Raw genomic sequence first — 57,671 nt, 5'->3', positions numbered from 1 at the left:
TGTCCGCCCGCGCGGCCATCTGGAACTGCGCATGATCGACGCGCAGAGCGGTGAGGACGGCTGGATCGTCCCCCTCGCCGTCACGGTCGCCCTCTTCGACGATCCGCAGGCTGCTGAAACGGTTTACCGGGTGGTGAAGCCGCTCGCCGAGACGGCGGGCGCACGCCCCGCACCTGGCAATCGGCTGTGGCGGGCCGCCGCGCGCCACGGTCTGGCCGAACCCGAGCTGCGCGCCGCCGCCGTCAGCTGCTTCGCCACGGCGCTGGACGCGCTGCCCCGCCTCGGCGCCTCCCCCGCCATCACCGCCGCCGTCGCCGCCTTCACCGACCGCTATGTGGCCCGCGGCCGATGTCCCGCCGACGATCTGCTCGCTCCTCTCACCGGTAAGGAGGGACGGCCATGACCGCCCCCGATTCCGACCTCACCATCGATCCCGAGGCGCTGCGCCGGCGCGCCGAGCTGGCACTGCGCACCGCGCGCGACCGTACCCACGCCCTCACCACCTGCGTGGACGAGCCCGACCTCACCGCCCAGCACTCCCCCTTGATGTCCCCGCTGGTCTGGGATCTGGCGCATATCGGGAACCAGGAGGAGCAGTGGCTGCTGCGCGCGGTCGGCGGCCGTGACGCGCTGCGCCCCGAGATCGACTCGATCTACGACGCCTTCGAGCATCCGCGCGCCGAGCGGCCCGCCCTGCCGCTGCTGGCGCCCGCCGAGGCCCGCGGCTATGTCCACGAGGTGCGCGGCCGGGTGCTGGACATCCTCGAGCGGATCGAGTTGCGCGGCGCCCCGCTGGTCGACGCGGGCTTCGCCTTCGGCATGATCGCGCAGCATGAGCAGCAGCACGACGAGACGATGCTCATCACTCACCAGCTACGCCGCGGACCCGCCGCGCTCACCGCCCCGCCGCCGCCCGACACGGCGGACGGCGCGGCGCTGCCCGAGGAGGTGCTGATTCCGGGCGGCCCGTTCACGATGGGCACCTCGACCGAGCCCTGGGCCCTGGACAACGAGCGGCCCGCGCACCACCGGCTGGTCCCGGCCTTCCACATCGACACCACACCGGTGACCAACGGCGCGTACGAGCGGTTCATAGCCGATGGCGGCTACGGCGAGCGGCGCTGGTGGACGGCCGAGGGCTGGGCCCACATCCAGGAGCACGGCCTCGCCGCCCCGCTGTTCTGGCGGCGCGAGGGCGGGCAGTGGCTGCGCCGCCGGTTCGGGGTGACCGAGCCGGTGCCGCCCAACGAGCCGGTGGTGCATGTGAGCTGGTACGAGGCGGACGCCTATGCCCGCTGGGCGGGGCGGCGGCTGCCGACCGAGGAGGAGTGGGAGAAGGCCGCCCGCCACGACCCGGACAGCGGCCGGTCCCGGCGCTATCCGTGGGGCGACGCCGACCCGGCCCCCGACCAGGCCAACCTCGGCCAGCGCCATCTGCGGCCCGCACCGGCGGGAAGCTATCCGAAGGGCGCCTCCCCACTGGGGGTGCGGCAGCTGATCGGCGATGTGTGGGAGTGGACCTCGAGCGACTTCCTGCCCTACCCGGGGTTCCGTGCCTTCCCGTACCGCGAGTACTCGGAAGTCTTCTTCGGCCCGGCGCACAAGGTGCTGCGCGGCGGTTCCTTCGCGGTGGACGAGGTCGTCTGCCGGGGCACGTTCCGCAACTGGGACCTGCCGGTCCGCCGCCAGATCTTCTCGGGTTTCCGCACCGCTCGGGACGCGTCCTGATGTGCAGGCATCTGGCGTACCTCGGACCGCGGACCCCCATCGGCGAGGTGGTCATGGCGCCCGAGCACAGCCTGTTCCGGCAGTCGTGGGCGCCGCGGCGGCAGGCGCACGGCACGGTCAACGCCGACGGGTTCGGCGTCGGCTGGTACGCGTCGGGCGACCCGGTGCCCGCGCGCTACCGCCGCGCCGGGCCCATCTGGGGCGATCTGTCGTTCGCCGACCTCGCCCGCGTGGTGCGGACCGGGGCGCTGATGGCCGCCGTAAGGGACGCCACCGAGGCGAGTGCGGACGGTGAGGCGGGCGCCTCGCCGTTCGCCGCCGGGACCTGGCTGTTCAGCCACAACGGGGCGATCCGCGACTGGCCGCACGCGGTCGCGGACCTCGCCGCCTCCCTGCCGCCCGTGGATCTGCTCGGCCTGGAGGCGCGGTGTGACTCGGCGTTCGTCTGGGCGCTGGTGCTGCGCCGGCTGCGGCTGGGCCACGAGCCGCCGGAGGCGCTGGCCGAGGCCGTCGAGCAGCTCGCCGGTGCGTCCCCCGACTCACGGCTGAACCTGCTGCTCATGGACGGGGAGACCATCGCCGCCACCGCCTGGGGCGACACCCTGTGGTACCTGGCCGAACCGGACCGGGGCGTGGTGGTGGCCTCCGAGCCGTACGACCAGGACCCCGGCTGGACGGAGGTCCCCGACCGCACCCTGCTCACCGCCACCCGCACCGATGTACTGCTCACCGCCCTTAAGGAGGCTTCCCGTTGAGCCCCTTCACCGTCACCCGCACCCTGCCCGCCGATGCCACCGCGGCCGCCCTGCGCGCCGATGTGGCCGACGGGCTGACCAGCACCCCCAAACAGCTTCCGCCCAAGTGGTTCTACGACGCCCGGGGAAGCGCGCTCTTCGAAGAGATCACCCGGCTGCCGGAGTACTACCCGACCCGTGCCGAGCGGGAGATCCTCATCGCCCGCGCGGCGGAGATCGCCGACGCCACCGGGGCCCGCACCCTGGTCGAACTGGGCTCCGGCTCCTCCGAGAAGACCCGCCATCTGATCCGGGCGCTGCCGGATCTGCGCGTCTACGTCCCCGTCGACGTGAGCGAGAGCGCACTGGAACTGGCCGGGGAGGCCCTGCTGGCCGAGCATCCACGGCTGACGGTGCACGCGCTGGTCTCCGACTTCATGAACGGGCTCGCGCTGCCCGACGACACACCGGGTCCAAGGCTGCTGGCCTTCCTCGGCGGCACGATCGGCAATCTGCTGCCGGCCGAGCGGGCCGCCTTCTACGCCTCGGTGAGCGATCTGCTCGAGCCCGGCGACGCGCTGCTGGTCGGCACCGACCTGGTCAAGGACGAGGCCACGCTGGTCTCCGCCTACGACGACGCACAGGGGGTCACCGCGGCGTTCAACAAGAACGTGCTGGCGGTGCTCGACCGCGAACTGGGCGCCGACTTCGACCCCTCCGACTTCGACCACGTGGCGGTGTGGAACGCCGAGGAGGAGTGGATCGAGATGCGGCTGAGGGCCCGTAAGGACCTCACGGCGAAGATCCCCGCCATGGATCTCGCGGTCCATTTCGAGGCCGGGGAGGAGGTCCGTACGGAGGTGTCCAGCAAGTTCCGGGAGGAGAAGGTGCGGGCCGAACTGGCCGCCGCGGGGATGGACTCGCGGCGCTGGTGGACCGACGCGCAGGGCCGCTTCGCGGTGTCGCTGGCCGTCCGCCGCTGACCGCTCGGCAGATCACCGCACGTTGCCGCCCGGGGCATCGGCCCCGGGCGGCGGCACGTTCACGGGTGGGGCGAGGCGATGTGGTGGCGGCTCGGCGCGCTCACGGTGCGCGACGCCGCATCGGCGGCGCCCGCCGCACCGGACACCGTGACGGTGACCGCGTCGCGGCCCGGCGACGATCGAAGTCCAGGCCGGTGACGAGCTGTTCGCCTCGTCCGAGTTCTCCGCCGTGTCCTTCGCCTGGCAGCCGGGGCAGTCCGTCACCCTGCGTCCCGCTCGAACCACCGACAGAAATTGTGTGATGCACATCACATAAGCGGAAGAGGGTCGCAGCACAGCGCGCTGTGGCCCTCTTTCCAGGCGATCCCCCTCTTGTTGAGGCCAAATCGGCCCCCTTATCTTTGGCCCGCCCGGCAGCGCGCCGCACCCGGCAGCACGAGAAGGAGCCGTCCATGCCCTTACGGGGACGCCACCGCCGTTACAAGCCCAACCGCATCTCCCGTGCCTCACTGAGCGTCACGGCGGGCGGCGCCGGAATCGCCCTTCCGCTCATCGGCGCCGCGGGCGCGTCCGCGGCCTCGGGTGAGACCTGGGACAAGGTCGCCCAGTGCGAGTCCACCGACAACTGGGACGTCAATACCGGCAACGGCTTCTACGGCGGGCTGCAGTTCACGCAGAGCACATGGGAGGCGTACGGCGGCAGCGCCTACGCGGGGCGGGCCGATCTGGCCACCAAGGACCAGCAGATCGCGATCGCGGAGAAGGTGCTCGACGGCCAGGGTCCCGGCGCCTGGCCGGTGTGCTCGGGGAAGGCCGGGCTGACGCGGGGCGACGCGGCACCGCAGAGTGCGCCGAAGATCGTCAAGACGTCCGCCGCCCCGGTCAAGGAGGCACAGCGGCCCGAGAAGGCCCAGCAGGCGGCGGCGAGCAAGCCCACACCCACCAGCCTCCCGGGGCACAGCTCCACGAAGTCCGGCCGCTATGTGGTCGTCAGCGGCGACTCGCTGTCCGGTATCGCCGACTCCCACGATGTCACCGGCGGCTGGGAGGCGCTCTACGAGAGCAACCGCGAGGCGATCGGCGGCGATCCGGATCTGATCTACCCCGGTCAGAAGCTCTCCCTGAAGGGCGGTAAGGCCACCGCCAAGCCCAAGGCGGAACCCGAGCGCCACCACCAGACCAAGGAGAAGCCCAAGCCGAAGCCCAAGGCGAAGCCCGCGCCGCAGCCGAAGGCCGAGAAGCCCCACAACAGCCGGGAGCAGAACACCAAGCGCGTCGCCTCCTCGGGCTTCACCGCCCCCGTCAGCGGCGTCAACCCGAGCACCGCCTACCGGTCGGCCGGCTCCAGTTGGTCGAGCGGCTACCACACGGGCGTGGACTTCCCTGTCGGCATCGGCACCTCGGTGAAGGCCGTGGGCACGGGCCAGGTGGTCTCGGCGGGCTGGGGCGACGCCTACGGCTATCAGGTGGTCATCCGGCATCCGGACGGCAAGTACAGCCAGTACGCCCATCTCTCGCAGCTGTCGGTGCGGGCCGGGCAGAGCGTCAACGGCGGCCAGCAGATCGGCCGTTCCGGCTCGACGGGAAACGCCACCGGACCGCATCTCCACTTCGAGATCCGCACCGGCCCCGGCTACGGCTCGGACGTCAATCCGCTCGCCTATCTGCGGTCACACGGCGTCAGCCTCTGATCCGGCGCCCGGGTGAGAGCCGGGGCAGGCGGGCGAATCGGGCCCCTGTGGTGAGCGTGGTGGCCACCGTGTGCCCGGAGATGCCGCCCAGCCCCGGCCCCGGGTGTGTGGACGCGCCGATGTGCCAGAGTCCGCGGATGTCGGTCGCATGCCGTCCGGAGGAGGGCAGCGGGCGCCACGGAAAGCTCTGGTCGAGTTCGAGCGAGCCACCGTAAGGGTCGCCGTCGACCGCGTTGGGGTTCCGGCGGGTGAGGTCCGGGGGCGCGATGACATCGACGGCGAGGACCTTGCCGGGCAGATCGGGCGCGTGCCCGGCGATCTGGTGGAGGACGCGGTCGGCGTAGCCGCGGGCCAGCTCCGGGGTCCAGCCCTGAGCGGCCGCGTCTCCGCGCGGGGTGAACGGCACCTCCTGCAACTGCAGCCACAGTGCGGCTGCCCCGGGCGGCACCCGGCTGGAATCCAGGACGTACTGCTGCCCGACGACCACCGTGGGCCGCCGGGGCAGAAGGCCCGCCTCGGCCTCGGCGCAGGCGATACCGGTGCTGCCGGACCCGCCGGAGAGATGCACGACCGGGATCGTGTTCAGACGCGCGTCGCGCCAGCCCAGCGGCTGGGACAGCGCCACATGGATCTGCATCGCGGCGCGGCCGTAGCGGAATCGCCGTGCTTCGTCCCGCAGTTCAGGCCGGACCGAGCCCTCCGGAAGGAGGGTGCCGTACAAGGCGGTGGGCGTCACCGAGGCGAGGACGGCGCGGCGGGCGCGGAAGACCCGGCCGCCGGACGCCACTCCTACGGCGCGCCCCTGCTCGACGAGGATGCGGTCGACCCGGGTGCCGGTCTCCACCCGTGCCCCCGTCGTCGCCAGCAGCGACTTGAAGGCGTCCAGGAACCGGCCCGCGCCCCCGGCCACCACCGGCACCCCGGCGCCATGCAGGCCGGCGGCCAGCAACGTCATCAGGAGCGCGCCCGACGCGTGGTCCGGCGACAGCCCCGCGTGCAGCAGCCATGGGGCGAAGAGATGGTCCACCTCGTCCCCGCGGAACTCCGCACGGGTGTATCCACGGCCGCCGGCGGCCACCGAGCGCACCCACCGCTCCACCCCCCGCCGCCCGCCGCCGCGGAGCAGCGCGGCCGCGGGGCGGAAGACGGCCGGTGAGCGGAGCTCACCGCTCATCAGGCCGCCGATCGCCGCCATGTTGTCGCCCAGTCGGCCGAGCGCGGCCAGATACGCGGCCCTGTCCTCGTCGTGCGCGAAACCCTCGGCGGTGCGCCGCGGATCGCGGTGGGCCAGGGTGACCCGGCCGTCGTCGGCCACGCTGGCGGTGACCCACTCGTCGGTGTTGCGGTACTCCAGCCCATGGCGGCGCAACAGCTCTCCGAGACGCGCGTACGCCGGGCCGGAGACGAACAACGGATGCCATGAGGAGTAGGTGTCGTGGAGATAGCCGGGCAGGGTGCGCTCCTCGGTGGCGATGAACCCGCCGATGTTCGGCTCGCGTTCCACCAGGACGACGGACCATCCGGCCAGGGCCAGCTCCGCCGCGGCGACGAGGCCATTGACACCGGACCCGACGATGACGGCGTCCGCCTCGGCCATCTGGTGTTCCTCCTGCCGTCCGTCACACAGTAGGGCTCGTATGCCCGGATTCGGCATGCTATGCGAAGACCGCGGGGCGGGCCGAAGGCCGCAGGGCGGTGTCGTGGAAGGGGTGTCGTAGGGCGGTGCAAGACTCGCGCTCATGCAGACCCAGCCCGTCCGCGCCCAGCTCGACATCCGCCACGACGATCCCCGGCTGCGCTACCGGGGCGCGGTGTCGCTGCAGCGCGGCCCCGGGTGGACCGCCCCCTGGCGGCTGCCGCGCGAGGAGGCGGCGCTGTATCTCCCCGGGGGCGGGCTGGGCCGGGCGGCGATGCCGTCCGGGGTGCGGGTGACGCTGCGCACCGACAGCGCCTCGCTCGTCTGCCGCTACCAGGCCGACCCCGCGCCCAGGCTGAACGGGCCCGAGGAGCGGGCCCGCCTCGATGTGCTGTGCGACGGGCGACCGGCCGCCACGGTGGAGCTGGAAACCCACGGCGGGGACGCGGAGTTCCGGTGCGACGGCCTGCCCGGGCGGATGGCGGCGGTCGAGCTGTGGCTGCCCTTCTACCATCAGTTCCGGTTGTGCGGACTGTCCGTGGAGGCGGGCGCGGCCCTGGAAGGCGAGGCCCCCGGGCGGCAGCCGCGCTGGGTCCACTGCGGCAGCTCCATCTCTCAGGGGCGCGGCGCCGCGTCCCCGAGCCGGGCCTGGACCGCCCTGGTGGCCCGGCGGGCCGGGTGGGATCTCACCTCGCTGGCCCTGGGCGCGTCGAGCTGTCTGGAGCCCATGACCGCGCGGCTGATGCGGGATCTGCCGGCCGATCTCCTCACCCTCTGCGTCGGGGTCAACGTCCAGGCGCTCGGCAGCCATAACCGCGACGCGCTGGTCTCGGCGCTCGTCGGTTTCGTGCCCACCGTGCGCGAGGGCCACCCCACGACCCCGTTCGCCGTGATGTCCACGATCACCGCACCCGAGCGGGAGGAGGTGCCGGGCCCTTCGGGGATGACGATGCGCGAGTGCCGGGCGCACATCCGCCGGGCCGTGACGCTGCTGCGCGACCACGGCGACACGCGGCTGCACTACCTCCACGGCCCCGATGTGTTCGGCCCCGCCTGTACGCCGCTGATGCTGGAGCCCGAGGGCTCGGACCGCCTGCATCCCGCGGCCGCCGGCCATCCGGTCCTCGCCTCGCGCTTCACCACCCTGCTGCACCGGGCCCGCTGTGTGCCGATACTGATGACCGCGGCGGAGTAGCGGCTACGACGGCGATATGAGAGCCGCCGCCCGCCACCGGCCGATGAAGGTACTCGCCGACCGGACGGAGGCCGGCAGCCTGCCCGGGGCACGTACGGACGGATACCGGGTGGTGCTGGCGATCGAGGGCGGCGGGATGCGCGGCACAGGGTCGGCCGGTATGACGCTGGCCCTGCACGAGCTGGGGCTGCTGAACGCGTTCGACGCGGTGTACGGGGCCTCGGCGGGGGCCATCTCGGCGGCGACCGGCCGAAGGACGCGGGCGTGGTGGTCATCCCCTCCGTGGACGCCCGGCGCCATGCGGAGAAGGGCGCGGGCTGGGGCGCGGACGCGGCGCCGGTGCGGGGCGCCGAGGGCGGCGGCCACACCGGGCAGGTGGCCACCACCGTGCCGCTCCCCAGGTCGTGGACGCGGTGGACATCCCCGTCGTGGCCGCGGGCGGCTCCCATGACGCACGGGGGCCGGCGGCCGCGCTCGCCTACGGGGCGGCGGGGATCGCGATGGGCACCCGGTTTCCGCTCACCTCCGACAGCACGGTCCCGGACGCCGTGAAGGCGCGCCATCTGGCGGCGGCGGTCACCGATGTCACCGTCACCACGGCGGTGGACGGGCTCCCGCACCGGATGCTCCGCGGCGAACTGGTCGACTCCCTCGAGCGCTCCGGCCGCACTGCCGCACCGCCGCGCTGCTGCGCGCCGTGCGCCACGCCGCCGCCTTCCGGCGGCCGGCCGGGCTGAGCCGGCCGCGGATGGTGCGCGACGGGCCCGCCATGCGGCACGGCAAGGGCCTCACCTGGAGCCAGGTCCTGCTGGCCGCCACCACCCCGATGCCGCTCAAGGCGTCGATGGTCGACGGCCGCACCGACACGAGGGGTGATGGCCTCCGGACAGGTGGCCGGGGTGATCGGGGATCTGCCCTGCCGCGCGGATCCGGTGGACCGGATCATGGCCGAGGCCGCCACGACCCTGGCCCGGCTGACCGGCGGTCGTACAGTTGGGTGAAAGCGGCCAGACCATGACACGGGTAGTGGGAGGTCATCATGGCCGATCCCAAGGGTTTCCTCACCACACCCCGTCGTCTTCCGCCCCGCCGTCCGGTGGACGAGCGGGTGCGGGACTGGAACGAGGTCCAGGCGCCCGGCGCCCTGCTGCCGATCATCAACGCCCAGGCGGACCGCTGCATGGACTGCGGCATCCCGTTCTGCCACGAGGGCTGCCCGCTGGGGAACCTCATCCCGGAGTGGAACGACCTGGTCTCCCGTGACGACTGGCTGCGCGCGAGCGAGCGGCTGCACGCGACCAACAACTTTCCCGAGTTCACCGGCCGGCTGTGCCCGGCCCCCTGCGAGAGCGCCTGTGTGCTGGCCATCAACCAGCCGGCGGTCACCATCAAGAACGTCGAGGTGGCCATCGCCGACCGGGCCTGGGAGAGCGGATATGTGACCCCCAAGCCACCGGAGCGGCTGTCCGGCCGGACCGTCGCCGTCATCGGCTCGGGGCCCGCGGGCCTGGCCGCGGCCCAGCAACTCACCCGCGCGGGACACACCGTGGCGGTGTACGAGCGCGACGACCGGATGGGCGGGCTGCTCCGCTACGGCATCCCCGAGTTCAAGATGGAGAAGCGCCATCTGGACCGGCGGCTGGGGCAGATGCGGGCGGAGGGCACCAAGTTCCGTTCCGGCGTGGACGTCGGCACCGATCTGGACGCCGCCGAGCTCCGAGCGCGCTACGACGCACTCGTGATAGCGGTGGGCGCCCGGGCCTGTCGCGAACTCCCCGTCCCCGGAAGGGAGTTGTCCGGGATCCATCAGGCGATGGAGTATCTGCCGATGGCCAACCGGGTGCGCGAGGGCGACTACGCCCGGCCGCCGATCACCGCCGAGGGCAAGCATGTGGTCATCGTCGGCGGCGGGGACACCGGCGCGGACTGCCTGGGCACCGTGCTGCGGCAGGGCGCCGCCTCCGTGACCCAGCTGGACATCCACCCCCGGCCCGGCGACGAACGGGCCGACGGCGAGCCCTGGCCCACTTACCCCAAGATCTACCGGATGTCCGCCGCCCATGAGGAGGCGCGGGAGTTGACGGCCTCTCCGGAGGCGGACGTGGACGCGCGGGTCTTCTCCGCGACCACCGTCCGCTTCGAGGGGACGGCACCGGACGCGGAGCGGCCGCACGGCGGCGTCCGGGCGCTGCGCCTGATCGGGGCCCGGGCCGACGGGCAGCCCGGGCCGGACGCGGAGCGGGTGCTCCGGGCGGATCTGGTGCTGCTGGCCCTCGGCTTCCGTGGCCCGGAGCCGGACAGCGGGCTGTTCGACCAGCTCGGGCTGGAGCTCGACGAGCGCGGCACCGTCGCACGTGACGCGTCCTTCGCCACCGGCGCGGACGGGGTGTTCGTAGCGGGCGACGCGGGCCGTGGCCAGTCGCTGATCGTCTGGGCGATCGCCGAGGGCCGCTCCGCCGCGGCCGCCGTGGACCGCTATCTCGCGGGCTCGACGACACTCCCGGCGCCGGTCGGGGCGGCCGACCGCCCGATGACGGCCTGACGACGGGACGGCACTCCGGTGGTCGGCACAGGTGGCCGACACCGGTGCTCGGACATCAGCGCCCGGCCACCGGCGCCCGGAGAGCGGGCCGCCTGCCGCGGGCGCGCGGCGCGGGAATAGTGTGCGTCCATGATCTCGCAATCGCCCCTCCTCACCGTGGCCGACGGTGTGCACATCTGGTCCCCCACCCCGAGCGCCGGATGGGGTCTGGCCAACTGCGGTCTGGTCGTCTCGCCCGACGGCGCCGCCGCCTGGATCGACACCCCCTACGACCGGCGGATGGCCGCTGACTTCCTGGAACGCAGCCGCGCCCTGCTGCCCGGCGGGGCCAGGATCGAGCGGGTGATCGTCACCCATGCCAACGGCGACCACCTGTGGGGCGCGGAGGTCGTACCGGACGCGGAGATCGTCGCCACCCGCGAGGCGCTCGGCCACATCGAGTACGAGCCCTCGCCGCAGCAGTTGCACGCCCTGGTGCACGGCAGCGATCCGGCGACCCCGCTCGGCTGGTATCTCCAGCGGCACTTCGGGCGGTTCGACTGGTCCGGCACCGAGGTGGTCGAGCCGACGCTCACCTTCGTGGGCGAACTCGACCTGCGGGTGGGCCAGGTGCCGGTGCGGCTGTTCAGTCTGCCGTCCGCGCACACCGCGGGCGATCTGGTGGCGTATCTGCCGCGGCAGAAGGTGGCGTTCACCGGCGATGTCATCTTCGCCTCCGGTCCCCAGGACCCCGGCGACCACGCGGTGCACTGGGCGGGCCCCCTGGACAATGTGATCTCCGCCTGCGAGCGGGTGCTCGCGACCGGGGCCGAGGTGATCGTCCCCGGCCATGGGCCGGTCCTCGACCGGGAGGGGGTCCGCGGCCACATCGGCTATCTGGAGCATCTGCGGGACCGCACCCGGCAGCTGCACACGGCAGGGGTACCGGCCCTGGAGGCCGCCCGCACCCTCATCGCCGAGAACACCTATCCGGCGCTGGGCCTGCCCGAGCGGCTGGTGATCACGGTGGGCTCGGAGTACCGGCATCTGAACGGCACGGACGAGGCGGCGGATCTCGTGGCCACCATGGCCGACCTCGCCCAGGTGGCGTGGGAGCGGCGCGAGGGCGCGCCGACGGCCTCGGCCTGACGGCACCCGCGGCGGAACGCGGGTGACGGGGGCCGCGGACGGCGGCCGGGGCCGGTCGACGGCGGTCCGTACGTCGCCGGTGTCACCGCGGGGCGCGTTCCGCGGCCGGAAGATCCTGCTCGGTCCAGATGATCTTGCCGTTCCTGGTGTAGCGGGTGCCCCAGCGCTGGACCATCTGGGCGACGAGGAACAGCCCGCGTCCGCCCTCGTCGGTGATGGCCGCCCGGCGCAGATGCGGTGCGGTGGTGCTGCCGTCGGCGACCTCGCAGATCAGCGCCCGGTTGCGCATCAGACGCAGCCGCACGGGGCCGACGGCGTGCCGGATGGCGTTGCCGAGCAGCTCGCTGACCACCAGCTCGGTGGTGAAGGCGGCCTCCTCCAGGTTCCAGTCGGCCAGGGTGCGGGCGACGGCCGCCCGCATCCGGGCCACGACCTCCGGGTCCGGCGGCAGCTCCCAGGAGGCCACCCGGCGCTCGTCCAGCGCGGTGGTACGGGCGATGAGCAGGCAGACGTCGTCGGTGCGGCGCGGCGACAGCAGGGCGGCCATCACGGCGTCGCAGGCCCGCTCCGGATCGGGGTCGGCATCGGTGAGGGCGTCACGCAGCTGGTCGAGCCCGGTCACGAGGTCCCGTTCGCGGTCCCGGACGAGTCCGTCGGTGTAGAGGACGAGGCGGCTGCCCTCGGGCAGCTCGGTCTCGGTCATCTCGTAGAGCCGGCCGCCAAGTCCCAGCGGCGGTCCTGCGGGCAGGTCGAGGAAGGTCACGGAACCGTCGGGATGGACCAGGGCCGGGGGCGGATGACCGGCCCGCGCCAGGGTGCAGTGCCGGGAGACCGGATCGTAGACCGCGTACAGACAGGTGGCCCCCGCCGCCCCGACGCCGCCGTTCACGGCCGTCTCCTCCCGGTCGACCAGGTCGACCACGTCATCGAGCCGGGCCAGCAGCTCATCGGGCGGAAGGTCCACGACGGAGAAGTTGAGCACTGCGGTGCGCAGCCGGCCCATGGTCGCGGCGGCGTGCAGTCCGTGGCCGACGACATCGCCGACGACGAGAGCGACCCGGGCCCCCGACAGGGGGATGACATCGAACCAGTCGCCTCGCACCCCGCCGGGGGCGGGCAGATAGCGCTGGGCGGCGACGACGGCCTGCTGTTCGGGGCGGCCGCGGGGCAGCAGGCTCTCCTGGAGGGCCAGGGTGGTGGCGTGCTCGCGTGCGTAGCGGCGGGCGTTGTCGACGGCGACGGCCGCCTGGCCGGCCAGCTCCTCGGCGAAGGACCGGTCCTCCTCGTCGAACGGCGGGGCGTCCCCCGAGCGCCAGAACGCCACCTGGCCCAGGCGGACGCCGCGCCCGCTGAGCGGCACGGTCAGCAGTGAGCGGATGCCGTAGGCCACCAGCCATCCCACCTGCTCCGGGTCCTGCGGCGTCCAGTCGGGGTCGGACGGCAGCCGCTCCACGGCGAACACGCGCGCCTGGCCGGTGCCGCCGGCCCGCTGGGTGACGGGGAAGGCGGAGACGTGCTCGCCGACACGGCGCAGCGGGGCGTCCTGCCGGATGCCGCTGAAGGCGGCCCGGCGCAACGACGAGTCCTGGTCGCCCGGCTCCTCGCCGCGCAGTACGGCCTCGTGCAGATCGACGGTGGCGTAGTCGGCGAAGCGCGGCACGGCGACCCGGGCCAGTTCCTGGGCGGTCCCTTCCATGTCGAGGCTGCTGCCCACGCGGACACCGGCCTCGTAGAGCAACTGAAGGCGTGCGTACGCCCGGTCGGCCTTGTCCGTCAGGGCGCGCAGCTCGGTGGTGTCCCGAAGGGTGGCGACGCTGCCCCAGGGCGCTCCGTCCCGCTCCGCCGGGCGCTGGTTGACCGCCAGCAGCCGGTCCCCGACCTGATACACCGCGTCGGTGGCCGCACGGCCGGAGGCGAGCAGCCCGGCGAGCTCCGAGGGCAGGCCGGCGTCGGTGATCTGCCGTCCGTGCGCGTCGGGCGTGAGGCCCAGCAGATGCAGCGCCTCGTCGTTGGCGAGCAGCAGCAGCCCCTCGTCGTCGACGATCAGCACCCCCTCCTTGACGCTGCGCAGCACGGCGTCGTGGTGTTCGTACATCCTGGTGATCTCGGCGGGGTCGAGCCGGTGGGTCTGGCGCCGCAGCCGCCGGGCCACGAGTGCCGCACCGCCCCCGCCCAGGACGAGGGCGAGCGCCGTGGAGCCGTAGATCATCGGCAGTTGGCGGCCGACCGTCCGGGCCACGGAGGGGACGGAGACCCCGGCGTTGACGATGCCGATCACCCGGCCCCGGGCGTCGGTGACCGGCACGGCGGCACGGATCGAGGGGACCGAGCGGGTGATGCCCGGGAGCCTGTCGGTGAAGGTCCGGCCCGCCGTGGCCGGATAGAGGGTACGGCCGATGGGCTTGCCGAGCAGCTTCGGATCCGGATGGGTCCAGCGGATGCCCCGAGGGGAGGTCACCACGATGTAGTCGACGTCGGTCCGGTGCCGGACCTTCTCGACGAAGGGCTGGAGGGTCGTGGAGGGGTGGCGGGACTCCAGCGCCCGCTGGACGCCGGGGGCGAGGGCGACGGTCCGCGCGACGGTCAGGGCACTGACCCGGGCCTGGCTGTCCCCGCTGCTGCGGGCCTGGAGGGACAGCGTGGCACCCGCGGCGAGCACCAGGAGCGTCACGATGATCAGCATCAGGGCGCACACCTGCCCGCCGACACTGCGCGAGCCCAGCGCCGAGCGCACTTTCACATGCTCTGTCTAGCGCATATCCCCGGGTCGCACACCCGGTGGCGGCCGGGGCGGGGCATCGGCGGTCACAGATTGATCATGTGTCCGGAGAGCCCGTGGACGGCCTCCTTCACCGCCTCGCTGAGGGTCGGATGGGCGTGGATGTTGCGGGCCACCTCGTGCACGGTCAGATCCCACTGCTGGGCGAGGCTGAGCTCGGGCAGCAGCTCGGTGACCTCGGGGCCGATGAGATGGCCGCCCAGCAGCTCGCCGTGGCGGCCGTCGCTGATGAGCTTCACGAAGCCGACGGGGTCGCCGAGGCCCTGGGCCTTCCCGTTGGCGGTGAACGGGAACTTCGCCACCCGGATGTCGAAGCCGCGCTCCCGCGCCTGGGCCTCGGTCCAGCCGAAGCTGGCGATCTGCGGCTGGCAGAAGGTGGCGCGCGGGATCATCACGTAGTCGAGCTCCATGGTCTCGGCCCCGGCGATGGTCTCCGCCGCGACGATGCCCATGGCCTCGGCGGCGTGCGCCAGCATCAGCTTGGCGGTGACATCGCCGATGGCGAAGATGTGCGGCACATTGGTGCGGCAGAGGCCGTCCACGTCGATGGCGCCCCGCTCGGTCAGCCGGACGCCGGTGTGCTCCAGCCCGTATCCGTCCACCCGCGGCCGGAATCCGATGGCCTGCAGCACCCGGGCGGCCTGCAGGGTCTGCCGCTGGCCGCCCGTGGTCACCATGACCTTGACCGCGGGGCCCGTGTCGTTGATCGCCTCCACCCGGGTGGAGGTCAGGATGTTCATGCCGAGCCTGCGGAAGCGGCGGGTGAGCTCGGCGGAGACCTCCTCGTCCTCCAGGGGCACGATCCGGTCCATGAACTCCACCAGCGTCACCTGCACCCCGTAGCTGTGCATGATGTACGCGAACTCCACGCCGATGGCGCCCGCGCCCGCGATCAGGACGCTGCCGGGCAGGGTGGGGGCGAGGATCTGCTCCTCGTAGGTCACCACCCGCTCGCTGAGGGAGGTGCCGGGCAGCAGATTGGTGAGCGAGCCCGTGGCGATGACGCAGTGGTCGAAGGTGACCGTCTCCGTGTCACCGCCGGTGAGAGTGACCCGCAGTTCGTGGGGTCCGGTGAAGGTGCCCCGTCCCTCGTACTTGGTGATCTTGTTCTTCTTCATCAGATAGTGGACGCCCTTGACCCGTCCGTCGGCCACCTTGCGGCTGCGCTCGAACGCGTCGCGGTAGTCCACGGTCACATCGCCGTTCACCCGGATGCCGAAGTTCTCGGCCTCATGGATGAACAGATGGGCCAGCTCGGCGTTGCGCAGCAGAGCCTTGGACGGGATGCAGCCCACGTTCAGGCAGACGCCGCCCCAGTAGCGTTCCTCGACGACGGCCGTGGTCAGGCCCAGCTGGGCGGCGCGGATCGCGGCGACATAGCCACCCGGGCCGGCTCCCAGAACCACCACGTCGAAATGTGCGCTCATGCGTCGCACCTTAGACATTAGAGTCGGGGTATGGCTTCAGACGAGGGGTCCGTACGGGTGGACAGCTGGATCTGGTCCGTGCGGCTGACCAAGACGCGTTCCATGGCGTCCTCGGCCTGCCGCGCGGGGCACGTCCGGGTCAACGGCGAGCGCGTCAAGCCCGCGCACGCGGTACGGCCCGGAGACGAGGTGCGGCTGCGCCATGCGGGGCGCGACCGGGTCGTGGTCGTCTCGCGCATCGTGCGCAAGCGGGTCGGCGCGCCGGTGGCCGCGGAGTGCTTCGTCGACAACAGCCCGCCTCCGCCGCCGCGCGAGCACACCGTGCCGATCGGGCTGCGCGACCGCGGGACGGGCCGCCCCACCAAGCGCGACCGGCGCGAGATGGAGCGGCTGCGCGGTACGCCCGGCGATACCGGCTGAGAGCCGGTCAGTCCACCGTGATCCTTACGGGGCCGCCGTGTGCGTCGGCCCCGGCGATCCAGTCGGCGGGCACGTGGAACGGCCGGCCCGGCGCCACCGTGCGGGGAAGGCGCCCACGGTGCAGCGTCCGGCCGTCCTGGCCGACGGTGAGCACCGGCCGGCTCAGGAACCGCGTGGTGCGCAGGGTGAACCGGCCGCGCGGCGGGCGGGGCCCGTCCGGGGCGATCCGGTTGGGTGAGACCCACAGCAGCGGCGCCTCGACCCGCACGGGCAGCGCACCCGGGGTCCACGGCCGGCCGGCGAGATGGCGCAGCACGGGTCCGGCGGCCAACCGGCCGTCGAGGGCGGCGATATCGGCGGTCTCGACGGGGTGCAGCAGATTGCCCACGGCGAAGACCCCGGGTTCACCGGTGCGGAACTCGGCGTCGGCCGCGGGGCCCCGGGTGCCGGGGTCGAGGGCGATCCCGGCGCTTCTGGCCAGTTCGTGGTCGGGGATCCAGTCGCCGGTGAACACGACGGTGTCGCAGACGACGGCCGCCGTCCTGCCGTCCCGGTGCCGCAGCCGCACGCTCTCCAGCCGCCCCTGGCCGGTCAGTTCGGCCACGGTGGCATCGGTGACCAGCGGAAAGCCATAACGCAGCCGGGTACCGAGATGGCGTGCCGGGTGGGTCTGGTGGCGGGGCTGGTCGGTGACCATGGCGGCGACCTCGGCCCCGGCCCGGCGCAGGGTGGCCACCGCGGAGTAGCTGACCCGTTCCGCGCCGACGATGACGGCGCGTCGGCCGACGTTCTGATGGTGCAGATGGACGGCCTGCTGCAGCTGTCCGGTGGTGAGGACACCCGCCGGCCGGGTGCCGGGCACCAGCCGGGCGCTGCGGGGGCGTTCCCGGGCGCCGGTGGCCAGGACGACGGCCGTCGCGGTGACCCGCTCCAGGCCCGTCGGGCCCGTGATGTCCACGGTCCTCGGCGCCGCCCAGCCCGTGACCGTGACCGAGGTGCGCAGCACGGCTCCGGCGCGGATGGCGGCGGCGACGTGGTGGCGGGCGTAGTCGGGGCCGGTCATCACCCGGCGCAGATCGCGCAGTCCGAACCCGGTGTGGTGGCAGTGGCGGGGAATGCCGCCCGCGTGCTGCTCGCGGTCGAGGACCTCGACCCGGTCCACCCCGGCGGCGGCCAGCCGCGCGGCGAGTGCGAGTCCGGCCGGTCCGGCCCCGATGACCAGCACGTCGACGGTGCGGTGGGTACGGTCGGTGGGGGTCATCGCCGGGCCTCCGTCCGGTCCTGGGCCGCGGTGGCCGCGTCGAACTGGGCGCGCACCGCGGCACCGCAGAAGAATCCCTGGCAGCGCCCGCCGAGGGCCCGGGTGCGGCGCCGGAGGCCGTCGAGCGAGCCCGGTGGCACGGTGGCGGTCAGCGCGTCGCGGATCTCGCCCCGGGTGACGCGTTCGCAGTGGCAGACCACGGTGCCGTACGCGGGGTCGGCGGCGATGAGATCGGCGCGCTGGTAGGGGCGCGGGAACGCCTCGCCGATGGTGGGCATCCGCACCGGCTCGATCTCCCGCTCGGGCCCGGGGTCGAGACCGCACTCGGTGAGAAGCTCCGCCACATGTGCGGCGATGGCCATCGAGGCGGTGAGTCCGGTGGAACGGATGCCGCCCACGGCGACATACCGTCGGCCGGGGTCGGCGTGGATCTGGAAGTCGCCGTGCTCGGTGGCGGCGCGCAGCCCGGCGTAGACCGCGGTGGCCTCCTCCGCCAGCAGCTCCGGCATGATCCGCGCGCCCTTCTCCCGGAGCGAGGCCAGCCCGTCCGCCGACGATCCGGTGGCGGTCTTGTCGCCGAGGTCCTCGGCGGTGGGGCCGAGCATCACATTGCCGTACACGGTCGGCGCCACCAGCACGCCCTTGCCGAGCGCGGTGGGCACCGGCAGCAGGATGTGGTCCACCAGGCCGCGGGCGAACTTGTCGAAGACGATGAGCTGGCCGCGGCGCGGGGTCACGGTGAACTCCTCGTGGCCGAGCCGCCGGTTGATCTCGTCCGAGTACAGCCCCGCGGCGTTGACCAGATGACGGGTGCGCAGCACCCCGCGCGGGGTGGCGATCTCGTGGTGGTCCTCGCCGGTGGTGATGGCCCCGGCCGGGCAGTTCAGATGCAGGGCGACGCCCGCGCGCACCGCCTGGGTGGCGTAGGCGAGCGTCGTCGTCCAGGGGCAGATGATGCTCTCCCCGGGGACTTCGAGCGCGCCGAGGGCGCCCGGTCCCAGATGGGGTTCGCGGGCGTAGACCGCCTCCGCGTCGAGGATGCTCGTCTCGTCGTAGCCGTTGCGCACGGCCTTCTCGGCGAGTGACGGCAGTGCGGCGAGCTGTTCGGCGTCCCAGGCGACGAGGAGCGCGCCGAGCGGTTCGAGCGGGATGCCGGTCTCGGCGGCGTAGGCGGTCAGCCGCTGGTAGCCCTCGCGCACCAGGCGGGCCTCCAGGGTGCCCGGGGTGGCGTCGAAACCGGTGTGCAGGATCGCGGTGTTGGCCTTGGAGGTGCCGTTCCCGACATCGTCGGACGCCTCGACGAGGGCGATCCGCAGCCGGTGGCGGGCCAGTTCGCGGGCGATGGCGGTGCCGACCACCCCGGCGCCGATGATGGCCACGTCGTAGACCTCGCCGGGGAGGTCACCCGTGGTCGTGACGGTCATTGTGGTCCCTTGCTCGGTGGTGCGAACGGCTCCTGGCGCGGCGGTCCTGGGCGGATGTCCTCAGCGGGGTCCTCAGTCGTGGGCGGCGGCCGTCGGCGCCTGGTCCAGCAGCGCGGCCACGGCAGAGCGGAAGCCGGCCAGGCGCTCGGCGGCCCGCTCCGCGCTGATCCGCGGTTCGTAGACGGCGGCGGGCTCCCACGCCGGAACCGCCTCCTCGACCGTCAGACCCGGGTCGAGCCCCAGCCGCGCGGCGGCGCCCACGCCCAGCGCCGTGACATCCGGCAGCGCCGACACCTCCACCGGCCGCTGCAGCAGATCGGCCTGGGTCTGCATCAGCAGCGCCGAGCGGGTCAGTCCCCCGTCGACCCGCAGGACGGTCAGCGGCGCGCCCAGGTCGGAGGCGGCCGCCTCGGCGATCTCCACCACCTGGGCGGCGATGCCCTCGCACAGGGCGCGCACCAGATGCCCGGCGGTGGTGTCCAGACCGAGCCCGGTCAGCGAGCCCTTGAGGTCGCCGCGCCACCACGGCGCCGCGAGTCCGGCGAGCGCCGGTACGAAGGTGACTCCCCCGGTGTCGGGCACGGTCGACCCGACCGGGTCGAGGTCCTGGGGCCCCTGGATCACCCCCAGGTCGCTGAGCCAGCGCACCGCGGAGGCGGCGGTGTACACCTGGCCGTCCAGGCAGTAGCTGGTACGCCCGCCGAACCGCCAGGCCACGCAGGAGACCAGACCATGAGGGCCGCGCCGGGGCCGGTCCCCGGTCTGGGCGAGGAGGAAGGCCCCGGTGCCGTAGGTGCACTTGGCGGTGCCCGGCTCGGTCACCCGCTGCGCCAGCAGGGCGGCCTGCTGGTCGACGAGGAGCCCGGTGAGCGGGACTTCGCCGCCGAAGGCCGTGGTGGTGCCGACGGGCCCGGCGGCGTCGACGACGCGCGGCAGCCGTTCGGCGGTCAGCCCGTAGAGGTCCAGCGCCTTGGGGGACCAGGCGACACGGTCGAGGTCGAGCAGCCCGGTGCGCCCCGCGGTGGCGGCGTCGGTGACGAACGCGCCGGTGAGCCGGTGGATCAGCCAGGCGTCGCTGGTGGTGACCACGCCCTCGCCGGTCAGATGGCGCCGGATCCACGCCATCTTGGGCGCGGCGAAGTACGGATCGAGTGGCAGCCCGGTGAGTTCGCGCAGTGTCTCGGCGTGCGGCGCGAGCTGCTCGCACACCGTCCGCGCCCGCCGGTCCTGCCAGACCAGCGCGTCGGTCAGTGGGTCGCCCGTGACGGGGTCCCAGGCCAGCACGGTCTCGCCCTGGTTGGCCAGCCCGACCGCCACGACCGGCTCCCCCGCGGCCGCGAGCGCCTGGCGTCCGGCCTCGAGGACCGAGGCGAGCAACGCGGCCGGATCGACCTCGACCAGCCCACCGGGCAGATAGCGGGGGCGCACGGAGACCTCGGCGGAGCCGATCACCCCGCGCTCGGGACACAGCACCAACGCCTTGGTGCCCGAGGTGCCTTGGTCGACGGCGAGGACCGGGCCGGTCGCGGGGTCGGCCGGGGTGCGGGGGCGACGCTCTGCAGGCAGCATGTCCGGTTCTTCGCTCGGGACTGGTGGATCGCTTCAGCTCGGGGACGGTGCGCGGAGATCTTGCCGGAAAGCCTGGTGCAGTCACGGGGCGGGCGTCAAGACGGCAGGTCCGGGCACGCCCGTGGTCCCCCGTGCCCGAGTCGCCGCGGCGGGACTATAGGATCCCTGCAACCATCCCCCCAGGCCCCTCGTTCTCCGCGTCCGGTACGTCAGCTCCGTACGAAAGTCATCCGATGCCCGAGGAAGAGTTCCGCCCCGTGTACCACCCCGCGGGGTATGACGGCGGACTGCGCATCGCGCTGCAGGATCTGCGCACCGGACGCTGGATATCGATGCGCAATCTGCTCGCGGAGACTCCCACGTGGGCGCTGTGGACCCAGCGCACCCAGGTGCTGGCCACGGCCGCCGCCGGATCCAACGTGGTGGACGCGTGGCGGGCCGAGGAGCCGCAGAGCGTGGCGGCGCTGGTGATGGGCGCCCGGGTGGGGGTGGAACGCGCGGTGCGCGCACACCGCGAGGGACATCCCCGCACCCGGGAGCTGTGGCGGGAGGCGTGGCAGTCCTGCCAGCTGGCCGCGCACCACTCTCCGGCGGATCCGGTGCCGTGGGTGTGTCTGCTGGCCCTGGCCCAGCTGGACAAGGAGCAGCGGCAGGAGGAGCACCGGGTGCCCCCGCCCGGTCCGCTGCTGTTCCCCGGGCCCTGGGGGCTGCTGGCGGAGGCCGACCGGCGCGATCCGTACAACCGCGAGGCGTACCACCGGATGCTGCAGTTCGTGTACGCCCGGCGGGCCGGAGGTTCGCTGGCCGAGGCGGTCAACTTCGTGCAGTGGGTGTCCTCGGGCGCGCCCGGGGAGTCCGCGCTGCAGGTGCTGCCGCTGTATGTGCACGTCGAGCGGTACCGCGAGGAGCGGGGCTACGAGAAGGCGCTCGACCTGCACTGGGCCACCGAGGACGCCACCCGGGACGCCCAGAAGGCGCTGCACGGCTGGTTCGACCACGCCGATCTCACGACGAGTTCACTGCTGGATCTCAACCATCTCGCGCACGCCCTGTGGGGCGCGCTGCGATTCTCCGACGCGGCCCGCGTCTTCGAGGCGCTGGGGCCGTACTTCACCCCGCTCCCCTGGGCCTACCGCACCCCCAACCCCGGCGACCGCGCGGTAGCTGAAGAAATGTTTCTTCGCGCCCGGGTCCGCTCGCTGGCCGGCGCCCGTGGGCCAAGACCCGGGGTCAACGGCTGAGCCGGGGTCCTCCCCGGCGTTTCCGACCACCGCTCCCCCATCCGCCCTTCTGCCCTTCTGCCCTTCTGCCAGACCGATTTCCCCACCTGTACCACCACCCTCGCCCGCCCCAGCATTCGGGAGGTACATTCATGTCCACGGCATGGTCGAGTTCGGGTCCCGCTCCCCAACTGGACGACGAACAGCGGCTGCGTGAGCTCGGCTATCAACCCGTACTGGCCCGCCGCATGGGCGGGTTCGGCAATTTCGCCATCAGTTTCTCGGTCATCTCCATTCTCTCCGGCTGCATGACGCTGTACGGCTTCGGGCTGGACACCGGAGGCCCCGCGGTCATGATGTGGGGCTGGGCCGGAGTGGGGCTCTTCGTCCTGTGCGTCGGACTCGCCCTGGCGGAGGTGACCAGCGCCTATCCCACCTCGGGGGCGCTGTACTACATGGCCGACCGGCTGGGCGGACGGAGGTGGGGCTGGTACACCGGCTGGCTCAACCTGCTGGGGCTGCTCGGGGCCATCGCCGGAATCGACTACGGCGCCGCCCTGTTCACCGGCGCGCTCTTCAACCTCCAGTGGGGATTCGATCCCACACCGGAATCGACCATGGTCATCTTCATCTGCATTCTGCTGCTGCACGCGGCGCTGAATCTGTTCGGGGTGCGGCTGGTCAGCGTGCTCAACTCGGTCAGTGTGTGGTGGCATCTGGCCGGTGTCGCCATCATCGTCGGCGCACTGGCGATCGTGCCCTCCCACCACCAGTCGCCCGAGTTCGTCTTCACCGAATTCGTCAATGACACCGGCTGGTCGAATCCGCTGTACGTGGCCGCGATCGGACTACTGCTCGCCCAGTACACCTTCTCCGGCTACGACGCCTCCGCGCATCTGTCCGAGGAGACCTCCAACGCCTCCGTCTTCGCCGCCCGGGGAATCGTCCGCGCCATCTGGGTGTCCTGGGTGGCCGGGTTCGTGCTGCTGGCCGGACTCACCTTCGCCATCCAGGACTACGCCGGTGCGCAGAAGAGCGCCACCGGAGTGCCCCCGGCGCAGATCCTGATCGACGCCCTGGGGACGAGCGGTGCCACCGCGATGCTGCTCATCGTCATCGTGGCGCAGCTGTTCTGCGGTAACGCCGAGGTGGCGGCGGCCAGCCGGATGGTGTTCGCCTTCAGCCGGGACGGCGCGCTGCCCGGCTCACGGCTGTGGCAGCGGGTCAGCTCCCGCACCCAGACGCCGGTGCACGCGGTCTGGCTGTCGGTGGCGGTCGCGTGTGTGCTGGCCCTGCCGTCCCTGTACTCCGAGACGGCCTACGGCGCGGTGACCGCCATCAACGTCATCGGGATCACCCCCGCCTACGCCATCCCCATCTTCCTGCGGCTGCGCGCCGGGGACCGGTTCCAGCCGGGCCCGTGGCACCTGGGCCGCTGGAGCAAACCGGTGGGCTGGATCGCGGTGGTGTGGGTGGCCGTGGTGACGGTGCTGTTCTGTCTGCCGCAGTCCAGTCCGGTGACGGCCGACTCGATGAACTACGCCTCGATCGCCCTGGCCGTGGTGCTGCTGCTGGCCACGATCTGGTGGTTCGTGGCCCGCCGCTCGTACAACACGCCCTCCGCGTACGGCACGGCGCGCGAACAGGCGGAGATCGCCGAGGGCATCGTCTGAAGGTGTCTGTCCGAAACCGGGGTGCGGAGGGATTCCGCACCCCGGTGCCGCGCGATCGGACTCATCCGGAATGCCGCAGCGACGCGGCCGGGGGCCGCTCGCGGCCGGCGCCGTAGGCGAGGAAGTACGCGGGCCCCCGCTTCAGCCAGGGCGCCTTGGTGAGCACCTGGGTCAGCCGCAGCGGCTGCCCCGCGACGGCCGGTGAACGCCCCTGCAGCAGCGGCTCGATGACCCGCGCGTGGGCGATCCGCTGCAGTATCTGCGTCCCGGCGGCGGTCGGCCACCGGCGGTTCTGGATGGCGCGTACGTCGGCGAGGCCCACGGTGCCCTTCCGCAGCGGCCCGGCCAGATGGCGGGCGGCGGCGACCGCGTCCTCGACGGCGAGGTTGATGCCGATCCCGAACACGGGCGACATCGCGTGGGCCGCGTCCCCGATGCACAGCAGTCCGGGGCGGTGCCAGCGGCGGAGCCGGTCCATCCGGACGTCCAGCAGCTTGACCTCGTCCCAGGACCGCGGGCGGGGTTCGCGGTCGGCCACGCCCTGCCGTATCCATGGCGTGGCCTCGGCGAACGAGGCGAGGAACTGGTCGAGGGGCTGGGCGCGCCAGGCGTCGTCGGCCCCCTTGGGGATCAGGGCGGCGCACTGCCAGTAGTCCCCGCGGTCGATCATGGCCGTGAGATAGCGTTCGCCGGCGTTGCCCACCAGCCCCCGCGGGTCGCGCTCCTCGCGTGGCAGCCGGAACCACCAGACGTCCATCGGGCAGGGGAACTCCCGCAGCCCCAGCTCGGGCAGGACACGGGCGAGCGACCCCCGGCCGTCGCAGGCCACGGTGAGGGTGGCGCGCAGCTCTCCGGTGGAGCCGGCGACGCGGTCGCGGTAGCGCACTCCGGTGACCCGTCCGCGCTCCATGAGGAAGGAGGTCACCTCGGTGTTCATCCGCAACTGGAAGGTGGGCTCCCGCTTGGCCTCGTCCGCCAGCAGATCGAGCAGATCCCACTGCGGCACCATCGCGACGTAGTTGTACTTCCCCGGCAGCGAGCTGATGTCGCCGACCGTGAACAGATCGCCGTCCCGTCCGATGGGCAGCTGGACGGAGTGCACATGCCGCTGCGGCAGGGCCGCGAACCGCTCGGCGAGGCCCAGCTCGTCCAGGAGCCGCAGCGTGCTCGGATGGACCGTGTCGCCGCGGAAGTCGCGCAGGAAGTCCCCGTGCTTCTCCAGGACGGTGACCTCCACCCCGGCCCGGGCCAGCAGCAGCCCGAGGACCATCCCGGCGGGCCCGCCGCCCACCACACAGCATGTGGTCCGCTCCATCTCACGGCTCCCTTCGACGTCCCCGAGGCCATGGGCACCCTCTCAGGAGGGCTTACCCCGTGGCGGCACGCCACACCGGCGCCGCGGGTGCGCCCGATCACGATCGGCTTGAATCCTCCTGGGCCCGCGTCCGTATCCCCGCGTGATGGTGTGGGGCGCATAAGGAGGTCTGTATGGCAGCCGAACCCGATCCGGACCGACCAGCCGGGCGCGAGGTGCTCGAGCCGACCGCGATCTTCCGTGCGACGCCGGAGTACGACGACGACTCGGAGCGGCCGGTCGAGGGATGGATGGAGGAGCTCGACCTCTTCCGGCCGCCGGGCACCGAACTTCCGCCCGAGGCGCCGCCCATGGCGGACGCGGACACCCAGGAGATGACCGGCGGTCCGACCTCGGCCGACGCCTGGCCGGTTCAGGACGCACCGGCCGAGCCGCGCCGTCCGGCCGAACCGCCCGCCCCGGCCGGGCGGCGCTACCCCAGGGCCGCCCTGCTGGTGCTGGCCGGACTCGGCGCGGGGGTCGCCCTCTCGCTGGTGGTGATGGTGCCCCGGGACTCGGCGTCCGGTGCGGCCGAGGGCGGCGCGTCGGCCACGCCGACGGCGCCCGCGACCTCCGCCGCGCCCGGGACGCCGAGCGCGCCCGCCTCGCAGCCGCCGGACGACGCGCTACCGCCGCCGGGCGATCCGGGCGATGTGCTGACCCTCGGGTCCACCGGCCCGGAGGTGACCGAGCTCCAGAAGCGTCTGCTGCGGATTCCGAACGTGTATCAGGACGGGCCGGTCAACGGGCAGTACGACCAGAGCCTCGCCCAGGCGGTCTCCCGGTTCCAGGTGTGGTACGGGATCCGGGGCGATGCGAACGGGGTGTACGGGTCCGCCACGCGGCAGCAGTTGGAGTCGCGCACCTGACCGTTCCGCCGTCGGCCGGGGGACCGTCGGCCCGGGTCGTCAGACGGCGCCGAAGACCTGGGTCCAGTACGTGCCCGCGCGGCTGCCGGTGGCGTGGCCGACGCCGATATGGGTGAAGTCGGGCTTCAGGATGTTGGCGCGATGGCCCGGGCTGTTCATCCAGCCGCGCACCACCTCCGCCGGGGAGCGCTGGCCGCATGCGATGTTCTCGCCGATGCCGCGGTGTGTGGCCCCGGCGGTCCGCGCCCGGTCCCAGGGCTGATGTCCCTCGGGGCCGGTGTGGGAGTAGAAATCGCGGGCCACCATGTCGTCACTGTGCGCCTGCGCGGCGGCCGTGAGCCGGGGGTCCGGGGCGAGCGGTGCCAGCCGGGCGGCGGCACGCTCCGCGTTGGTGAGGGCGATGACCTCGGAGACCAGGCGCAGCAGTCCGTCCGGGGTGAACGGCCGGGCCCATACCGCCGTCCAGTAGACGTCCCCGGTGGTGGGGCCGTCGGCCCGGCCGATCCCCAGGTGGACGAGGTCCGGATCGTGGAACGGGCCCCGGCGCTCATCGCCTTCGAGGCAGTAGTCCACGAACTCCCGCGGGGTGCGCGGCCCGGAGACGATGTGCTCGGCGATGGTCAGCGGGGTGTATCCGTGCGCGGCGATCCGGTGGAAGAGCGATCTGCCGTCCGGGGTCTCCAGCGCCAGCGCACCGTGGGCGGCCATGACCCGGGCGTGCGCCTCGGCGGCAGCGGTCAGCCGTCCGTCGAGGGCCACGGGGGCGGCTCCGGCCCGTGCCCGCGCCGCGTTCACCACCTCCAGGGCATGCCGTGAGGCCCCGTCGGCGGGCGGCGCAGCGGAAGGCGCGGGCATGGCCCGGGCGGAAGGCGCGGTCCCGGCCCGAGTGGTCGGCGGGGGCATGGGCCGGGTGGTCGGGGCGGGCGGGGGCGGGGCTCCGTCGTCGGCGACGTCGACGCCGAAGTCCCGCGCCACACCGGCCAGTCCGTCGGCGTAGCCCTGGCCGATCGCCCGCACCTTCCATCCGCCGCCGCGGCGGTAGATCTCGGCGAGCAGCAGCACCGTCTCCGCCGAGGGGCGCGGCGGGGCGAACCGGGCCAGTGGCGCTCCCCGTTCGTCCAGGACGCTCAGCACGGGCGCCGGCAGCCGCCCGAGCGGGGTGCCCGGGTCGGCGGGGCTGATGACGAGGGTGACCCGGGCGGCGCCGGGCCGCAGCCCCCGGGGCCGCAGGGTGACGGTGTCGCCGTCCAGCCGGGCACCGGGCGCGGTGGGCTGGTTGAAGAAGACGAAGTCGCCGTCACCCGCGACCTTGCCGTCCTCGCCGGTGATCAGCGCGGACAGGTCGAACGGGCCCGGCACCCGGATGGTCAGCGCGCCGTCGGGCAGCGCCTGGTTGCCGCCGGGCACCAACTCGCCCATGTCCGCTCCTCACCGCCGCGTTCATGTAGGCAACGCGTCATGAAGGCAACGGCCGGGCGCGCCCGCCGGTTCCGACGGTGTGCTCCCGGCCGTTGCGGCGGTGGGACCGGTCCTCAGACCGGCACCGCGACGTACTTGTACTCCAGGAACTCGTCGATGCCGACGCGGCCGCCCTCACGTCCGAGCCCGGACTGTTTGACGCCGCCGAAGGGGGCCGCGGGGTTGGAGACCAGACCGGTGTTGAGGCCGACCATGCCGACCTCGAGCCGCTCGCTCACCCGCAGCGAACGGCTCAGGTCCTGGGTGAACACATAGCCCACCAGGCCCCATTCGGTGCTGTTGGCGGTGGCGACGACCTCGTCCTCGTCGTCGAAGGTGAGGACGGCCGCGACCGGTCCGAAGATCTCGGTCCCCATCAGCCGGCTGGCCGGGGAGACGCCGGTGAGCACCGTGGGCGGATAGAAGCAGCCGGGGCCCTCGGGGGTGCTGCCGCCGACCAGGACCTCGGCGCCGCGTGCCACGGCGTCCGCGACCAGCTCCTCGACCTTGGTACGGCCGGCCCGGTCGATGAGCGGCCCGACGTCGACACCGGGCCGGCTGCCGGGGCCGACCTCCAGCGCGCCCATCCGGCGGGCGAGCCGGTCGGCGAACTCGGCCGCGGCGGAGGAGTGGACGAAGAACCGGTTGGCCGCCGTGCACGCCTCGCCCATGTTGCGCATCTTGGCGGTCATGGCGCCCTCGACCGCGGCGTCCAGGTCGGCGTCCTCGAAGACGATGAAGGGGGCGTTGCCGCCGAGCTCCATGGAGGTGCGGACCACCGCGGGCGCGCACTGGGCGAGCAGGGTGCGGCCGACCTGGGTGGAGCCGGTGAAGGAGAGCTTGCGGACGTGCCCGCCGGTCAGCAGCGGCTCCACGACCTCGCCCGCGCGGGAGGTGGTGACCACGTTGAGCACCCCGGCCGGAAGCCCCGCCTCCGCCAGGATGCCGGCGAGCGCCAGGCTGGACAGCGGGGTCTGCGGGGCGGGCTTGAGCACCATGGTGCAGCCCGCGGCGATGGCCGGGCCGATCTTGCGGGTGCCCATGGCCAGCGGGAAGTTCCACGGCGTGACGAGCAGACAGGGGCCGACCGGGCGGCGCATCAGCAGCATGCGGTTCCTGCCGTCCGGCAGCGTGGAGAACCCGCCCTCGATGCGTACGGCCTCTTCCGAGAACCAGCGGAAGAACTCCGCGGCGTAAGCCGCCTCACCCCGTGCCTCGGCCAGCGGCTTGCCCATCTCGGCGGTCATCAGCGCGGCGAGCGCGTCGGCCCGCTCCGTGATCAGCTCATAGGCGCGGCGCAGGATCTCGCTGCGCGCGCGGGGCGCGGTGGCCGCCCACTTCTCCTGGGCGTCCTCGGCGGCGGCCAGGGCGCGCTGCCCGTCGGCGGGGGCGGCGTCGGCGACCTCGCACAGCACCTCACCGGTGGCCGGGTCGTCGACCGGCATGGTCCGACCGCCGGCCGCGTCGGACCACGATCCGGCGATGTAGAGCTGCTTGGGCACCGCCGCGAGGACCTCGGCGGCCGAGGGGTACGAGGGGGTGGGCATAGGGGCAATCTCCTTCGTGACCGCCGCCGGTCCGAGGGGTTCGGACCGGCGGGCGGATCGGGCTCCCGTTGGGCGATGTGCGGTGCGCGTCAGGAGTCCGCTGTTCCGGCGCTGACGGCGGCGGACCAGGCGCGCAGACCCTCGTCGATCGCCGCTTCGTCGACGACGAGGGCGGGGATCATCCGGACCACATGGTTCCAGGCCCCGCACAGGAGCAGCAACAGTCCCTCGTCCACGGCGGCGCGCTGCACCCGGGCCGCGGTCGCCGGGTCGGGTTCCCCGTCCTCGGTGACGAATTCGCTGGCCAGCATGAGGCCGAGGCCGCGCACATCGCCGATGGCCGGGGTCTTGGCGGCCACGTCCTCCAGACCGCTGCGCAGCCGCGCCCCCATGGCCTCGGCGTTGGCCACCAGGTTCTCCTCGCGGACCACGTCGAGGGTGGCGGCGGCGGCCGCGCAGGCCACGGCGTTGGCGCCGTAGGTGCCGCCCTGGGAGCCGGGCCATGCCTTGCTCATCAGCTCCTCGGAGGCGGCGATGCCGGACAGCGGGAAGCCGCTGGCCAGTCCCTTGGCGGTGACCAGGATGTCGGGGCGGATGCCGAAGTGGTCGTGGCCCCAGAACCGTCCGGTGCGGCCCACCCCGGTCTGCACCTCGTCCAGGATCAGCAGGAAGCCATGGCGGTCGGCCCGCTCCCGCAGGCCCTGCAGGAAGCCCTCGGTGGCGGGTACGTAGCCGCCCTCGCCGAGCACCGGTTCGACGATGATCGCGGCGGTGTCGTCGGGCGGGGAGATGGTCTGCAGGACGTAGTCCAGCTCCCGCAGGGCGAACCGGGTCGCGGTCTCCTCGTCCCAGCCGTACCGGTAGGCCGTGGGGAACGGGGTCACCACGACGCCGCTCATCAGGGGCGAGAAGCCGGAGCGGAAACGGGTTCCGGAGGTGGTCATGGAGGCGGCGGCCACGGTGCGGCCGTGGAATCCGCCGTGGCAGACCAGAACGTTGGGCCGGCCGGTGGCCTGGCGGGCGAGGCGCAGGGCCGACTCGACGGCCTCACTGCCGGAGTTGGAGAAGAACAGACTGTCGAGGCCCGTGGGGAGCACCTCGCCCAGCTTCTCGACCAGCCGCCGCAGCGGTGGGTGCATGACGGTCGTGTACTGGCCGTGGATGAGCGTGCCCACCTGCTCCTGCGCGGCGGCGACGACCCGCGGATGGCAGTGTCCGGTGCTGGTGACGCCGATGCCCGCGGTGAAGTCGAGGTATCGCCGCCCGTCCTCGCCGTCGATGTAGGCGCCCTCTCCTCGGACGGCGACCACCGGAGTGGCTTGACGGAGCTGCGGCGACAGATTGGTCATGTTCTCTCCCACACGCACAGGTCGGCGATGCGCTCGGACACTTCGAGGGTGAGGGGGCGAACCCGGTCAGGACAATGATCACTGTGTCGCGGGGTGGTGATCGGTATGGACGATCTGTCAACGACCTCCCACACGGCTCTTGTCAAGATGCCGGGCGGGGTGATGGTTGCGCTCGGCGCGGGGGCTTGCCAGAGTGAGCGGCATGAACGGCTCCGGCGGCACCGCGTACGACGCCGCCGGACGGCCGCCGTCCCGCCCCGCCGGGCCCCCGCGGGTCCCGGGGCGCTCCCCCCTCAGCCTCGCCGACGTGCTGCGGCTTCCGGTGCTGGCCGCCGGGGTGCCGGAGGTGGTGTCCGGCCATGGGCAGCTGTCCCGGCCGGTCCGCTGGGTACATGTCACCGAACTGCTCGACCCGGCGTCCTTCCTCAAGGGCGGGGAGCTGGTGCTGACCACCGGGATGCCGCTGCCCGAGGACCCGGCGCTGGTCCGCCGGTATGTCGACGAGCTCGCGGACATCGGCGCCGCCGGGCTGGTCATCGAGCTGGTGCGGCGCTACCACCGGCCGCCGTCGGAGCTGGTGCGGGCCTGTCTGGCGCGGGACTTCCCGCTCGTCCTGCTCTCCCGGACCGTGAACTTCGTGGAGGTCACCCAGGTCCTCCACTCCCTGATCGTCGGCAGTCAGGTGGAGAGCCTGCGCCGGGCCCAGGACGTCCATGACACCTTCACCGCGCTGACCCTGCGGGGCGCCGGGCCCGAGGAGGTGGTGGACATGGCGGCCGAGATGAGCGGGCATCCCGTGGTGCTGGAGAACCTGGTGCACCAGGCCGTGATCTGCGGTTCGCCGGGGCGCGGCGTGGAGGGGGCGCTGACCGGCTGGGAGCGGCGCTCGCGCGCCACGCCCTCGCCCGACCGGACCGGGCTGAGCGGTCCGGAGGACTGGCTGGTGACCGCGGTGGAGTACCGGGGCGAGCGGTGGGGGCGGCTGCTGATGCTCCCGGACGGGGCCGGGCACTCGGCGGTCGGTCCCGAGGACGCGATGGTCCTGGAGCGCACCGCCACGGCCCTGACCATCGCCCGGCTCACCCATCACACCCGCTGGGAGCGGCGGGCCCAGCGCACGCTGCTGCTGGACCTGGTGGAGCAGCGCTGCCGTTCGATGGGGGAGGCCCGGGCCAGGGCCGAGGCGCTGGGCGTGCCGGTCGCGGGCCGCCGGCTGATGGTGGCACTGGTCAGCCCCGGCCCCGGCGCCGGGGAGACGACCGAGCTGGAGGACCGGCTGACGGACGAGCTGGGGGCGGCCGGGGCCGCCGTGCTGGTCGGCGCGGTGCCCGGTGACCACATAGGAGTTCTGCTGGCCCTGCCCGCCGCCACGCCCTGGCGGCCGCTGGTGGAGCGGCTGAGCCGGTCGGTGCGGGAGTCCCGTCCGGAGGCCATGATCAGCGTCGGCTCGGAGGTGTCGGAGCTGTCACAGACCGCCCGGTCGTTCCAGCAGGCGGCGCGGGTCGCGGACGCCGCCGTTCCGGGGACGCCGGACAAGGCGTTCCACGAGCTGTCCGACATCGGGCTGCGGCAGTTGCTGTACGCGCTGCGCGGCGATGTGCGGCTCCAGGAGTTCGTGGAGCGGCAGTTGGGACGGCTGGTGGACTACGACGAGCGGCACGGCACCGATCTGCTGCCGGTGCTGCACACCTTTCTGGACGCGGCGGGCAACAAGACGGTGGCCGCCAAGCGCGCGAACCTGTCGCGCCAGGCGTTCTACCAGCGGCTGCACTCGATAGAGCGGGTGCTCGGCTGCGATCTGGAGTCGGGTGAGCAGCGCACCCAACTCCATGTGGCGCTCACCGCCTTCCGTCTGCTGCGGCTGTCCCGGGGCCCGGCCCCGTCCTGACATGGCGACGCGCCGCGGCCGGCCCGGATCCGGGCCGGCCGCGGCGCGTCTGTCGGCACCCGCGGGGCGCGCGTCATTTGACGAAGTCGTCGACGACCTTTGGCGGCCAGCAGCCGACGTTGAGGACGCCGATGGAGTAGGCGCGGGAGACGAGGGCGGCCCGGTTGGGCACCCGCAGCTTCCGCAGCAGCCGTGTCACGTGGTACTCGACACCCTGCCGGCTGAGGTAGAGCCGGGAGGCCAGGGGGATCGTGGAGAGCCCGGCAGCGATGCCCTCCAGAATGCGCGCCTCGGTCTCGGTGAGGAGCTTCTTACGGTCGGTGACCATGTCCACCTCCTCGCCACCCGCCGTGGGCCGCAGGACCACCAGGATCGAGGCCACATGGGCGGAGCCCTCGCGCACGGCGACCGCCGTGAGCCCGCTGGTGAAGGCGGCCCCCTCGGCCCCGATGGCCACCACATGGGTGGTGAACCGGTGACGGGAGCCGTCGAGGAGCCGGGTGAACTGCCGCTTCACCGCCTGCCGCACACTGGGGTGCAGAAGGTCACAGAAGTCACGGCCGCAAACGTCCGTGGAGGCGTCGTCGAACTGCCGGAAGAACTCCCGGTTCGCCTGCTGGACGGTGAGCGACGGGTCAAGACAGACGACACAGGCCCCTGGCTGGTCGAACTGGCGCAATAGATCCGTGTACTCGGTCTGCTCGTGTCCAAGCTCGTGGGGGGTTGGCCGAGCCGAATCGGTCAGTAAAGGCAATGCCAAGGGACTGCCATCCCTTCCTAATTCTCAGAATTCGGAACCGAATACCGAATATTCAATTCCAAATGTTCATTTCAGAATTGAGACTAGGGATCTACGAGTACGGAAGTCAACGTCAACAGGGGTGTCGTCGCCCAATCCCGTGGTGGGGTGGTCCGAAGGTTCGGTCCGCACCCCACCGCTTCGGTGGGCCGGTACGGTCGGTTCACGAATCCTCGTCAAACACCCGCCAATTATCGCCGTTAACGCTACGTTCACGAATCCATGCGAGGCAGCAGCTCGATGAGCTCGCGGCGTCCGGAGACGCCCAGTTTGCGATAGGAACTCGTCAGATGCTTCTCGATGGCGCGGGAACTCACCCCCAGCTCGGCGGCGACCTCCTGGTTGGTGAGGCCGCGTCCCACGAGGGAGGCCACGGTGCGCTCGGTTCGGGTGAGGGCCGCCTCCGGCGGGGCGGCCGACGCACCGCTGCCGTCCGCGGCGCGGATCCGCTCGACCAGCCATGGGACCCCGCACGCCGCGGCCAGGCCACCGGCCTCCTGGAGCACCGCCGTCGCCTCGCCGCCCGGTCTCAGCTGCCGGCCCAGCGACAGGAGCGTGCGGGCGAGTTCCAGTTCATCGGCCGAGGCGCGCAGCACATCGACCGATTCACGCAGCAGCCGCACCCCCTGGTCACCGCCGAGCAGCCGGGCCTTCACCCGCAGCGCGCGGCCCAGCGCCACCGGGGCGCCCCACTCCTTCGTCCGCAGCAGCTCCTCCTCGGCCAGCGCCCCGGCCGCGCCGGGGTCGCCGACGCGCCGGTGAAGCTCGGCCGCCCAGGGCCGCCAGGCGAAGAGCACGGGGTTGCGCCAGCCCGATGCCTCCAGCTGCCGGCCGCAGGCCAGGAGGGTTTCCAGGGCGCTGGCCCAGCGTCCGTTCCCGGCGTCCTGCGCCGCCTTGGCGAACTGCAGCGTCGCGGTCAGGGCCAGGCTCGAGGAGCGCCGCCGCCCGGGGCCGTCCAGAATCCGCTCGATCAGTACGGGGTCCTGAAGGTCCAGGGCGACGCGGGTGAGGGCGAGGGTGGAGACGACCCCGGCCTCCTGCCAGTGCACCTCGGCCAGCCGCACGGCCCGCTCGGCGTACTCACGCGCCTGGGAGGCGCGCCCCCGGGCGCTGAGCACCATCGCCTGCTGAACGTTGACGAGCGCGTCGGCGACCGTGCCGCCCTGCCGCCGCGTCTGCTGTTCCATCGCGAGCCAGGAGCTGATCCCCCGTACCGAATCGGCGGCGACCAGCCCGATCACCACCAGCGGCAGCGGGGTGTGGACCTGTTCGGAGGTGGCGGGTTCACGCTCCAGGATGCGGTTCGCCAGCCGGGAGACCTCGGCCGCGGGCCATCGGGCGGTGAGCACCGCCGAGTTGAGCAGCACCGCCGTCAGCTCACGCTCGGCCGCGGTGATCAGCGCCGGATCCTCCCCCAGCGCGGACAGCCGCTCCACCGCGGCGGCCAGCTCCGCCGGATCCTCGTGTCCGGCGTGTCGCAGCCGCGCCTCGAGCCGCAGCGCCACATCTCGCGCCGTGCCCTCCAGCGAGGTCGCGGGCCCCAGGTCCTCGGCGACCTGGTGCAGCAGATCGATGGCCGACGGGGGACCCAGGCCCACGATGGTCGGCGAGATCCGCAGGGCCGCGGCGGCCCGGAGCCTGGGCGTGGTCAGCAGGGGTATCGCCTGGGAGATATGGCGTTCGCAGGCGGCCGGGTCGAAGCCGCGCTCCGCAGTGGCCAGATCGATCAGCAGCCGGGCCCGGCCCTCCCCCGCCAGCGAGCCGTCCAGAAGGGCGCGGCGCAGATAGCGGGCGGCGGTACGCGGCGCTCCGCGGCGCAGCGCGGTGTCCGCCGCGGCCCGCAGCACCTCCACCGCCCAGGGATGGCTCGAGCTGGTGACGGCCATGAGCTGGGCGGCGACCAGTTCGGCGGGGCGTCCGTCGTGGTACAGCAGGGCCGCCGCGGCGTCGTGCAGCCGCTCCCGTTCCGCCACGGTCATCGAGGACTCGACCGCGTCCTGGACCACCCGGTGGAGGAAGCGCGGCTCCTGCTCGGCGGCGAGCAGCCCCACCTCGTGGAGGTCGCGCAGCGTGGCCAGGAAGCCGATCGGGTCCAGCCCGGCCAGCCGGGCCAGCAGGTCCGGTTCCGCCTGGCCGCCGAGGACCGCGATGGCCGCGGCCAGGTCCCGCGCCGGCCGCGGCTGGACGCGCAGGGAGCCGGCCAGCCGCTCGCGCAGCAGGGCGGGGCGCAGCGACCGGACCGCCTCGACCTGCTCGGCGGTGGGCCGCAGGCCGCCCATGGCCAGGTCCGCCAGCACCGACTTCAGGAACAGCGGGTTGCCCGCGGAGGTCTCATGGCAGGCGCGGGCGAACTCCTCGTCCCCCGGCACGCCGAACTGCTCGTGGATCACTTCCTTGGTGGCGCCCAGCGACAGCGGCGCGGGGCGCAGCTCCCGCCGCGCCGCGTCGACGAGCTCCCGCAGCAGAGGGTCCCCGGGGCGCCGGTAGCCGTCCCGCAGCGCGCAGACGACCACGGCGCGCAGCCCGTGCAACCGCTTGACGAGGAAGGCGAGCCAGCGCAGCGACGGGGCGTCGACCCACTGCAGGTCGTCCACCAGGATGAGCAGCGGGCTGTCGGCGCTGACCGCTGCCACCGCCGAGCGCAGGCCGTACAGCGCCTCCTCGGGCATTGTTCGAGTTCCGCCGTCGTCGAGCAGCGGGGCGTCGTCGGAGAAGACCGTCCGGTAGAGGTCACCCTCTCCCCCCAGCCGGCACTCGTGGAGTTCCTCCGGGACACCGGTCAGCAGGCTGTCGAAGAGCTGGCGGACCACGCCGAGGGCGAAGTCCTGCTCCACCGGCGCGGCGTTGGCGCGCAGGACGTGGATCTCCTCGCCCTCGGCGAGCATCGGCAGCTGCTGCAGCAGCGCGGTCCGGCCGATGCCCATGGGGCCGGTGAGTAACACCAGCGACGAGTCGCCCGCCGCCCCGGCCCGCAGGGCCTCCGCGACCTGGGCCAGTTCGGCCTCCCGTTCAAGCAACATCCGTTCCGCCTCCCTCTGCCGCCCGCAGCAACGCGATCAGCTCTGCTCGGCCGCTGATCCCCAGCTTCCGGTACGCGCCGCTGAGCCTCAGCTCCACGGTGCGTCTGGTGACAGAGAGGGTTTCCGCTATCTCCCGGTTGCCATGACCGAGTCCGACAAGGGCCGCGGTGCGCTGTTCGGGTTCGGTCAGGCTCGCCCACGCCGGATGCGGGACGCGTCCGCGAACGGCGGACGGCCCGGCCCGCTCGGACAGCGCGCGCACCCGTTCGACCAGCCGGCTGGAGGACCGGTGGGCGATGGCGAAGGTGAACAGCTCGGCCACCAGGGGGGCCGCGGCCCGCGGGTTCCCGGCGTCGAGCTCGGCCGTGGCCAGCTCCATCAGGGACCCCGCGTAGGCGAGTCGGGCCGGGGTGTCGCGCAGGGTGGCCACCGCCTCGCGGAGACGGTCGACCTGCCCCTCGCGGGCCACCCGTCCGGCGCCCAGCTGAGCCCAGCCGATCGTGTTGGGGGCGCCCCACAGCCGGGCCAGCGCGAGCTCCTCCTCGGTGAGCCGCCGTGCCTCCTCGTGGTCGCCGAGGGCGTCGTGGACCCGGGCGGCCATCGAACGCCATGGCATCAGGGCGGGGTTGATCCGTCCGCGGCCCAGCTCCCACCTGCCGGTGGAGCGGAACAGCTCCAGCGCCTCGGGCAGCCGGTCGTCCTTGACGGCCACCAGCGCCCTGGCGAAGAGCAGATAGCCCCAGGAGCCGCCCTCCCGCGACTCGGCGGGCGCGGACGCGCCCGCGAGCGCACTGGCCTGGCCGACATCGCCGTTCTCCAGGGCGATGAGGATCCGGATGGCCATCAGATACGGGACGGTGTAGCGATGCCAGAGGGAGCGCGGCAGTGACCGCTCCGCGGCGGCCACGTCCCGTTCGGCCATGTCGAGCCGGCCGCGCCGCAGGTTCAGCTCGCCGCGCACGGCCATGGCCTGGGCGGCGGCCGCGCGGGCGTGCCGCCTGCGCAGATCGGTGTTGAGCACGTCCAGCCGGACCTCGGCCTCGTCCAGGTCGTCGGTCAGCAGCAGGGTGCGGGCGGCGGTGAGCCGGGGCAGGATCAGGGCCCCCGCGGCGCCGTCCACGGTGAAGACCCGCTGGGCCAGCGCCCGGGCGGTGGGCAGGTCCTCGCCGCGCAGGGCCAGTCGCCAGGCGAGCGCCGCGGCCTGCACCGGGCAGGTGGGGTCGGCGGGCAGCGGGGGGATGCCGTCCGGGACCAGATCGGTGTCCTCCTGCCCGACGGACTCGGTGAGCCAGAACAGCCCGGCCAGGGCCCCTCGCTCCTCGCCGTCGGTGAAGGGCAGTACGTCGGCGATCGCGCGGCGCAGGGCCTTGTCGTCGCCGCGGGAGAGCCCCAGGTCGGCGGCGCGTACCCGGATCCGGCCGGGCCCGCCGTCGCCGGTGCGGATGATCTCCGCCAGCCGGCGGCCCGCGGCCTCGGGGACGGCCAGCACTTCGACGGCGGCCAGTTCCAGGCCCAACTGGGCGCGCGGCGCCGGGTCCAGCGGTTCCTCCAGCGCCCGCGACAGGCAGGCGATCGCCTGGGTGGTCCGGCCCCCGCGCAGTGCGGCGGCGCAGGTACGGCGCAGTACGGGGATCACCCAGGGCTCGTCGACCGGGCGGGCGGCGAGCAGCAGCCGGGCGATGTCCTCGTCGGGTACGGCCGCCCGGTAGGCCAACTCGGCGGCGCGGGCGTGCAGTTCGGCCCGCTCGTCGCCGGGCATCTCGGCGAGGATCCAGCTCCGCGCCTCGGGCCGGCTCAGCCGGAGCCCGGTCTCGGTGGCGGTGGCGAGCCCGCTTTCCTGGAGTGCCTCGGGCAGTCCGGGCTCGCTCGCGGCGCGGGGATCCGCGAGCGCGTACAGCAGGGACAGATCCAGCAGATCGCCGCAGACGGCGAGGGCGCGGACGACGGCGACGGCCGTGTCGGACAGCGCTCCGAGTGCGCGGACGGCGAGTTCACCGCTGACGGCCTCGGCGATCGTGGACAGTTCCGGCACCCGCCCGGCCACCGGTGCGTATCCGCGTCTGATGAAGCGCCTCAGCGCCTCGGACAGCACCTCGGGGTTGCCCGCGCTCGCCTCCAGTGCGGCCGAGGTGAAGGCGGGCTCGCCGGGGCGGTCGCAGATCAGCGCGACCGTGGCGGCCACATCGCGCGGAGCGAGCGGGGCCAGCTCGACTTCGAGGGTGATCACCTGCTGCGGCGCGGTGGAAAGGGGGCAGGCGCCCGGGCGGAGCCGGCCGGTGCCGCTCACCAGCAGGGCGATCCGGGCGTCGGGCAGGCGCCGGATGAGCGCCCCGAACCAGCGCTGCGAGGCCGGGTCCAGCCATTCCACATCATCGACCACCAGCAGCGTGGGCTGTCCACGCGCGGTTCGTAGCAACTCGGTCAGGCCCGGTAAGCGGCTCTCGGGTCCCCGTCCGGTCAGGGCCTTCAGCGAGCCGTCGGTGAGTCCGTCCATCGGGGTCAGCAACTGTGCCACCACGCCGTAGCGCACCTCGCGCTCGCCCGGCGTCGCCTGGGCGCGCAGAACGCGATAGCCCTGGTCCTCGGCCAGCCGGGCGGCGAGGTTCAGCAGACGGCTCTGTCCGTAGCCGGGTCTGCCGATCAGCGTCACCACCGAGGAACGGCCCCTGCCGAGATCGGCGACGGTCTGGGCAAGCATGGCCTGCTCTCGTTCACGGCCGGGGAACGGGAGCCCGTTGAGCTGCATGGTGTGACTATATGCCTGGGGCGGGGGGCGGACATGGCACCCGGCCCCGCCTGCCCGTCAGCGTCGGCCGCGGGAGGCGAAGACCCACGCCGGTGCCTGTGGGTCGGGAAGGCTCGGGGTGTTCAGCACCGAGGCCAGCTCGCCGCGCTGACCGACACTCAGCTTCCGGTAGACGCTGGTGAGATGGGTCTCGACGGTGCGTACGGTGACGAACAGCGACTCGGCGATCTCACGGTTACCCGCCCCGAGTGAGGCCATTTGGGCCACTTTGCGCTCGGTGCCGGTGAGCAGGTCGACCGGTGAGGCGGTGATCTCACGCATCCGGCCGCCCGCGGCGACCAGCCGGTTACGGGCGTCCTTGGCGAGCGCGAGCGCGCCGCAGCCCTGCGCGAGGTCGACGGCCGAGCGCAGCCGCTCCCGGGCGTCGCGCGGCCGCCCGATGTCCAACAGCGCCCCGCCGAGCAGGAACTCGGCCCGGGCGTGCTCGGCGCGGGCGGGCGACCCGGAGAGGTGCTCGACCGCCTCGGTGAGATGCGCGATGCCCTCCTCGCCGGGGGTGGTCACCCCGCGGGCGAGGGCGGCGAGCCCGAAGGCGCGCGGGGTGCTCCAGCGGCGGGCCAGCTCGGCGCCGTGCTCGACCAGGTCCCGCGCCTCGTCCGCCCGCTTCTCCGCCGCGAGCACACAGGCCGCCTCGGTCCACCAGGGCACGAACGCCGGGTTGGCGAAACCGGAATCCTCCAGCGAGGCGCCGCAGTCGAGCAGCAGCCGCAGCGCGGTGGCGCCGTCGCCGAGCGCCCAGCGGGCCCGGGCGCGGGCCATGAGATACCAGTGGTACTCCATGACGAACCCGTCCAGGTTCGGCCGGGTGACGGCGGCCAGCAGCTCCTCGGCCCGCTCCGGTTCGCCCCGGTCGATCAGGATCGTCGCCAGCGCGGTCTGGGGCATGGTCACATTGCCGCTCCAGCGCTCCTCGCCGATGATCTCGACGGCGGTCTGGGCGTCGGCGAGCGCGTCGGGGATCGCGCCGAAGCCGTGCAGCAGCATGGCGCGGTAGGACAGGGTGATCACATACGACCACACCGCGGCGTTGTCCTGGCCCTGGCGCAGCGCGTGGTCCAGCGCCTCCATCGCCCCCTCGACCTCGTCGGCCAGGCCCAGGGTGAACGCGGAGAAGAGCAGCGACCAGTTGTCGAGCCGGTCCGAGGAGCTCAGCGCGCGGTGGGCCTGTTCCACGGTCCGCCGCACCGAGCGGCCCTCCATCGCGGACAGGACCGTCATCATGGCGAGCATCTGCCGCTGGGCGGGGGTGTCCCCGGAGGGTTCGGGAATCCGCGCGAAGCGCTCCCGGACCGTATGGATCGTGGCCTTCTCGTCGGATCCGCTGATCAGCAGCGCCGATTGGACGAGGGTGCGCAGCTCACGGTCGCGCGGATCGGGGTCGGGCCCCAGCTCGGCCTCGAGCTCGTCGAGCACCTCGCTGAGCACCCGGACGGCGGTCGGTGACTGCTGGACGGTGAGGCAGGTGAGGCCGAACTGCACGGCGACGGGCGCCTTGGTCCGGACGTCGGTGGCCAGGGTGAGCGCGCGCCTGAGCAGGCGGATGGCCTCGGCGGGATTGATCTCCGCGAGCGCCTTGGCGAGCGGGACATGGGCCGACAGGCTGTCCGGCTCCGCCTCCAGGACGCGGTAGAGATAGCGGGCGGCGGCCTCCGGGGCACCTCGGTGCTCGGCCTGGACGGCGGCCTCCCGCAGCACCCAGCCCATCCACGGCTGGGGGGTGCCGGGCACCAGCAGCACCTGGTTGGCGACCTCCTCGGCGGGCCGTCCGGCATCGCTCAGCAGCAGTGCCGCCCGGGCACGCAGCTCGGCCAGCGGCCCCTCCCCGGCGGCTTCCAGAACCGCGGAGCGCACCACGTCATGGGCCAGGTCCGCCCGGTCCGGCGCCATCACCTCGGCCCCGCGCAGCAGCTCCACGGCCTCCGCGACACGGGCCGCGGTCACCCCGGCCAGCGCGCCGACGTGCTCCACGTCCTCCTCGCCGAGCACCGCGATGGCGGTGGCCACCTCCCGGACCCAGTCGGGCCGGGCGTCGAAGAGGGCGCGCACGGAGAGGGCGACCACGTACTGCCCGACCTCGGCGATCTCGCGCAGGCCGGTCTCGTCGGGTGAGACGCCCTTGGCCCGCAGCTCGCGCAACAGCCGGGTGACGGTCAGCGGATTGCCGCCGCAGACGGCGGCGGCGCGCCCGGCGAAGGAGTGCGCGACGGGGGCCGCGAAGACCTGGCGGGCCATTTCGGCCACTTCGGTGTCGGTCAGCGGGTCGAGGCGGATCACCGAGGAGCGGGGCTGGGCGAGGACGTCCGCCAGGGTCGCGGGGGCGACCGGCTCCTCCTCGGTGCGCTGGGCGAGCACCACCAGCAGCGGCAGCTCGTCGGCCCGGCGCAGCAGGAAGTCGATCCAGCGCAGGGACCGCTCGTCGCACCAGTGCACATCGTCCAGGACCAGCACGAGCGGGCCCTGGGTCATCAGGTTGGCCGCAAGCCAGTACAGGCCGTGCAGCACCGGGTAGACGGAGGCCGCCGTGGGCGGTCCCTCCTCGCCCGGGTGGGGGCTGAGCGCGGGAAGAGCGCGGCGGGCGCTGCCGCGCAGCAGCGGGGAGTCCTGGGCGTCCTCGGCCGAGAGCCCGAGTCCCCCGAAGAGGGCACGCACTCCGCTGTAGCCGGCGCCGGCCACCACCTGACCGCAGGTGCCGTGCAGAACGGTCATCTTCCGGCAGACGTCGCTGTCGAGGAAGGCGCGCAGCAGGCTGGTCTTGCCGATTCCGGCCGGGCCCGACAGGACCACCAGACCGGAACGGCCGTTGTGGGCGGCCTCCGCGTGGGCGGTCAGCGCCGCGAGTTCGGCAGCGCGCCCGACAAGCTCGCCGGGTAAACCGGAATCGATTTTCCGGTCCACCACGCAGCCTCCTAGAGCCACAAAACGCGAACAATCTTCCGGAAAAGTTTGCTAATGCCGCGGTCAGGAGGCTACACGACCGCTGTGACGACGATCAATATCGATTCAGTGAAGCCCGGAGACGGAAGGCGTGGTGAGGGCGATCACCATTCCGCCCCCGGGCCCTTCGGTATCACTGTGTGGGTACGAGGCATGAAGTCGTCTATGGCATCTCCTTTCGTCGGCTCACGTTCACGGGGTCATGTGCGCTTCTTCCAGGGCGGCTTCCAGGGCGACGGCAGGCGGGTGGAGCTCGAACCAGACGACCTTGCCCGCCGCCGTGCAGGTGGAGCCCCAGCAGCGGGAGAGCAGGTCCAGCAGATGGAGTCCGCGGCCGCCTTCGTCATCGCCGCATGTGCGGCGCACCCGGAGCTCCCCGGGGTGCTCGTCCGCCACCTCGCACCGGAAAGCGCGGTCGACGGAGCACAAGGAGAGCGTCAGGCGGATCGGTCCGCCCGCGTGCCGCAGGGCATTGGTCACCAGCTCGCTGACGAGCAGCTCGGCGTCGTCGGAGAAGTCGTGCAGCCCCCATACCCCGAGCTGGGCGATGGCCAGCCGCCGGGCCCTGGGCACCGACGAGGGCTCGGAGGGCAGCAGCCATGACGTCCCGCCACGGGTGGCGGGAGGCCGGGCGGCCTCGGGCCGGCGCTCGGTGCTCACCGGGGCGCCACGCGAGATGGTGGGAGTGGTCGCGTTCATGTCGACTGGTCGGGGCTGGTCCGGGGGGCGGGGATGGCACGCCCGTCGGGAAGGAGTTCACCCGCGTCCGCGAAGATCACCACTCCGTTGCAGAGCAGGCTCCACCCCTGCTCGGGGTGGGTGGCCACCAGACGCGCCGAATCATGATCCGATGCGTCGGCCGACGGACAGGGAGGTTGATGGAGGCACATGGTCCGAACCTTCGATCTTCCGCCATGGGCTGGCGGAACTCGTATCCGAGGTCACCATGGTGGGTCGGCGCGGCGGTGCGCGACGAGGGGAGATCTCCCCGCATCGGTACCCGAACCCGCCCCCGGCCCCCGGGGAGGTCACGGACGGCCGACCACCGGTCACCCTCGGTGAAACACCGCCCCGGCAGGCAGACCGCCCGCCCGAAGTGCGTGCGGTGGCTCGCGGCCCGGGCATAGCCTGGGAACAGGGCCTCGGGTCCCTCGGGCGTCTGCCCGTCCACCCGAGCCCGGTGTGAGGCATCGATGGGTGCGGTGGCGACGAGCACCCCGACCGGACGGCAGACAGTCAGGCTGCCGGCCGAGGTGACGAGTTTTGTGGGACGTCGGCATGAGGCGGCCGAGGTCAAGGAGATGCTGTCCGCGTCTCGCCTGGTCACCCTCACCGGCGTCGGCGGAGTGGGCAAGACTCGGCTGGCGCTGCGGGTGGCGGACGAGGCGCGCCGGGCCTTCCCCGACGGCGTCTGGCTGGCCGAACTCGCCGAGCTGGACAACCCCGCGATGCTCGCCCAGGGCGTCACCGAAGCACTGGAGATACGGGACCACTCCCCCCGCCCGGCGCTTGACGTCCTCGTCGACCATCTGCGGGACCGGCAGGCACTGATCGTCCTCGACAACTGCGAACACCTCCTGGAGGAGTGCGCCCGGCTCGCCGACCGGCTGCTGCGCGCGGCGCCCCGGCTGCGGCTGCTGGCCACCAGCCGTCAGGCGCTGGGCACGGCCGGTGAGCAGAGCCTGGCCGTCCCCACCCTCGGGCTGCCGGACCTCGAAGGTCCACGGCCCACCCTCGCCACCCTCGCGCGGTGCGACGCGATACGGCTGTTCACCGAGCGGGCGGCGGCCATCGTGCCCGGATTCCAGCTCACCGAGGACAACCGCGACGCCATCGAGCTGATCTGCCGCCGGCTCGACGGCATCCCGCTGGGCATCGAGATCGCGGTCGTACGGCTGCGCGCCCTGTCCGTCCAGCAGCTGCTGGACCGGCTCGACGACCGGTTCCGGCTGCTGACCACCGGCTCCCGGACGGTCCTCCCCCGCCATCAGACGCTGCGGGCGCTGATCGACTGGAGCTATGAGCTGTGCACCGAGCGGGAGCGGCTGCTGTGGGCCCGGGTCTCGGTGTTCGCCGGAAGCCTGGACCTGGACGCGGCCGAGGCGGTCTGCTCGGGCGAGGGCATCGACCGCGAGGAGATCCTGGACCTGGTGACCGAGCTGGTGGACAAGTCGGTACTGCTCAGAGAGGAGCACCGGACGACGGTGCGCTACCGGATGCTGGACACACTGCGCGGTTACGGCCGTGAGCGGCTGGCCGCCGCCGGGGAGGAGGCCGTACGGCTGGAGCGCCATCGCGACTACTACCGCGGGCTCGCCGCGGACGCGCGGGCGGCGCTCTTCGGACCGGCCCAGGTGCAGTGGTTCGCCCGGCTCCAGCTGGAGCACGCCAATCTGCGCACCGCGCTGGAGGGCTGCCTGGCCGAGCCAGGGCAGACCGGCCGCGGTCTGGAGATGGCGTCCGATCTGCTCTACCACTGGATCACCAGCTACTACCTCGGCGAGGGCCGCCGCTGGCTGGACCGGGGCCTGGCGCTGTGCACCGAACCGACCGGGGCACGGGCGCGGGCCCTGTGGACCGACAGCTGGCTGGCCGTCATCCAGTCGGACACCGATGCCGCCGCGGCCATGCTCGAGGAGAGCCGGTCCATCGGGACCCGGCTGGGCCTGGACCCGGTGCTCGCCTACACCGCGCTCTACTCCGGCATGGTCGCCATGTACCGGGGCGAGACCCGATCCGCGATCGCGCTCTACGAGGAGGCCGTGACCCGCCATCGCGCGACCGGCGATCCGGTGGGGCTGGCCCTGGCGCTCATCCGGCTCTCGCTCGCCCACTCCTTCATCGGCGACTCACCACGCGCGATCGCCCTGGGCGAGGAGTCGCTGGCGGTGTGCGACGCGTACGGGGAGGGCTGGCACCGGGCCTACACGATGATGGCGCTCGGCATGGACGTCTGGCGCCAGGGCGACACCGCCAGGGCGGCCGCCCTGGAGAAGGACAGCCTCACGTTCAACCGCTCGCTGGACGATCCGCTGGGTGTCGCGGTCAATCTGGAGGTGCTGGCCTGGATCGCGGCCACCGACCGGGACCATACGCGGGCGGCCGGGCTGCTCGGCGCCCTGCGGACCATCTGGCACGCCATCGGCGCCCCGCACTCCGGCTACGGGCATCTCGTCCACTACCACGAGGAGTGCGAAGCCACGGTGCGGCGGGCCCTGGGCAAAGCGGCCTTCAACACGGCGTTCAAACGGGGCGCCCGGCTGTCCTACGCCGAGGCACTGGTGTACGCGCTCGAGGACGAACTGCCCAGCGAGGAGACGGCGGTGGGCGGGCGGCCGTCGCCGCTGACGCCCCGGGAGTCCGAAATCGCGCGACTGGTCGCGCAGGGGCTCAGCAACAAGGAGATCGCCTCGTCCCTGATCATCGCCCAGCGCACGGCCGAGGGCCATATTGAGCACATTTTGAGCAAGCTGGGTTTCACCTCGCGTGCGCAGGTGGCGGTCTGGGTAGCGGAACAGCACCGCACCGCGGAGGCCGATGGCGAACACCCGCCGGAGGATACGGTCTGAGCCATACCGGCATTCTCAAGGGGCAAGAGGCGGAATTCTATTCGATACGGGCGCACATGTCCCCGAAGTTTTCACAAACCCCACGAAAATCCTCGCCCGGCCCGGCTTCGAGGGATCATGCGTCAGGCTCGAGGGACGAGCCGCAACGGCCGTGTCAGCGCGTCGACGCGACCCATGCGACCGAGGAGGTCCCGCCGTGACTGTTGCCGCAGTCGGCAATACCGGTGATGCCATGGAACTTTTCCGTGGCACCGCCCACAGCCCGTCGTTCTTCGCGCTCAACCGCGCCGGGGTCACGGGTGGCGGACAGGAGCTCGTGGACTTCTGCATCCCCTGCAATCCCTACTTCCCCACCCCCGCCATGTTCGCCGTGATGGCGGTCAGGCTGCGGGACATCCTCACCTACTACCCGAGCTCCGCCGAGACCATCACCGCCGAACTGGCCGATGTGCTCGGGCTGCAGCCGCAGACCATGGCGATGGGCAATGGCTCGACCGAGCTCATCACCTGGATCGACCACCTGCTGGTGAAGGAAAGCCTGGCGGTGCCGATTCCCACCTTCGGCCGCTGGACCGACCAGCCGATGGAGACCGGCAAACGGGTCGACTTGTTCCAGCTTCCGGAAATGAGCGGATTCGCACTCGACCCGAACGCCTTCGTCAACTTCGTACGCTCCCGGGGCTCTCGGGTCGCCGTGATCTGCAACCCCAACAACCCCGACGGCGGGCTGGTGTCCCGCCAGGCCCTCATCGGCATCATGGACGCCCTGGCCGACCTCGACCTGATCGTGATCGACGAGTCCTTCCTGGAGTTCGCGGACGCCGAGGCGTATCCGAGCGTCGTCGACGAGGCCATCCTGCGCCCGAATGTGATCGTGCTGCGCAGCCTCGGCAAGAACTTCGGACTGCACGGTGTGCGCTTCGGCTATCTGGTCGCCAATCCCTCGCTCGCCGTGCAGATCCGCTCCCGGCTGCCGAAGTGGAACCTCAACTCCTTCGCCGAGGTCATCGTCTTCATGCTGAAGCGGTACCGGCAGGAGTACGTGGACAGCCTGCGCATGCTCAGCCGCGACCGGCAGCAGATGACCAGCCAGTTGGCCGGGCTGCCCGGGATGACGGTCTACCCCTCCCAGGGCAACTTCGTCTTCGTCAAGCTGCCGGCCGGAACGGACGGCGGCTGGGTCCGGGACCAACTGCTCTCCCAGCACGGTGTGCTGGTGCGCGAATGCGGCAACAAGCTGGGCAGCAGCAGCCAGTTCATGCGGCTGGTGGTGCGCTCCCAGCCCGATGTGCAGCGACTGCTGACCGGGCTGAGCACGGTGCTGTACGGGACGTCCTTCTACGCCCCGCAGGTGAGCTGGGAGCAGCAGCCTTCGGTGTCTTCGGGGTACGCGGGGTACTCGGGAGCGTCGGGGTCCTGGGGATCCGCCGCGCAAGCGCCGTCGCTGGACTACTCCTACCAGCAGCCGCCCCAGCTGCCCGCGGCGCCCATGGCGCAGGAGCCCCAGCCGATGTACTCCGCGGCCGCCCTTCCTGCCCCGCAGGGCGTCTCCGGCGATCTGTACGGGCAGGCGTCCTTCGCGGGCGCCTCGACGGGGTACGCCCAGCAGCAGCCGCTCGCGGAGCTGTCGCCCGCGTATGTCGCCACTCCTCCGGCCCAGACGCCCCTGTACCAGGCCCCGGCGGCGCTGCCGCAGCCCCAGATGGCCCAGCCCCAGATGGCCCAGGCCGCGCAGCCGCTGATCCCGCAGCAGGCACCGGCGCAGCAGTTCCAGGCACCGCAGTTACAACCGGCCCAGAGCCAGGCGCCGCAGGGTCAAGCACCGCAGGGCCAGGCGCCGTTCATGCAGATGGCGCCACAGCCGCAGAGCGCGCAGTACCAGGGCGCCCAGGCACAGACCGGCCAGATCCCGATGGTTCAGGTCCAGGGCGCCCAGGTCCAGGGCGCCCAGGGGCAGGGGGCGGCGCCCGCGTACAACTTGTTCCGGCCCGAGGAGACGACGGTCGACCAGATCCCGGTCTACGGTCAGCGCGACGGCGGTGTGCCCGAGCCGTCGCCGGTGGAGCGGACGCAGGCCATGACCTACGACCCCGCCGAGCTGAAGGCCGCGGCCGCGGCCCCGGTGGTGCCCCTCAGCGAGCAGGAGGACGACCCGACCGGGCAGACTCCGGCGCTGCAGCGCTATCCGCGCCCCGCGGCGTATCTCCAGGACAACTCGATGTCATGACCGGGCCGAGGTCATGACCGTGGCAGCCCTTCGTCGCACGGCCAGACCGGGGAGACCCCGGCCGCCGCGCAGACCGCGATATGCAGCAGCAGGGGATGGGTGTACGGCTCTCCGTCGCCCGGCCAGTGCACCACACCGGGCTCCTTGGGCCCGGTGGGACCGGTCCGCCACCCGGGCGGGCCGGTCACCACGGCACCGACCGCGTAGACGGCCGGTGCGGGCCAGTTGACCCCGATGTCCGACTGCGGCGGCACGATCCACCACCAGCGCCCGGCGCGGGCGAGGACACATCCCGCCCGGGGCAGCAGGGCCATGACTCCGGGGCCGTGCCGCTCGGCGATCCCCACCGCGTCGTAGGCCCGGTCCGTCCGCAGCGCCGGCGGCAGCTGAAGGCGGTGGCGTCCGGACGCCGGACGGAATCCGCGCCGGCCGAACCGGCCGCGGACGAGGCCGGTCAGCGCACCGGCGAAGGCGTACGTCATCTAGGGGCACTTCACAAAGGTCGGGCCGCTCGCGCCTGCGGTCGCCGCGGCAGAACGCGGTAACGGGATCATGACGCAACTATGCGCACCGCCGCGCACACTTGGCAAGCGGCACTCTGAACAATGCAGAGTCGTAAGTGCAATGTGCCCGTTCCGCACTGGCCATGGCACACTGCGAACATCAGCGTTGGGGAGGTCAGGGAGGGATTCAGGTGAGCGAACCGCGGTCGGCCCCGACCGTGGGTCAGGTCGTCCTCGGCAAGAGGCTGCAGGATCTGCGGGAAAAGGCCGGGTTCAAGCGGGACGAGGCGGCCAGAGTGCTGCGGGTCGCGCCCGCCACCGTCCGCCGCATGGAGACCGCCGAGGTCGCGCTGAAGGTTCCGTATGTGCAGATGCTGTTGGACAGCTACGGGATCACCGGCGAGGAGCTCGATTCCTTCATCACCCTGACCGAGGAGGCCAACAAGCCCGGCTGGTGGCAGCGGTTCCACGACATCCTCCCGGACTGGTTCAGCGTGCACGTCAGCCTGGAGGGCGCGGCCGAGATGATCCGGGCGTACGAGCCGCATTTCGTCCCCGGACTGCTCCAGACCGAGGAGTACGCCCACGCGGTCATGCAGACCGGGGCGGTCGGCCAGTCCGCCCCCCGGCAGGCGGAGCGCCATGTGGCGCTGCGCATGGAGCGGCAGGCGCTGCTCACCCGGCGGGACGCGCCCCGTCTGTGGGTGGTGATGGACGAGACGGTACTGCGCCGCCAAGTGGGTTCGGCGGCGGTGATGCGCGACCAGATCGACCGGCTGCTGGAGTCCGTCGAGATGCCGCACATCACGTTGCAGATCTCGGAGTTCACCTCCGGACACCATCCGGGCACCTATGGGCCCTTCGTCCTCTTCCGCTTCGCTGTTACCGAACTGCCGGACATGGTCTACGTCGAGTACCTGACCGGCGCCGTCTACCTGGATGAGCGCATCGAGGTGGCCTCCCATCTGGAGGCCCTGGACCGCATGGCGGCCCAGGCGGCAACCGCACGACGCACAAAGGAAATCCTCCGTGATTTCCGCAAGGAGCTCTGATCGGAATGGATCGCATTCACAACGGCATGCGCGCGAGCGACCTCGGCAGCGAGGGCTGGCACAAGCCGTGGAGCGGTGGCAACGGCGGCAACTGCGTCGAGGCCATGCGGCTGGACGACGGCCGGGTCGCGATCCGTCAGTCGACCGATCCGGACGGTCCGGCGCTGATCTACACCCGCAACGAGATCATGGCGTTCATCGAGGGCGCCAAGGCGGGCGAGGCCGATTTCCTCATCTCCTGACCTGCCTCCCGTGCACCGGCCCGCACACCGCGGCCGCGCCGGTGCCACCGTGGGCCGCCGCCGTGTCCGGACACGGCGGCGGCCCACGGGTTTCCGGCCGTCCGGCCGTCGGCGTCGGCCGTTACGAGACGTCCGCCGCCAGCGCCCGCAGCAGACCGATGGCGAGCGCGGTACGGGCCGGGATCGGGGCGAGCACCGTGTGCTCATGGCGGGCGTGGGCGCCGGAGCCGAGGGCACCGAGCCCGTCGAGGACCGGACGGCCGAGCGCGGAGACGAAGTTGCCGTCGCTGGCCCCGCCGACCGCGGTCTCCGCCAGCTCCCAGCCGTGTTCCGCGGCGACCGCGTGGGCCTGCTCGAACAGTCGGCGGGACGGACCATTGGGGACCATCGGCGGGCGGTTCCACTCACCGGTGACGGTCAGCCGCACCCGCTGGTCGGAGGGGGCGAGGGCGTGCAGCGCGGTGTCGATCCGCTTCATCTCCTCCGGTTCGGCGATCCGGATGTCGATACCGCAGCTCGCCTGTGCGGCGATCACATTGCGCCCGGTGCCGCCGCTGATCAGCCCCACGTTCACCGTGGTTCCGCGCTCCGGGGCGCTGAGTGCGGCGATCTGCGGGACGACCTCGGCCAGCGCGTGGATGGCGCTCGCGCCCGCGAACGGGTCGAGTCCCGCATGCGATTCGATGCCGTAGGCGGTCACATCGAACAGCCCGACGCCCTTGCGGGAGGTCTTGAGCGCCCCGTCCAGCGATGCCTCGAAGACCAGCGTGGCCAGGACGTCCTCGCTCAGCCGCTCGATATGGCGCCGGGAGGCGGGGCTGCCGATCTCCTCGTCGCCGTTGAGCAGCAGCCGCACCGAGGGGTGCGGAAGCTCCAGCTCGCGCAGCAGCCGCAGGGTCCAGACGGCCTGCACCAGACCCGTCTTCATATCGAAGACACCGGGTCCGCTCGCCCGGCCGTCCTCGACCTGGAAGGGCCATTCGGCGAGCGTTCCGGCCGGCCAGACCGTGTCGTAGTGGCACAGCAGCAGCACGGTGCCGGGTGCCGTGCCGCGGTAGGTCACGGCCAGCACATCGCCGTACGTCCCGCAGTCGTGGCGCTCCCTTCCGTCCGGCTCGCCGAGCCGGTCGACGAGCCAGCCGCTGATCGTGGCGAGCCCGGCGTCCAGCAGCCGCTTGTCATGGCTCGGCGTCTCCAGCTCCACCAGCGTCCGTAGGTCTTCGATCATCTCGGGCAGCACCCGGGCGGTGGCGGCGGCAAGATCGGAGGGGGTCATTCGAGGGGATCCTTCCCGAGGTGGCGTGGGTGAGGGAGCGGCCGGGGATCAGCGGACGGGCGCGCCGGGGCCGAGTGGAATGCCCAGCGCCCACCAGGCGTAGAAGAGCAGGGTCCAGGCCACCAGCATGGCCACGGAGAGCGGCAGGGTCAGCGAGGCGAGGGTGCCGATTCCGGCGGAGCGCCGGTAGCGCTGGAGGAAGCCGAGCGCCATGACGAAGTAGGCGCTCATCGGGGTGATGGCGTTGGTGCAGGAGTCGGCGATGCGGTAGACGGCCTGGGTGGCCTCCGGGGGGATGTGCAACAGCATCAGCATCGGTACGAAGACCGGGGCCACCAGCGCCCACATGGCCGAACCGCTGGTCATCGCCAGATTGATCACCGTGCACACCAGCACGATGCCGACGAAGGCGACCGGGCCGGTGACCCCGAGGTCCTTGAGCAGATCGGCGCCGCGGATGGCGAGCACCTGGCCGACGCCGGTCCACTTGAAGTAGGCGAGGAACTGGGAGATGGCGAAGAACAGCACCAGGATGGGGGCCATATCCCGCATGCCCTGCGCCATGAAGTCCGGGATGTCACGGCCGCCGCGCACGGTGCCGGCCGCACGTCCGTAGACCGCGCCGAGGAGGGCGAAGAGCAGTCCGAGCACCACGGCGATGCCGGAGAGCACGGGCGATTCGACGATGCTGCCGCCCTCGCCGCGCAGCGGTGACCCGGTGGGGATCATCGCCACCACGACCACCGCGAGGAAGACGAAGAGGGCGATGGTGGCGTGGCGCAGCCCACGGCGCTCCTCGGGTGCCAGGGTGAGCTCGACCTCCGTGGTCTGCCCGGTCTCCCCGGTGGTGTCCCCGGCCGCCTCCTCGGGCTCGGGTGGAAGCGCCGCCACCCGCTTCACCAGCACCTTCTCGGTGACGAAGGTGATCACGGCGGCCAGCACCACCGAGGAGGCCAGGGAGAAGAAGTAGTTGGACAGCGGGGTGACGACATAGCCGGGGTCCACGGTGTGCGCGGCGGCCGTGGTCAGCCCGGACAGGACCGCGTCCATGGGGGTGATCAGCGGGCTGGCGTCATAGCCCGCCGATACGCCCACGAAGGCCACCACGATCCCCAGGATCGGACTGCGCCCGACGGCCCGGAAGGCCAGCCCGCCCAGGGGGACCAGCGCCACATAGGCGGCGTCGGAGGCGATGTGGGCGACCATCGCGGTGAAGGCCAGGGCGAAGGTCATCCAGCGCGCCGGGACCTTGGCGACACCGGCCCGCAGCATTGCCGCGAGCAGCCCCGACCGGTCGGCGACGGCGACACCGAGCATGACGACCAGGATCGTGCCGAGCGGTGGGAAGGTGGCGTAGTTGGTGATCGCGTCGCTGATCATCGACCGCACCCCGTCGACCGAGATCAGGCTGCGCACCGCCACGGTCTTGCCGCCGGCCGGATCGACCGCGGAGACGTCCGCGGTGGCGAGCCCCCAGCTGATCAGCGCGAGGAGGACGCTGAGGATCGCGAACAGCCAGAAGGGGTGGGGAAGTCTATTGCCCGCGCGCTCGACGGCGCCGAGCACCCGGAGCAGTGCGGACAGCGCCGCCGAGGACTCCCCGGGCGCCTCGGGAGGCGTTTGCCCGGGTGTGGTGCCGGGTGTCTTCCCGGGCGTGTTGTCGGGTGTGGTCGTGGTGTCTTTGGAACTCACCGTCCGCACTCCTTCGTCGGTGACGCAGTAGTGGTCGTCCATTAGAGAAGGCATGACGGAATGAGGCAAGTAAAAGACTTGTAACGCAGGAATGATTCACGCATGGAGCACCAATCGCACGATAGATTCGTACCCATGGCAGCCGTTCCCACCACACCACCGGTACTCGACGACGCCGACCTCGATCTGGTGGCCGCCCTCCAGGTGGCGCCGAGGGCGCCGCTGAGCGCGCTGGCCGAGGTGCTCGGCAGCTCGGCCAGCACCGTCGGCCGCCGGCTGACCCGGCTCGGGGAGGAGAGGCTGCTGCGGGTGATCGGGCAGGTGGAGTGGCCCATGCTGGCCGAGGGCAACCCCCTGCACGTCTGGGTGGCCACGGCCCCGGGGCAGGCGTGGCAGGTGGCCCGGCGGCTGTCGGAGCTGCCCGAGATACCGTTCGTCGCCACGACCACGGGCCGCACCGATGTCTACTGCTCCCTGCACGCGACCCGGCGCGACCGGGCCCGGGAGCTGCTGATGACCCGGATCCCGTCCGTCCCCGGTGTGCGGTCGGCCCGTACCGAACTGGTGCTCAGGGCGACGGCGAAGTCCGACTCCTGGCGGCTGCGGCGGCTGGACGGCGCCCAGGTGCGGGCGCTGCGCCAGGTCGCCGATCCGGTGGCGGAGCCCACCGCCGTCACCGAGTTCAGCGACGACGAGCTGCGGGCCGTGGAGTTGCTGCGCCAGGACGCACGGGCGAGCGCCGCCGATGTGGCGCGCGGGCTCGGCATCAGCCGGTCCACCGCCTACCGGCTGACCCAGTCGCTCCTCCAGCGCGGTCTGGTACGGCCCCGTGTGGAGATCGAACCGGCGCTGCTCGGCCATGCGCTGGAGGTCGTGATCGAGCTGCATGCCGCCCCCGGGGCCATCCAGGAAGTGGCCGACGCGCTGGCCCGGCATCCCTCGGCGCGCTATGTCTCGATCGTCGCGGGCACCTCCTCGGTGATCCATCACGGCGTGTTCCGGGACGAGGACGGCCTCGCCGACCTGCTCACCCACGATCTGGCGAAGCTCCCCGGCATCACCGCCTGCGAGGTGTCGGTGGTCCTCGATGTGCTGCGCCGGTACTGGATCGGCCGGGAGGACGGAAGGCTGCTGAGCCAGGACCGATGAGTTCCGCGCGGGGGGCCGGTCTGATGGGTGACGACACCTTCCCGCGCACCGAGGAGAGAGCATGAGCGACACCGAGATCACCGTCACCCGGGACCTGGACGCACCGCGCGAGACGGTGTGGCGGGTGTGGACCGAGCCGGAGTACTTCGCCCGCTGGTTCGGCGCCGCCCCCGAGTCCGTCGCCCTCGACGTCCGGCCGGGTGGCGCCTGGAAGGCGAACATCGCCACTCCCGGGGGCGAGATGCCGATGCGCGGCGTCTACCGCGAGGTGGTCGGCCAGGAGCGGCTGGTGTGGACCCTGGACCTTCCGCAGGGGGTCATGGAGATGACCGCCACCTTCGCCGAGCTCGGCGACGGCCGGACCCGGGTGGTGCTCCGGCAGCCGGCCCCACCGCAGGAGCGGTGCGCCCAGGCCGAGGAGGGCGCCGCCCAGCTCCTGGACAGCTTCGCCAAGGTGCTCGCGTCGGTCTGAGCGCTCCCGGTCATTCCCCCGGCGGCGGCCCGTCCCACCCGGTCACTCCCCCGGCGGCGGCCCGTCCCACTCGATGACGTCCACCTCATCGCCCACGGCCAGCTTTCCGGCGCGGGTCACGGAGAACTGGCAGCCGAACAGAGTGGCGCCACCCAGGCCGCGCCGGTAGCCGGCCAGGGTGCGCAGTGGCTCCGGGCCCGCCTTGACGCCCTTGATCTGATCGACGGTCGTCACGACGCACCGGGCGGTGGGCTTGGCGAAGCCCAGCTCGGCGCCGCCGATGGCGATCCTGCGGATCCGGTCCTCCCGATGGGGTTCATCCCATCCGCCGAGCACGATGCCGGGGCGGAAGCGGTTCATGGGCAGCGCGGCGCCGCCCGCCTCGGCGATCCGCTGGTTCAGCCCGTCCAGGCTGGCCCGGGAGACGAGGTGCACGGCGCCGCTGTCGGCGTAGCCACAGGTGCCGGGGATCCATCCTTCGGTCACCCGGTCGTGCTCCGGGGGCACCCGCACCAGCCTGCTCGGCGCGCCCAGCGCCCGCGAAAGCCACGTGGCGGCGTCATCACCCTGGTCGATACCGAGGAAGGGGTTGTGGAACAGCTTGACCTCGCGCCGGGCGGAGGTGGTGTCGACGTCGATGGCCACTTCACCCTCGCCGGGTGCCGACAGGATGAGCCGGGTGCCGTCCGGGTCGATGGCGGGGCGGATGACGGCGAGCCGGGGATCGCGCCGCTGCGTGCGGCACTCTCCGTCCTCGCCGATGACCATGAAGCTGCGGTCGTGCCGCAGACCCGCCTCCGTCAGCAGCGCCTCGGATACGGGAACACCCGCGCAGCCCTTGACGGGGTAGGAAGTCAGCTCGTCAACGATCGCCACGCGGCAACCCTACCCGGGGCCCGATCCAGGGGTCGTGTCCCCGATCGGCCGGTCGGCGCGCTCCTGCGCCCTCGCCCGGTGCCCGACCGGCGTTTCATGGCACACCCCGGCTCCGCCATGCGCCCCCGGCCCGGCGTCCGGCGGCAGGGCGTAGCGCGGAGTACGCCGGATGACCCACCGCGCACGGCCGGTGACCACCGGCACCTGACGTAGGCGCGCTGCGCCTCCCGTCGGCAGGAACCCAAATCCGACCGTTTCCCTGGAGCGGCGGACGAGATCGCGGGAAAAGCGCGGTCTCCGGCGTCGCCCGGGGTCCCGGACAGGCGGGGTGAAGGGTGATGATTTCGGGGCCGCCCCTGAGAACGGCTCGAAGGGGGGAAGTCGATATGAGGCAATGATATGCGCGGCGGCGTGCTTCCCGCCATACAGAGACCGCGTGATTCTCCGCCAGTTCCCGGCCGCCATGACGACCGGCTCTTTCTCGGAGAACAGCCGCGGCGCACGGGCGGTCGGCGAGACGATGCAGACAAGAGATACGGTAAACGCCAAGTCAAGTCCGTTCGTACGCCCGCGAGTTGGCCCAGGCGCCAAGCAGCGCCCCTGTTCCGCGGGCCATACCGGGTGTCGGAGAAGATACGAGTCGGGGCCGGGTTCCGCGCCCGGCGCCCTCGGTCCCCCACCATCCCCCGCGCGTCGTCGCCCGGGCCGCCCCCGCTCCCGGCCGGCCCCGCGCCTGAACGCCGCGGTCGGCGGCACGCCCCCGTGGATACGTTTCAAGGTCCCACCGCACACAGGGAAACGCCGCCGGGCCCGCCGGGCGCGTTCACTCAGGCGTCCCCCTCTTCCCCCACTCCCCCGCAAGGCCGTCCTATTTCCCGCCCCTCGCCCTGTCTCCCGCTCTCCCCTCTCTCCTCCACTCCCCGGCATTCTCCGGTTGCCGGCAGGAAGAGCGGAACGGCCTGTTCCAGTGCGGTGCCGCGCGGTTACGGCCGCCCGCCGCGCCCCGGCCGCCAAGCGGCCGATCTTGACCGGGCGGCGACGCAATAGCACCCAGGAAGATCCCGCGCCGCATGTCCGGCCCGCCCCTGGCGCCGCATTGAGCCGCCCGCCGCTCGTCCGCGCTTCAACTGGCCATGCTCCGGCCGCAATTCACCCGGCCCGCCGCCCAGGATCGGTCACCGATCATCCGGAAACCAATCCGGCGGAATAGCGTCCGCCCCCTCCGGCGCCCCGGAGAATCATTTACCGCCGCACGAGGACGTCCAGCGAGGCATGATCGCCCGCATCCGCCCCGGCCCGCCCGGCCCGCCCCACCGACGCCCGTGCGCCCCCGGCCCTCCATGCGCCTCCCGCCGCCCAACTGACGGAGCGTCAGCCGATTCGGGGGTGGCACCGGGCGGCGCGCGGCCGTCCATGAGGCCCCCTGCGCCTTGTGACCGGCGGGGCCGGGCTGCGGTACTCGTACAGCCCGCCGGGTCCTCCGGAGGGCACGTCGAGAGCCGTTGTGTCGAGAGGAACCAGCCTCATGGCCGTACGAGGAAGTCACCGACGCCCCGCATCGCCCAGCCGGGTCTCCCCGCTGTGCGCGGCCCTCACCGCCGGCGGTGTCGGCATCGTCCTGCCGTTCCTCGGCACCGGCCCCGCCCACGCGGCCCCGGCCGGCACCTGGGACCGGGTCGCCAAGTGCGAGAGCGGGAGCAACTGGCACATCAACACCGGCAACGGCTACTACGGCGGACTGCAGTTCTCCCAGCACACCTGGGCGGCGTTCGGCGGCACCACCTACGCCGCGCGGGCCGATCTGGCGTCCAGGGCCCAGCAGATCACCGTGGCGGAGGTGGTCCTGCGCAAACAGGGCCCGGGCGCGTGGCCGGTCTGCTCCGTCCGCGGCCGGCTGTCCCGGTCCGGCCCGCCCGCCGAGGTGGCGAGCCGCGGTGCTGAACCCCGCGCCAAGCACCCGGCCAAGCCCGCCAAGAAGTCGGCCAAGTCCGCCGCGAAGTCCCGGGCCCGGCAGCACACCGCCCGGCGCGCGGCGTCCGGCTCCTACGCGGTCGTCCACGGCGACACGCTGTCCCGCATCGCCACGCGTGCGTCCGTCAGCGGTGGCTGGAAGGCGCTGTACCACGCCAACCGCGGGACCATCGGCCCCAATCCCCATCTGATCCACCCGGGGCAGCGGCTCGCCCTGCCCTCGGGCGCCCGGCACGTGCGCAAGGCGGCGCCCCGCCACCGCGCCTCGGCGATCTCGAGCCACACGGTGGTCCGCAAGGCGGCCGCCCGCCCGCATATGGCCCCGGTCGGCGGGACGGTCGGCGCGGCGTACGGCATCCGCGGCGCGCGGTGGGCGAGCGGCCATCACACCGGTGTGGACTTCGCGGTCCCCATCGGCACCTCGGTGCGCGCGGCCGCCCCGGGCACCGTGGTGGCGGCGGGGTGGGACGGCGCCTTCGGCTACCAGGTGATCATCCGTCACGCCGACGGCCTCTACACCCACTACGCGCATCTGTCGGCGCTGACGGTCCGCACCGGGCAGTCCGTCGAGGCGGGCCGCCGGATCGCCCGGTCCGGCAACACCGGGAACGCCACCGGACCGCATCTCCACTTCGAGGTCCGCACCGGCCCGCACTACGGGTCCGACATCGACCCGCTCGCCTATCTGCGCTCACGCGTCGTCAGCGTCTGACGGCTCACACCGGACGCATGGCGCCCCTCAAGGAAGTGTCCGGCAGAGCTTGACGCCTGCGGCAGGCCGCTCCCTCCCCGCCCCTGGCAACGGAAAGGGGCGGGGAGGGGAAAGACCCGCCGGACACCCCATAGGTCCATCTCCAGGGGGTGGGGGAAGGGGAGGCCGCCCGAGGCACGGCTCGGGCGGCCTCCCGCCATCCGCGCGGGGATCGGTCAGTACCAGATCGCGGCGGGCAGCCCGGTGTCCGCCGTCTGAGGCGGATCGGGAAGGCTCCGGGCGGCCCCGAGCACGATGCGCCGCGCGCTCCAGGCCGCCGCCGCGGCGTCCAGGACGTCGTCGGGTGGCACCCGGCCGGCCGGTCCGAGGTCGTCGGGCAGGACGATGCCCTGGTCCTCCAGCAACCGGCGGCGCACGGCCTGGCCGTTCCAGCTCTTCTTGCTCCAGGCCACGGGCCGACCCTCGTTGAGGGCGGCGAAGGAGACCTCGGGATGGA

Annotated in this window: 41 protein-coding genes and 2 pseudogenes (2 of these 43 only partly in view); 22 read left to right on the top strand and 21 right to left on the bottom strand. The window is 72.7% G+C overall.

The window, feature by feature from the left end; all coding sequences use genetic code 11:
- The 5 genes from egtA to CGL27_RS45545 form a co-directional block, all read left to right on the top strand.
- Positions 1 to 403, top strand: the 3' portion of a protein-coding gene (gene egtA / locus CGL27_RS45565; RefSeq protein ID WP_203348602.1) for an ergothioneine biosynthesis glutamate--cysteine ligase EgtA. Its footprint begins 854 nt before the window's first position; 403 of the gene's 1,257 nt are visible here — the last part of the coding sequence; the start codon falls outside the window, past its left edge; it ends in the stop codon at positions 401 to 403.
- Positions 400 to 1,728: an ergothioneine biosynthesis protein EgtB gene (gene egtB / locus CGL27_RS45560; RefSeq protein ID WP_119993527.1), complete on the top strand. Its 1,329-nt coding sequence runs from the start codon at positions 400 to 402 to the stop codon at positions 1,726 to 1,728. The genes egtA and egtB overlap by 4 nt, the downstream gene beginning before the upstream one ends.
- Complete coding sequence (egtC, locus tag CGL27_RS45555; protein ID WP_119993525.1) at positions 1,728 to 2,483, top strand: ergothioneine biosynthesis protein EgtC; 756 nt, start codon at positions 1,728 to 1,730, stop codon at positions 2,481 to 2,483. The genes egtB and egtC overlap by 1 nt, the downstream gene beginning before the upstream one ends.
- Entirely contained in the window at positions 2,480 to 3,445 is a 966-nt protein-coding gene (gene egtD / locus CGL27_RS45550; protein ID WP_119993523.1) for an L-histidine N(alpha)-methyltransferase, read from the top strand. The genes egtC and egtD overlap by 4 nt, the downstream gene beginning before the upstream one ends.
- Positions 3,446 to 3,897: 452 nt before the next feature.
- Positions 3,898 to 5,136, top strand: coding sequence for a transglycosylase family protein (locus CGL27_RS45545; protein ID WP_119993521.1), 1,239 nt, complete (start codon positions 3,898 to 3,900; stop codon positions 5,134 to 5,136).
- Here the strand turns inward: CGL27_RS45545 and CGL27_RS45540 are convergent.
- Positions 5,126 to 6,733: an NAD(P)/FAD-dependent oxidoreductase gene (locus CGL27_RS45540; RefSeq protein ID WP_119993520.1), complete on the bottom strand. Its 1,608-nt coding sequence runs from the start codon at positions 6,731 to 6,733 to the stop codon at positions 5,126 to 5,128. The genes CGL27_RS45545 and CGL27_RS45540 overlap by 11 nt on opposite strands.
- Positions 6,734 to 6,875: 142 nt before the next feature.
- Between CGL27_RS45540 and CGL27_RS45535 the strand changes: the two genes are divergently transcribed.
- The 5 genes and pseudogenes from CGL27_RS45535 (at position 6,876) to CGL27_RS45520 (ending at position 11,637) form a co-directional block, all read left to right on the top strand.
- On the top strand, positions 6,876 to 7,967 hold the full coding sequence (locus tag CGL27_RS45535; RefSeq protein WP_119993518.1) for an SGNH/GDSL hydrolase family protein: 1,092 nt from the start codon (positions 6,876 to 6,878) through the stop codon (positions 7,965 to 7,967).
- 16 nt (positions 7,968 to 7,983) lie between these two features.
- Positions 7,984 to 8,163: pseudogene (locus CGL27_RS53695) on the top strand (hypothetical protein); the annotation flags it as partial.
- 56 nt (positions 8,164 to 8,219) lie between these two features.
- Positions 8,220 to 8,968: pseudogene (locus CGL27_RS45530) on the top strand (nitronate monooxygenase); the annotation flags it as partial.
- A 38-nt stretch (positions 8,969 to 9,006) separates the two neighbouring features.
- The gene (locus CGL27_RS45525) at positions 9,007 to 10,509 is read left to right on the top strand and encodes a glutamate synthase subunit beta (RefSeq protein ID WP_119993516.1); all 1,503 of its coding nucleotides are present in this window, start codon (positions 9,007 to 9,009) and stop codon (positions 10,507 to 10,509) included.
- Between the two features lie 129 nt (positions 10,510 to 10,638).
- A complete protein-coding gene (locus CGL27_RS45520; protein WP_119993515.1) occupies positions 10,639 to 11,637 on the top strand; it encodes an MBL fold metallo-hydrolase in 999 nt (332 codons plus the stop codon).
- An 82-nt stretch (positions 11,638 to 11,719) separates the two neighbouring features.
- On the opposite strand, the gene CGL27_RS45515 is transcribed toward CGL27_RS45520, so the two are convergent.
- Both CGL27_RS45515 and lpdA read right to left on the bottom strand, forming a co-directional pair.
- Positions 11,720 to 14,377, bottom strand: coding sequence for a SpoIIE family protein phosphatase (locus tag CGL27_RS45515; RefSeq protein ID WP_346345774.1), 2,658 nt, complete (start codon positions 14,375 to 14,377; stop codon positions 11,720 to 11,722).
- A 65-nt stretch (positions 14,378 to 14,442) separates the two neighbouring features.
- Positions 14,443 to 15,843, bottom strand: coding sequence for a dihydrolipoyl dehydrogenase (gene lpdA, locus CGL27_RS45510; protein ID WP_119993511.1), 1,401 nt, complete (start codon positions 15,841 to 15,843; stop codon positions 14,443 to 14,445).
- Between the two features lie 30 nt (positions 15,844 to 15,873).
- Here lpdA and CGL27_RS45505 point away from each other — a divergent pair, with 30 nt between their 5' ends.
- The gene (locus CGL27_RS45505; protein WP_078646037.1) at positions 15,874 to 16,263 is read left to right on the top strand and encodes an RNA-binding S4 domain-containing protein; all 390 of its coding nucleotides are present in this window, start codon (positions 15,874 to 15,876) and stop codon (positions 16,261 to 16,263) included.
- A 7-nt stretch (positions 16,264 to 16,270) separates the two neighbouring features.
- Here the strand turns inward: CGL27_RS45505 and CGL27_RS45500 are convergent, their stop codons facing one another.
- The 3 genes from CGL27_RS45500 to CGL27_RS45490 all read right to left on the bottom strand — a co-directional run bounded on the left by CGL27_RS45500 (position 16,271) and on the right by CGL27_RS45490 (position 20,517).
- Complete coding sequence (locus tag CGL27_RS45500) at positions 16,271 to 17,524, bottom strand: FAD-dependent oxidoreductase (RefSeq protein WP_119993510.1); 1,254 nt, start codon at positions 17,522 to 17,524, stop codon at positions 16,271 to 16,273.
- Complete coding sequence (locus CGL27_RS45495; protein WP_119993508.1) at positions 17,521 to 18,948, bottom strand: NAD(P)/FAD-dependent oxidoreductase; 1,428 nt, start codon at positions 18,946 to 18,948, stop codon at positions 17,521 to 17,523. Before CGL27_RS45495 ends, CGL27_RS45500 begins: the two co-directional genes overlap by 4 nt.
- A 72-nt stretch (positions 18,949 to 19,020) precedes the next feature.
- Positions 19,021 to 20,517 (bottom strand): FGGY family carbohydrate kinase, encoded by a 1,497-nt coding sequence (locus tag CGL27_RS45490; RefSeq protein ID WP_119993506.1) that lies wholly within the window; start codon positions 20,515 to 20,517, stop codon positions 19,021 to 19,023.
- 233 nt (positions 20,518 to 20,750) lie between these two features.
- Between CGL27_RS45490 and CGL27_RS45485 the strand changes: the two genes are divergently transcribed.
- Both CGL27_RS45485 and CGL27_RS45480 read left to right on the top strand, forming a co-directional pair.
- Positions 20,751 to 21,758 (top strand): hypothetical protein, encoded by a 1,008-nt coding sequence (locus CGL27_RS45485; protein WP_078646033.1) that lies wholly within the window; start codon positions 20,751 to 20,753, stop codon positions 21,756 to 21,758.
- A gap of 131 nt (positions 21,759 to 21,889) precedes the next feature.
- Positions 21,890 to 23,410, top strand: coding sequence for an amino acid permease (locus CGL27_RS45480; protein ID WP_078646032.1), 1,521 nt, complete (start codon positions 21,890 to 21,892; stop codon positions 23,408 to 23,410).
- A 61-nt stretch (positions 23,411 to 23,471) separates the two neighbouring features.
- Here the strand turns inward: CGL27_RS45480 and CGL27_RS45475 are convergent, their stop codons facing one another.
- On the bottom strand, positions 23,472 to 24,725 hold the full coding sequence (locus CGL27_RS45475) for an FAD-dependent oxidoreductase (protein WP_119993504.1): 1,254 nt from the start codon (positions 24,723 to 24,725) through the stop codon (positions 23,472 to 23,474).
- 173 nt (positions 24,726 to 24,898) lie between these two features.
- Here CGL27_RS45475 and CGL27_RS45470 point away from each other — a divergent pair, with 173 nt between their 5' ends.
- Complete coding sequence (locus CGL27_RS45470; RefSeq protein ID WP_240450864.1) at positions 24,899 to 25,633, top strand: peptidoglycan-binding domain-containing protein; 735 nt, start codon at positions 24,899 to 24,901, stop codon at positions 25,631 to 25,633.
- Positions 25,634 to 25,672: 39 nt separating this feature from the next.
- On the opposite strand, the gene CGL27_RS45465 is transcribed toward CGL27_RS45470, so the two are convergent.
- From CGL27_RS45465 to CGL27_RS45455, 3 genes are all read right to left on the bottom strand, one after another.
- The gene (locus CGL27_RS45465; RefSeq protein ID WP_119993503.1) at positions 25,673 to 27,052 is read right to left on the bottom strand and encodes a CAP domain-containing protein; all 1,380 of its coding nucleotides are present in this window, start codon (positions 27,050 to 27,052) and stop codon (positions 25,673 to 25,675) included.
- Between the two features lie 113 nt (positions 27,053 to 27,165).
- Positions 27,166 to 28,638, bottom strand: coding sequence for an NAD-dependent succinate-semialdehyde dehydrogenase (locus CGL27_RS45460; RefSeq protein ID WP_119993501.1), 1,473 nt, complete (start codon positions 28,636 to 28,638; stop codon positions 27,166 to 27,168).
- Positions 28,639 to 28,727: 89 nt separating this feature from the next.
- Positions 28,728 to 29,987 (bottom strand): aminotransferase class III-fold pyridoxal phosphate-dependent enzyme, encoded by a 1,260-nt coding sequence (locus CGL27_RS45455; protein WP_014057220.1) that lies wholly within the window; start codon positions 29,985 to 29,987, stop codon positions 28,728 to 28,730.
- 202 nt (positions 29,988 to 30,189) lie between these two features.
- Here CGL27_RS45455 and CGL27_RS45450 point away from each other — a divergent pair, with 202 nt between their 5' ends.
- Positions 30,190 to 31,875, top strand: coding sequence for a PucR family transcriptional regulator (locus CGL27_RS45450; RefSeq protein ID WP_119993500.1), 1,686 nt, complete (start codon positions 30,190 to 30,192; stop codon positions 31,873 to 31,875).
- A gap of 73 nt (positions 31,876 to 31,948) precedes the next feature.
- On the opposite strand, the gene CGL27_RS45445 is transcribed toward CGL27_RS45450, so the two are convergent.
- The 6 genes from CGL27_RS45445 to CGL27_RS45420 all read right to left on the bottom strand — a co-directional run bounded on the left by CGL27_RS45445 (position 31,949) and on the right by CGL27_RS45420 (position 42,324).
- Positions 31,949 to 32,554 (bottom strand): LuxR C-terminal-related transcriptional regulator, encoded by a 606-nt coding sequence (locus tag CGL27_RS45445; RefSeq protein WP_050993686.1) that lies wholly within the window; start codon positions 32,552 to 32,554, stop codon positions 31,949 to 31,951.
- A gap of 332 nt (positions 32,555 to 32,886) precedes the next feature.
- Entirely contained in the window at positions 32,887 to 35,694 is a 2,808-nt protein-coding gene (locus CGL27_RS45440) for a LuxR family transcriptional regulator (RefSeq protein ID WP_119993499.1), read from the bottom strand.
- Entirely contained in the window at positions 35,684 to 38,440 is a 2,757-nt protein-coding gene (locus tag CGL27_RS45435) for an AAA family ATPase (RefSeq protein WP_119993498.1), read from the bottom strand. The genes CGL27_RS45440 and CGL27_RS45435 overlap by 11 nt, the downstream gene beginning before the upstream one ends.
- A gap of 57 nt (positions 38,441 to 38,497) precedes the next feature.
- Positions 38,498 to 41,398, bottom strand: a complete 2,901-nt coding sequence (locus CGL27_RS45430) for an AAA family ATPase (RefSeq protein WP_119993496.1) — start codon at positions 41,396 to 41,398, stop codon at positions 38,498 to 38,500.
- 228 nt (positions 41,399 to 41,626) lie between these two features.
- Positions 41,627 to 42,133 carry an ATP-binding protein gene (locus tag CGL27_RS45425; RefSeq protein ID WP_078646024.1) on the bottom strand — a complete coding sequence of 169 codons (507 nt, stop codon included), beginning with the start codon at positions 42,131 to 42,133 and terminating at the stop codon, positions 41,627 to 41,629.
- On the bottom strand, positions 42,130 to 42,324 hold the full coding sequence (locus tag CGL27_RS45420) for a DUF5999 family protein (protein WP_078646023.1): 195 nt from the start codon (positions 42,322 to 42,324) through the stop codon (positions 42,130 to 42,132). The genes CGL27_RS45425 and CGL27_RS45420 overlap by 4 nt, the downstream gene beginning before the upstream one ends.
- 375 nt (positions 42,325 to 42,699) lie before the next feature.
- Between CGL27_RS45420 and CGL27_RS45415 the strand changes: the two genes are divergently transcribed.
- Positions 42,700 to 45,003, top strand: coding sequence for a LuxR C-terminal-related transcriptional regulator (locus CGL27_RS45415; protein WP_240450863.1), 2,304 nt, complete (start codon positions 42,700 to 42,702; stop codon positions 45,001 to 45,003).
- Positions 45,004 to 45,235: 232 nt separating this feature from the next.
- Positions 45,236 to 47,230, top strand: coding sequence for an aminotransferase class I/II-fold pyridoxal phosphate-dependent enzyme (locus CGL27_RS45410; RefSeq protein WP_119993492.1), 1,995 nt, complete (start codon positions 45,236 to 45,238; stop codon positions 47,228 to 47,230).
- 11 nt (positions 47,231 to 47,241) lie between these two features.
- Here the strand turns inward: CGL27_RS45410 and CGL27_RS45405 are convergent, their stop codons facing one another.
- A complete protein-coding gene (locus CGL27_RS45405; protein ID WP_119993491.1) occupies positions 47,242 to 47,712 on the bottom strand; it encodes a hypothetical protein in 471 nt (156 codons plus the stop codon).
- Positions 47,713 to 47,924: 212 nt separating this feature from the next.
- On the opposite strand from CGL27_RS45405, the gene CGL27_RS45400 reads away from it, so the two are divergent.
- Both CGL27_RS45400 and CGL27_RS45395 read left to right on the top strand, forming a co-directional pair.
- Positions 47,925 to 48,785, top strand: coding sequence for a helix-turn-helix transcriptional regulator (locus CGL27_RS45400; protein ID WP_078646019.1), 861 nt, complete (start codon positions 47,925 to 47,927; stop codon positions 48,783 to 48,785).
- A 5-nt stretch (positions 48,786 to 48,790) separates the two neighbouring features.
- Positions 48,791 to 49,027 carry a DUF397 domain-containing protein gene (locus CGL27_RS45395; RefSeq protein WP_014057208.1) on the top strand — a complete coding sequence of 79 codons (237 nt, stop codon included), beginning with the start codon at positions 48,791 to 48,793 and terminating at the stop codon, positions 49,025 to 49,027.
- 121 nt (positions 49,028 to 49,148) lie between these two features.
- On the opposite strand, the gene CGL27_RS45390 is transcribed toward CGL27_RS45395, so the two are convergent.
- Positions 49,149 to 50,303, bottom strand: coding sequence for a M20 family metallopeptidase (locus tag CGL27_RS45390; protein WP_119993489.1), 1,155 nt, complete (start codon positions 50,301 to 50,303; stop codon positions 49,149 to 49,151).
- Between the two features lie 48 nt (positions 50,304 to 50,351).
- Positions 50,352 to 51,995: an AbgT family transporter gene (locus tag CGL27_RS45385; protein WP_240450862.1), complete on the bottom strand. Its 1,644-nt coding sequence runs from the start codon at positions 51,993 to 51,995 to the stop codon at positions 50,352 to 50,354.
- A gap of 135 nt (positions 51,996 to 52,130) precedes the next feature.
- Between CGL27_RS45385 and CGL27_RS45380 the strand changes: the two genes are divergently transcribed.
- Positions 52,131 to 53,144 carry an Lrp/AsnC family transcriptional regulator gene (locus CGL27_RS45380; protein ID WP_119993488.1) on the top strand — a complete coding sequence of 338 codons (1,014 nt, stop codon included), beginning with the start codon at positions 52,131 to 52,133 and terminating at the stop codon, positions 53,142 to 53,144.
- A gap of 61 nt (positions 53,145 to 53,205) precedes the next feature.
- Entirely contained in the window at positions 53,206 to 53,616 is a 411-nt protein-coding gene (locus CGL27_RS45375; RefSeq protein WP_119993486.1) for an SRPBCC domain-containing protein, read from the top strand.
- 42 nt (positions 53,617 to 53,658) lie between these two features.
- Here the strand turns inward: CGL27_RS45375 and CGL27_RS45370 are convergent, their stop codons facing one another.
- Entirely contained in the window at positions 53,659 to 54,492 is an 834-nt protein-coding gene (locus tag CGL27_RS45370; RefSeq protein WP_119993484.1) for an MOSC N-terminal beta barrel domain-containing protein, read from the bottom strand.
- 1,525 nt (positions 54,493 to 56,017) lie between these two features.
- Here CGL27_RS45370 and CGL27_RS45365 point away from each other — a divergent pair.
- A complete protein-coding gene (locus CGL27_RS45365; protein WP_119993482.1) occupies positions 56,018 to 57,175 on the top strand; it encodes a transglycosylase family protein in 1,158 nt (385 codons plus the stop codon).
- Positions 57,176 to 57,390: 215 nt separating this feature from the next.
- On the opposite strand, the gene CGL27_RS45360 is transcribed toward CGL27_RS45365, so the two are convergent.
- A protein-coding gene (locus CGL27_RS45360) for a DUF429 domain-containing protein (RefSeq protein WP_119993481.1) crosses the window boundary here: on the bottom strand, positions 57,391 to 57,671 show its 3' end. Its footprint extends 451 nt past the window's final position; only the last 281 of its 732 coding nucleotides appear in the window; its start codon lies off the right edge, out of view; the stop codon is at positions 57,391 to 57,393.

The sequence above is a fragment of the Streptomyces sp. 11-1-2 genome (assembly GCF_003595545.1).
GTDB classification, from domain to species: Bacteria; Actinomycetota; Actinomycetes; order Streptomycetales; family Streptomycetaceae; genus Streptomyces; species Streptomyces hygroscopicus_B.
This window is presented reverse-complemented; position numbering and strand designations above follow the sequence as displayed.

Bases quoted from the DNA above. Each gene is read 5' to 3' on its own strand.
- CGL27_RS45545 (WP_119993521.1), top strand. From the start codon at position 3,898: ATGCCCTTACGGGGACGCCACCGCCGTTACAAGCCCAACCGCATCTCC.
- CGL27_RS45460 (WP_119993501.1), bottom strand. From the start codon at position 28,638: ATGCCCACCCCCTCGTACCCCTCGGCCGCCGAGGTCCTCGCGGCGGTG.
- CGL27_RS45540 (WP_119993520.1), bottom strand. From the start codon at position 6,733: ATGGCCGAGGCGGACGCCGTCATCGTCGGGTCCGGTGTCAATGGCCTC.
- CGL27_RS45525 (WP_119993516.1), top strand. From the start codon at position 9,007: ATGGCCGATCCCAAGGGTTTCCTCACCACACCCCGTCGTCTTCCGCCC.
- CGL27_RS45410 (WP_119993492.1), top strand. From the start codon at position 45,236: ATGGAACTTTTCCGTGGCACCGCCCACAGCCCGTCGTTCTTCGCGCTC.
- lpdA (WP_119993511.1), bottom strand. From the start codon at position 15,843: ATGAGCGCACATTTCGACGTGGTGGTTCTGGGAGCCGGCCCGGGTGGC.
- CGL27_RS45390 (WP_119993489.1), bottom strand. From the start codon at position 50,303: ATGACCCCCTCCGATCTTGCCGCCGCCACCGCCCGGGTGCTGCCCGAG.
- CGL27_RS45500 (WP_119993510.1), bottom strand. From the start codon at position 17,524: ATGACCCCCACCGACCGTACCCACCGCACCGTCGACGTGCTGGTCATC.
- egtB (WP_119993527.1), top strand. From the start codon at position 400: ATGACCGCCCCCGATTCCGACCTCACCATCGATCCCGAGGCGCTGCGC.
- CGL27_RS45465 (WP_119993503.1), bottom strand. From the start codon at position 27,052: ATGGGCGAGTTGGTGCCCGGCGGCAACCAGGCGCTGCCCGACGGCGCG.
- CGL27_RS45485 (WP_078646033.1), top strand. From the start codon at position 20,751: ATGCCCGAGGAAGAGTTCCGCCCCGTGTACCACCCCGCGGGGTATGAC.
- CGL27_RS45535 (WP_119993518.1), top strand. From the start codon at position 6,876: ATGCAGACCCAGCCCGTCCGCGCCCAGCTCGACATCCGCCACGACGAT.
- CGL27_RS45490 (WP_119993506.1), bottom strand. From the start codon at position 20,517: ATGCTGCCTGCAGAGCGTCGCCCCCGCACCCCGGCCGACCCCGCGACC.
- CGL27_RS45375 (WP_119993486.1), top strand. From the start codon at position 53,206: ATGAGCGACACCGAGATCACCGTCACCCGGGACCTGGACGCACCGCGC.
- CGL27_RS45405 (WP_119993491.1), bottom strand. From the start codon at position 47,712: ATGACGTACGCCTTCGCCGGTGCGCTGACCGGCCTCGTCCGCGGCCGG.
- CGL27_RS45420 (WP_078646023.1), bottom strand. From the start codon at position 42,324: ATGTGCCTCCATCAACCTCCCTGTCCGTCGGCCGACGCATCGGATCAT.
- CGL27_RS45450 (WP_119993500.1), top strand. From the start codon at position 30,190: ATGAACGGCTCCGGCGGCACCGCGTACGACGCCGCCGGACGGCCGCCG.
- CGL27_RS45395 (WP_014057208.1), top strand. From the start codon at position 48,791: ATGGATCGCATTCACAACGGCATGCGCGCGAGCGACCTCGGCAGCGAG.
- CGL27_RS45470 (WP_240450864.1), top strand. From the start codon at position 24,899: ATGGCAGCCGAACCCGATCCGGACCGACCAGCCGGGCGCGAGGTGCTC.
- CGL27_RS45505 (WP_078646037.1), top strand. From the start codon at position 15,874: ATGGCTTCAGACGAGGGGTCCGTACGGGTGGACAGCTGGATCTGGTCC.
- CGL27_RS45480 (WP_078646032.1), top strand. From the start codon at position 21,890: ATGTCCACGGCATGGTCGAGTTCGGGTCCCGCTCCCCAACTGGACGAC.
- CGL27_RS45365 (WP_119993482.1), top strand. From the start codon at position 56,018: ATGGCCGTACGAGGAAGTCACCGACGCCCCGCATCGCCCAGCCGGGTC.
- CGL27_RS45495 (WP_119993508.1), bottom strand. From the start codon at position 18,948: ATGACCGTCACGACCACGGGTGACCTCCCCGGCGAGGTCTACGACGTG.
- CGL27_RS45475 (WP_119993504.1), bottom strand. From the start codon at position 24,725: ATGGAGCGGACCACATGCTGTGTGGTGGGCGGCGGGCCCGCCGGGATG.
- egtC (WP_119993525.1), top strand. From the start codon at position 1,728: ATGTGCAGGCATCTGGCGTACCTCGGACCGCGGACCCCCATCGGCGAG.
- CGL27_RS45435 (WP_119993498.1), bottom strand. From the start codon at position 38,440: ATGCAGCTCAACGGGCTCCCGTTCCCCGGCCGTGAACGAGAGCAGGCC.
- CGL27_RS45380 (WP_119993488.1), top strand. From the start codon at position 52,131: ATGGCAGCCGTTCCCACCACACCACCGGTACTCGACGACGCCGACCTC.
- CGL27_RS45440 (WP_119993499.1), bottom strand. From the start codon at position 35,694: ATGTTGCTTGAACGGGAGGCCGAACTGGCCCAGGTCGCGGAGGCCCTG.
- CGL27_RS45425 (WP_078646024.1), bottom strand. From the start codon at position 42,133: ATGAACGCGACCACTCCCACCATCTCGCGTGGCGCCCCGGTGAGCACC.
- CGL27_RS45520 (WP_119993515.1), top strand. From the start codon at position 10,639: ATGATCTCGCAATCGCCCCTCCTCACCGTGGCCGACGGTGTGCACATC.
- CGL27_RS45455 (WP_014057220.1), bottom strand. From the start codon at position 29,987: ATGACCAATCTGTCGCCGCAGCTCCGTCAAGCCACTCCGGTGGTCGCC.